At 31.1% G+C, this 56,327-nt stretch carries 76 protein-coding genes, 1 other RNA gene, 1 pseudogene and 1 riboswitch (1 of these 79 running past the window's edge); of the genes and pseudogenes, 24 read left to right on the top strand and 54 right to left on the bottom strand.

The window, feature by feature from the left end:
- On the bottom strand, positions 1–95 hold the 5' end (the start) of the coding sequence (sufC, locus tag BJS11_RS10820; RefSeq protein WP_069996207.1) for a Fe-S cluster assembly ATPase SufC. It extends 667 nt beyond the left edge of the window; 95 of the gene's 762 nt are visible here — the first part of the coding sequence; it begins with the start codon at positions 93–95; its stop codon lies beyond the left edge, outside the window.
- 424 nt (positions 96–519) lie between these two features.
- On the opposite strand from sufC, the gene popT reads away from it, so the two are divergent.
- Positions 520–1,377 (top strand): polyprenyl-phosphate transporter PopT, encoded by an 858-nt coding sequence (popT, locus tag BJS11_RS10815; RefSeq protein WP_069996206.1) that lies wholly within the window; start codon positions 520–522, stop codon positions 1,375–1,377.
- Between the two features lie 141 nt (positions 1,378–1,518).
- Positions 1,519–2,547, top strand: a complete 1,029-nt coding sequence (locus BJS11_RS10810; RefSeq protein WP_069996205.1) for a hemolysin family protein — start codon at positions 1,519–1,521, stop codon at positions 2,545–2,547.
- 450 nt (positions 2,548–2,997) lie between these two features.
- Here the strand turns inward: BJS11_RS10810 and BJS11_RS10805 are convergent, their stop codons facing one another.
- The 7 genes from BJS11_RS10805 to BJS11_RS10780 form a co-directional block, all read right to left on the bottom strand.
- Entirely contained in the window at positions 2,998–4,230 is a 1,233-nt protein-coding gene (locus tag BJS11_RS10805; RefSeq protein ID WP_069996204.1) for a Fic family protein, read from the bottom strand.
- A 183-nt stretch (positions 4,231–4,413) separates the two neighbouring features.
- A complete protein-coding gene (locus BJS11_RS14015) occupies positions 4,414–4,536 on the bottom strand; it encodes a hypothetical protein (RefSeq protein WP_258953795.1) in 123 nt (40 codons plus the stop codon).
- Positions 4,537–5,193: 657 nt separating this feature from the next.
- Positions 5,194–5,349: a hypothetical protein gene (locus tag BJS11_RS10800; protein WP_374699938.1), complete on the bottom strand. Its 156-nt coding sequence runs from the start codon at positions 5,347–5,349 to the stop codon at positions 5,194–5,196.
- Positions 5,350–5,917: 568 nt separating this feature from the next.
- The gene (locus BJS11_RS10795) at positions 5,918–6,115 is read right to left on the bottom strand and encodes a hypothetical protein (protein WP_069996203.1); all 198 of its coding nucleotides are present in this window, start codon (positions 6,113–6,115) and stop codon (positions 5,918–5,920) included.
- Positions 6,116–6,226: 111 nt separating this feature from the next.
- A complete protein-coding gene (locus BJS11_RS10790) occupies positions 6,227–6,529 on the bottom strand; it encodes a hypothetical protein (protein WP_069996202.1) in 303 nt (100 codons plus the stop codon).
- A 28-nt stretch (positions 6,530–6,557) separates the two neighbouring features.
- Positions 6,558–6,779, bottom strand: coding sequence for an epilancin biosynthesis-related protein ElxI1 (gene elxI1, locus BJS11_RS10785; protein ID WP_069996201.1), 222 nt, complete (start codon positions 6,777–6,779; stop codon positions 6,558–6,560).
- A gap of 196 nt (positions 6,780–6,975) precedes the next feature.
- Complete coding sequence (locus BJS11_RS10780) at positions 6,976–7,260, bottom strand: hypothetical protein (RefSeq protein WP_069996200.1); 285 nt, start codon at positions 7,258–7,260, stop codon at positions 6,976–6,978.
- Positions 7,261–8,308: 1,048 nt separating this feature from the next.
- Between BJS11_RS10780 and BJS11_RS10775 the strand changes: the two genes are divergently transcribed.
- On the top strand, positions 8,309–8,905 hold the full coding sequence (locus BJS11_RS10775) for a hypothetical protein (protein WP_069996199.1): 597 nt from the start codon (positions 8,309–8,311) through the stop codon (positions 8,903–8,905).
- Positions 8,906–8,962: 57 nt separating this feature from the next.
- Here the strand turns inward: BJS11_RS10775 and BJS11_RS10770 are convergent, their stop codons facing one another.
- The 14 genes from BJS11_RS10770 to BJS11_RS10710 form a co-directional block, all read right to left on the bottom strand.
- Positions 8,963–9,529, bottom strand: a complete 567-nt coding sequence (locus tag BJS11_RS10770; RefSeq protein ID WP_069996198.1) for a terminase small subunit — start codon at positions 9,527–9,529, stop codon at positions 8,963–8,965.
- A gap of 11 nt (positions 9,530–9,540) precedes the next feature.
- The gene (locus tag BJS11_RS10765) at positions 9,541–11,343 is read right to left on the bottom strand and encodes a glucosaminidase domain-containing protein (protein ID WP_258953794.1); all 1,803 of its coding nucleotides are present in this window, start codon (positions 11,341–11,343) and stop codon (positions 9,541–9,543) included.
- Between the two features lie 412 nt (positions 11,344–11,755).
- On the bottom strand, positions 11,756–12,424 hold the full coding sequence (locus tag BJS11_RS10760; RefSeq protein WP_069996196.1) for a hypothetical protein: 669 nt from the start codon (positions 12,422–12,424) through the stop codon (positions 11,756–11,758).
- A gap of 23 nt (positions 12,425–12,447) precedes the next feature.
- Entirely contained in the window at positions 12,448–13,086 is a 639-nt protein-coding gene (locus BJS11_RS10755) for a hypothetical protein (protein WP_069996195.1), read from the bottom strand.
- Positions 13,087–13,088: 2 nt separating this feature from the next.
- On the bottom strand, positions 13,089–13,646 hold the full coding sequence (locus BJS11_RS10750; protein ID WP_069996194.1) for an encapsidation protein CP3: 558 nt from the start codon (positions 13,644–13,646) through the stop codon (positions 13,089–13,091).
- A 3-nt stretch (positions 13,647–13,649) separates the two neighbouring features.
- Positions 13,650–13,991, bottom strand: coding sequence for a pathogenicity island protein (locus BJS11_RS10745; protein WP_069996193.1), 342 nt, complete (start codon positions 13,989–13,991; stop codon positions 13,650–13,652).
- Positions 13,992–14,722: 731 nt separating this feature from the next.
- Positions 14,723–15,241: a hypothetical protein gene (locus BJS11_RS10740; protein ID WP_069996192.1), complete on the bottom strand. Its 519-nt coding sequence runs from the start codon at positions 15,239–15,241 to the stop codon at positions 14,723–14,725.
- Between the two features lie 360 nt (positions 15,242–15,601).
- The gene (locus BJS11_RS10735) at positions 15,602–17,296 is read right to left on the bottom strand and encodes a DUF927 domain-containing protein (protein ID WP_374699939.1); all 1,695 of its coding nucleotides are present in this window, start codon (positions 17,294–17,296) and stop codon (positions 15,602–15,604) included.
- Between the two features lie 28 nt (positions 17,297–17,324).
- Positions 17,325–18,203 carry a primase alpha helix C-terminal domain-containing protein gene (locus BJS11_RS10730; protein WP_069996190.1) on the bottom strand — a complete coding sequence of 293 codons (879 nt, stop codon included), beginning with the start codon at positions 18,201–18,203 and terminating at the stop codon, positions 17,325–17,327.
- A 73-nt stretch (positions 18,204–18,276) separates the two neighbouring features.
- Positions 18,277–18,585: a type II toxin-antitoxin system toxin TscT gene (tscT, locus tag BJS11_RS10725; RefSeq protein ID WP_069996189.1), complete on the bottom strand. Its 309-nt coding sequence runs from the start codon at positions 18,583–18,585 to the stop codon at positions 18,277–18,279.
- Positions 18,586–18,607: 22 nt separating this feature from the next.
- The gene (locus BJS11_RS10720; RefSeq protein ID WP_069996188.1) at positions 18,608–18,883 is read right to left on the bottom strand and encodes a hypothetical protein; all 276 of its coding nucleotides are present in this window, start codon (positions 18,881–18,883) and stop codon (positions 18,608–18,610) included.
- Between the two features lies 1 nt (position 18,884).
- Positions 18,885–19,046, bottom strand: coding sequence for a hypothetical protein (locus tag BJS11_RS13730; protein WP_159427262.1), 162 nt, complete (start codon positions 19,044–19,046; stop codon positions 18,885–18,887).
- A complete protein-coding gene (locus tag BJS11_RS10715; RefSeq protein ID WP_069996187.1) occupies positions 19,043–19,315 on the bottom strand; it encodes a pathogenicity island protein in 273 nt (90 codons plus the stop codon). Before BJS11_RS10715 ends, BJS11_RS13730 begins: the two co-directional genes overlap by 4 nt.
- Positions 19,315–19,566, bottom strand: coding sequence for a helix-turn-helix transcriptional regulator (locus BJS11_RS10710; RefSeq protein ID WP_069996186.1), 252 nt, complete (start codon positions 19,564–19,566; stop codon positions 19,315–19,317). The genes BJS11_RS10715 and BJS11_RS10710 overlap by 1 nt, the downstream gene beginning before the upstream one ends.
- Before the next feature lie 148 nt (positions 19,567–19,714).
- Here BJS11_RS10710 and BJS11_RS10705 point away from each other — a divergent pair, with 148 nt between their 5' ends.
- From BJS11_RS10705 to BJS11_RS10690, 4 genes are all read left to right on the top strand, one after another.
- Positions 19,715–20,653 carry a helix-turn-helix domain-containing protein gene (locus tag BJS11_RS10705; protein ID WP_069996185.1) on the top strand — a complete coding sequence of 313 codons (939 nt, stop codon included), beginning with the start codon at positions 19,715–19,717 and terminating at the stop codon, positions 20,651–20,653.
- 105 nt (positions 20,654–20,758) lie between these two features.
- On the top strand, positions 20,759–20,965 hold the full coding sequence (locus BJS11_RS10700) for a hypothetical protein (RefSeq protein ID WP_069996184.1): 207 nt from the start codon (positions 20,759–20,761) through the stop codon (positions 20,963–20,965).
- 216 nt (positions 20,966–21,181) lie between these two features.
- Positions 21,182–22,141, top strand: coding sequence for an Abi family protein (locus BJS11_RS10695; RefSeq protein WP_069996183.1), 960 nt, complete (start codon positions 21,182–21,184; stop codon positions 22,139–22,141).
- A gap of 16 nt (positions 22,142–22,157) precedes the next feature.
- Positions 22,158–23,378, top strand: a complete 1,221-nt coding sequence (locus tag BJS11_RS10690) for a tyrosine-type recombinase/integrase (protein WP_069996182.1) — start codon at positions 22,158–22,160, stop codon at positions 23,376–23,378.
- A 144-nt stretch (positions 23,379–23,522) separates the two neighbouring features.
- On the opposite strand, the gene BJS11_RS10685 is transcribed toward BJS11_RS10690, so the two are convergent.
- From BJS11_RS10685 to BJS11_RS10655, 7 genes are all read right to left on the bottom strand, one after another.
- Entirely contained in the window at positions 23,523–24,338 is an 816-nt protein-coding gene (locus tag BJS11_RS10685; protein ID WP_069996181.1) for a MetQ/NlpA family ABC transporter substrate-binding protein, read from the bottom strand.
- A gap of 20 nt (positions 24,339–24,358) precedes the next feature.
- Complete coding sequence (locus BJS11_RS10680; RefSeq protein ID WP_069996180.1) at positions 24,359–25,054, bottom strand: methionine ABC transporter permease; 696 nt, start codon at positions 25,052–25,054, stop codon at positions 24,359–24,361.
- Positions 25,047–26,072, bottom strand: coding sequence for a methionine ABC transporter ATP-binding protein (locus BJS11_RS10675; RefSeq protein ID WP_069996179.1), 1,026 nt, complete (start codon positions 26,070–26,072; stop codon positions 25,047–25,049). Before BJS11_RS10675 ends, BJS11_RS10680 begins: the two co-directional genes overlap by 8 nt.
- 88 nt (positions 26,073–26,160) lie before the next feature.
- Positions 26,161–26,268, bottom strand: a riboswitch (SAM riboswitch).
- Positions 26,269–26,322: 54 nt separating this feature from the next.
- A complete protein-coding gene (locus BJS11_RS10670) occupies positions 26,323–26,622 on the bottom strand; it encodes a thioredoxin family protein (RefSeq protein WP_069996178.1) in 300 nt (99 codons plus the stop codon).
- The gene (locus BJS11_RS10665) at positions 26,619–27,011 is read right to left on the bottom strand and encodes a toprim domain-containing protein (protein ID WP_069996177.1); all 393 of its coding nucleotides are present in this window, start codon (positions 27,009–27,011) and stop codon (positions 26,619–26,621) included. Before BJS11_RS10665 ends, BJS11_RS10670 begins: the two co-directional genes overlap by 4 nt.
- Positions 27,012–27,266: 255 nt before the next feature.
- Positions 27,267–27,647, bottom strand: a complete 381-nt coding sequence (gene gcvH, locus BJS11_RS10660) for a glycine cleavage system protein GcvH (RefSeq protein ID WP_069996176.1) — start codon at positions 27,645–27,647, stop codon at positions 27,267–27,269.
- 174 nt (positions 27,648–27,821) lie between these two features.
- Positions 27,822–28,178 carry an arsenate reductase family protein gene (locus BJS11_RS10655; protein ID WP_069996175.1) on the bottom strand — a complete coding sequence of 119 codons (357 nt, stop codon included), beginning with the start codon at positions 28,176–28,178 and terminating at the stop codon, positions 27,822–27,824.
- A gap of 142 nt (positions 28,179–28,320) precedes the next feature.
- On the opposite strand from BJS11_RS10655, the gene BJS11_RS10650 reads away from it, so the two are divergent.
- Positions 28,321–28,641 (top strand): thioredoxin family protein, encoded by a 321-nt coding sequence (locus tag BJS11_RS10650; RefSeq protein ID WP_069996174.1) that lies wholly within the window; start codon positions 28,321–28,323, stop codon positions 28,639–28,641.
- 138 nt (positions 28,642–28,779) lie between these two features.
- Here the strand turns inward: BJS11_RS10650 and BJS11_RS10645 are convergent, their stop codons facing one another.
- Positions 28,780–29,319, bottom strand: a complete 540-nt coding sequence (locus tag BJS11_RS10645) for a nitroreductase family protein (protein WP_069996173.1) — start codon at positions 29,317–29,319, stop codon at positions 28,780–28,782.
- A 67-nt stretch (positions 29,320–29,386) separates the two neighbouring features.
- A complete protein-coding gene (gene aroD, locus BJS11_RS10640; protein ID WP_069996172.1) occupies positions 29,387–30,106 on the bottom strand; it encodes a type I 3-dehydroquinate dehydratase in 720 nt (239 codons plus the stop codon).
- Positions 30,107–30,283: 177 nt separating this feature from the next.
- Here aroD and BJS11_RS10635 point away from each other — a divergent pair, with 177 nt between their 5' ends.
- The 5 genes from BJS11_RS10635 (at position 30,284) to BJS11_RS10615 (ending at position 34,130) form a co-directional block, all read left to right on the top strand.
- Positions 30,284–30,709, top strand: coding sequence for an organic hydroperoxide resistance protein (locus BJS11_RS10635; RefSeq protein WP_069996171.1), 426 nt, complete (start codon positions 30,284–30,286; stop codon positions 30,707–30,709).
- Positions 30,710–31,197: 488 nt separating this feature from the next.
- Positions 31,198–31,737: a GNAT family N-acetyltransferase gene (locus tag BJS11_RS10630; RefSeq protein ID WP_069996170.1), complete on the top strand. Its 540-nt coding sequence runs from the start codon at positions 31,198–31,200 to the stop codon at positions 31,735–31,737.
- A 231-nt stretch (positions 31,738–31,968) separates the two neighbouring features.
- Positions 31,969–32,235 carry a hypothetical protein gene (locus tag BJS11_RS13365; protein WP_081333123.1) on the top strand — a complete coding sequence of 89 codons (267 nt, stop codon included), beginning with the start codon at positions 31,969–31,971 and terminating at the stop codon, positions 32,233–32,235.
- Between the two features lie 180 nt (positions 32,236–32,415).
- Positions 32,416–33,711 (top strand): CitMHS family transporter, encoded by a 1,296-nt coding sequence (locus BJS11_RS10620; protein WP_069996168.1) that lies wholly within the window; start codon positions 32,416–32,418, stop codon positions 33,709–33,711.
- Positions 33,712–33,893: 182 nt separating this feature from the next.
- The gene (locus BJS11_RS10615; protein ID WP_069996167.1) at positions 33,894–34,130 is read left to right on the top strand and encodes a hypothetical protein; all 237 of its coding nucleotides are present in this window, start codon (positions 33,894–33,896) and stop codon (positions 34,128–34,130) included.
- A gap of 12 nt (positions 34,131–34,142) precedes the next feature.
- Here the strand turns inward: BJS11_RS10615 and BJS11_RS10610 are convergent, their stop codons facing one another.
- Together BJS11_RS10610 and BJS11_RS10605 are read right to left on the bottom strand one after the other, a co-directional pair.
- Positions 34,143–34,358, bottom strand: a complete 216-nt coding sequence (locus BJS11_RS10610) for a YozE family protein (protein ID WP_069996166.1) — start codon at positions 34,356–34,358, stop codon at positions 34,143–34,145.
- A 388-nt stretch (positions 34,359–34,746) separates the two neighbouring features.
- A complete protein-coding gene (locus BJS11_RS10605; protein ID WP_180365223.1) occupies positions 34,747–34,968 on the bottom strand; it encodes a TM2 domain-containing protein in 222 nt (73 codons plus the stop codon).
- 263 nt (positions 34,969–35,231) lie between these two features.
- On the opposite strand from BJS11_RS10605, the gene tsaT reads away from it, so the two are divergent.
- From tsaT to vraX, 5 genes are all read left to right on the top strand, one after another.
- A complete protein-coding gene (tsaT, locus tag BJS11_RS10600) occupies positions 35,232–35,414 on the top strand; it encodes a type II toxin-antitoxin system toxin TsaT (protein ID WP_069996164.1) in 183 nt (60 codons plus the stop codon).
- 136 nt (positions 35,415–35,550) lie between these two features.
- Positions 35,551–35,799: a hypothetical protein gene (locus BJS11_RS10595; RefSeq protein ID WP_069996163.1), complete on the top strand. Its 249-nt coding sequence runs from the start codon at positions 35,551–35,553 to the stop codon at positions 35,797–35,799.
- A gap of 130 nt (positions 35,800–35,929) precedes the next feature.
- The gene (locus BJS11_RS10590) at positions 35,930–36,892 is read left to right on the top strand and encodes an arsenic resistance protein (protein ID WP_069996162.1); all 963 of its coding nucleotides are present in this window, start codon (positions 35,930–35,932) and stop codon (positions 36,890–36,892) included.
- Between the two features lie 187 nt (positions 36,893–37,079).
- On the top strand, positions 37,080–37,214 hold the full coding sequence (locus BJS11_RS14010) for a hypothetical protein (protein WP_258953793.1): 135 nt from the start codon (positions 37,080–37,082) through the stop codon (positions 37,212–37,214).
- A 301-nt stretch (positions 37,215–37,515) separates the two neighbouring features.
- Positions 37,516–37,686, top strand: coding sequence for a C1q-binding complement inhibitor VraX (gene vraX / locus BJS11_RS13815; protein WP_167351823.1), 171 nt, complete (start codon positions 37,516–37,518; stop codon positions 37,684–37,686).
- Between the two features lie 116 nt (positions 37,687–37,802).
- Here vraX and BJS11_RS10585 read toward each other — a convergent pair whose 3' ends face one another.
- The 3 genes from BJS11_RS10585 to BJS11_RS10575 all read right to left on the bottom strand — a co-directional run bounded on the left by BJS11_RS10585 (position 37,803) and on the right by BJS11_RS10575 (position 39,026).
- On the bottom strand, positions 37,803–38,243 hold the full coding sequence (locus BJS11_RS10585) for a GNAT family N-acetyltransferase (RefSeq protein ID WP_069996161.1): 441 nt from the start codon (positions 38,241–38,243) through the stop codon (positions 37,803–37,805).
- Positions 38,244–38,376: 133 nt separating this feature from the next.
- Entirely contained in the window at positions 38,377–38,763 is a 387-nt protein-coding gene (locus tag BJS11_RS10580; protein WP_069996160.1) for a VOC family protein, read from the bottom strand.
- Between the two features lie 80 nt (positions 38,764–38,843).
- Positions 38,844–39,026 carry a hypothetical protein gene (locus tag BJS11_RS10575; RefSeq protein ID WP_069996159.1) on the bottom strand — a complete coding sequence of 61 codons (183 nt, stop codon included), beginning with the start codon at positions 39,024–39,026 and terminating at the stop codon, positions 38,844–38,846.
- 230 nt (positions 39,027–39,256) lie between these two features.
- Between BJS11_RS10575 and BJS11_RS10570 the strand changes: the two genes are divergently transcribed.
- The 3 genes from BJS11_RS10570 to BJS11_RS13810 all read left to right on the top strand — a co-directional run bounded on the left by BJS11_RS10570 (position 39,257) and on the right by BJS11_RS13810 (position 40,515).
- Complete coding sequence (locus BJS11_RS10570; RefSeq protein ID WP_069996158.1) at positions 39,257–39,748, top strand: MepB family protein; 492 nt, start codon at positions 39,257–39,259, stop codon at positions 39,746–39,748.
- 154 nt (positions 39,749–39,902) lie between these two features.
- Complete coding sequence (locus BJS11_RS10565) at positions 39,903–40,085, top strand: CsbD family protein (protein WP_069996157.1); 183 nt, start codon at positions 39,903–39,905, stop codon at positions 40,083–40,085.
- Positions 40,086–40,350: 265 nt separating this feature from the next.
- On the top strand, positions 40,351–40,515 hold the full coding sequence (locus BJS11_RS13810) for a hypothetical protein (protein WP_167351822.1): 165 nt from the start codon (positions 40,351–40,353) through the stop codon (positions 40,513–40,515).
- Positions 40,516–40,653: 138 nt separating this feature from the next.
- On the opposite strand, the pseudogene BJS11_RS13360 reads toward BJS11_RS13810, so the two are convergent.
- Positions 40,654–40,973 (bottom strand): annotated as a pseudogene (locus BJS11_RS13360) (DMT family transporter).
- Positions 40,974–41,094: 121 nt separating this feature from the next.
- The gene (locus BJS11_RS10560) at positions 41,095–41,715 is read right to left on the bottom strand and encodes a CadD family cadmium resistance transporter (RefSeq protein WP_069996156.1); all 621 of its coding nucleotides are present in this window, start codon (positions 41,713–41,715) and stop codon (positions 41,095–41,097) included.
- 109 nt (positions 41,716–41,824) lie between these two features.
- On the opposite strand from BJS11_RS10560, the gene BJS11_RS10555 reads away from it, so the two are divergent.
- Complete coding sequence (locus BJS11_RS10555; RefSeq protein WP_069996155.1) at positions 41,825–42,316, top strand: P-loop nucleotide/nucleoside kinase family protein; 492 nt, start codon at positions 41,825–41,827, stop codon at positions 42,314–42,316.
- Between the two features lie 84 nt (positions 42,317–42,400).
- Here BJS11_RS10555 and BJS11_RS10550 read toward each other — a convergent pair whose 3' ends face one another.
- The 3 genes from BJS11_RS10550 to BJS11_RS10540 form a co-directional block, all read right to left on the bottom strand.
- Complete coding sequence (locus BJS11_RS10550) at positions 42,401–42,772, bottom strand: VOC family protein (RefSeq protein WP_069996154.1); 372 nt, start codon at positions 42,770–42,772, stop codon at positions 42,401–42,403.
- A gap of 80 nt (positions 42,773–42,852) precedes the next feature.
- Complete coding sequence (locus BJS11_RS10545; RefSeq protein ID WP_069996153.1) at positions 42,853–43,698, bottom strand: aminoglycoside 6-adenylyltransferase; 846 nt, start codon at positions 43,696–43,698, stop codon at positions 42,853–42,855.
- 71 nt (positions 43,699–43,769) lie between these two features.
- Complete coding sequence (locus BJS11_RS10540) at positions 43,770–44,093, bottom strand: nuclear transport factor 2 family protein (RefSeq protein ID WP_069996152.1); 324 nt, start codon at positions 44,091–44,093, stop codon at positions 43,770–43,772.
- Positions 44,094–44,203: 110 nt separating this feature from the next.
- Between BJS11_RS10540 and BJS11_RS10535 the strand changes: the two genes are divergently transcribed.
- Positions 44,204–44,620 carry a cytidine deaminase gene (locus tag BJS11_RS10535; RefSeq protein WP_069996151.1) on the top strand — a complete coding sequence of 139 codons (417 nt, stop codon included), beginning with the start codon at positions 44,204–44,206 and terminating at the stop codon, positions 44,618–44,620.
- Positions 44,621–44,659: 39 nt separating this feature from the next.
- Here the strand turns inward: BJS11_RS10535 and BJS11_RS10530 are convergent, their stop codons facing one another.
- On the bottom strand, positions 44,660–45,016 hold the full coding sequence (locus BJS11_RS10530) for a GNAT family N-acetyltransferase (protein WP_159427261.1): 357 nt from the start codon (positions 45,014–45,016) through the stop codon (positions 44,660–44,662).
- A gap of 216 nt (positions 45,017–45,232) precedes the next feature.
- On the opposite strand from BJS11_RS10530, the gene BJS11_RS10525 reads away from it, so the two are divergent.
- The gene (locus BJS11_RS10525; protein WP_069996149.1) at positions 45,233–45,772 is read left to right on the top strand and encodes a hypothetical protein; all 540 of its coding nucleotides are present in this window, start codon (positions 45,233–45,235) and stop codon (positions 45,770–45,772) included.
- A gap of 412 nt (positions 45,773–46,184) precedes the next feature.
- Here the strand turns inward: BJS11_RS10525 and BJS11_RS10520 are convergent, their stop codons facing one another.
- From BJS11_RS10520 to BJS11_RS10465, 12 genes are all read right to left on the bottom strand, one after another.
- Positions 46,185–47,144: a hypothetical protein gene (locus BJS11_RS10520; RefSeq protein WP_069996148.1), complete on the bottom strand. Its 960-nt coding sequence runs from the start codon at positions 47,142–47,144 to the stop codon at positions 46,185–46,187.
- A gap of 781 nt (positions 47,145–47,925) precedes the next feature.
- Positions 47,926–48,564 carry a hypothetical protein gene (locus BJS11_RS10515; protein ID WP_142351590.1) on the bottom strand — a complete coding sequence of 213 codons (639 nt, stop codon included), beginning with the start codon at positions 48,562–48,564 and terminating at the stop codon, positions 47,926–47,928.
- Between the two features lie 173 nt (positions 48,565–48,737).
- Entirely contained in the window at positions 48,738–49,508 is a 771-nt protein-coding gene (locus BJS11_RS10510) for a hypothetical protein (protein WP_069996146.1), read from the bottom strand.
- A 71-nt stretch (positions 49,509–49,579) separates the two neighbouring features.
- Complete coding sequence (locus BJS11_RS10505; protein WP_069996145.1) at positions 49,580–50,122, bottom strand: GNAT family N-acetyltransferase; 543 nt, start codon at positions 50,120–50,122, stop codon at positions 49,580–49,582.
- A complete protein-coding gene (gene fosB, locus BJS11_RS10500; RefSeq protein WP_069996144.1) occupies positions 50,097–50,552 on the bottom strand; it encodes a FosB/FosD family fosfomycin resistance bacillithiol transferase in 456 nt (151 codons plus the stop codon). The genes BJS11_RS10505 and fosB overlap by 26 nt, the downstream gene beginning before the upstream one ends.
- Positions 50,553–50,601: 49 nt before the next feature.
- Positions 50,602–50,979 (bottom strand): VOC family protein, encoded by a 378-nt coding sequence (locus BJS11_RS10495; protein WP_069996143.1) that lies wholly within the window; start codon positions 50,977–50,979, stop codon positions 50,602–50,604.
- A gap of 151 nt (positions 50,980–51,130) precedes the next feature.
- Positions 51,131–51,491, bottom strand: a transfer-messenger RNA (tmRNA) gene (gene ssrA, locus BJS11_RS10490).
- Between the two features lie 104 nt (positions 51,492–51,595).
- Positions 51,596–52,060, bottom strand: a complete 465-nt coding sequence (gene smpB, locus BJS11_RS10485; RefSeq protein ID WP_069996142.1) for an SsrA-binding protein SmpB — start codon at positions 52,058–52,060, stop codon at positions 51,596–51,598.
- 22 nt (positions 52,061–52,082) lie between these two features.
- Positions 52,083–54,470, bottom strand: a complete 2,388-nt coding sequence (gene rnr, locus BJS11_RS10480; protein ID WP_069996141.1) for a ribonuclease R — start codon at positions 54,468–54,470, stop codon at positions 52,083–52,085.
- 36 nt (positions 54,471–54,506) lie between these two features.
- Positions 54,507–55,247 (bottom strand): alpha/beta hydrolase, encoded by a 741-nt coding sequence (locus tag BJS11_RS10475; protein ID WP_069996140.1) that lies wholly within the window; start codon positions 55,245–55,247, stop codon positions 54,507–54,509.
- Between the two features lie 122 nt (positions 55,248–55,369).
- Entirely contained in the window at positions 55,370–55,603 is a 234-nt protein-coding gene (gene secG, locus BJS11_RS10470) for a preprotein translocase subunit SecG (protein WP_069996139.1), read from the bottom strand.
- 68 nt (positions 55,604–55,671) lie between these two features.
- Entirely contained in the window at positions 55,672–56,133 is a 462-nt protein-coding gene (locus BJS11_RS10465; RefSeq protein WP_069996212.1) for a hypothetical protein, read from the bottom strand.
- Between the last annotated feature and the right edge of the window lie 194 nt (positions 56,134–56,327).

The raw sequence follows: 56,327 nt of genomic DNA, 5'->3' as shown, positions 1-56,327 counted from the left end.
ATTTCACCAGTATTAATTGTTAAGTTAACACCTTTTAGAATTTCTTTATCTTCTATAGACACATGTAGGTCTTTAATTTCTAATGTTGATGGCATACATATTCCCTCCGTATTATATGATATGTTTTTCCTATCTAGTTTATAATAATTTTAATCTACAGTCAAAAGACTGAACCCTTGTTACATCATCTAATTATAACGTAGTTATATATGAATATAAACCTTTTCTAGTGCTAAATTAAAATCGTTATCATATCACAATGATTTTCGATAATAATAGTAAGATTTCTATAACTGATAAAAATATCCCTGTTGTTCTCAATACTCATTTCTGTATAAACTTTGAATTATTTCCCTAATATTTTTATTTTCCAGATTTAATATGCATTTACTGCTCTCTTATTGAGTCATCGATCTTACAACACCTCATACTTAGGGTTGATATCCATATTTTTGTTACTGTAAAATGCAAATCTATGCTAATATCGTTAATACATTTCATTAAAGAAAGGAAACTGATATGTCAAACATTAGATGGTCAAATCTTTGGAAAGGATTTGCAATGGGTACTACAGATTTAGTACCTGGTGTCAGCGGTGGAACAATCGCCCTACTCTTAGGTATATATGATGATTTCATTCGTTCTGTAAGTGGCCTTTTTTCAAAACGATTTTGGGAAAGTTTAAAATTTTTAATGCCGATTGGATTGGGTATGGGAATCGCAATCGGCTTATTAAGTAAAGTCATTAACTACTTGCTCAGTGCGCACACTGTGCCAACCATGTTCTTCTTTGTAGGATTAATTGGTGGTATCATCCCCTATTTATTAAAAACATCGCGTTATCGTACAACATTTGGCGCAGCACATTATGGTTTAGTCATTTTAGGCATTGCTATTATAGTAATTATCACATTATTGAATAGTGGCGATAAACATGCTGGCGAGTCACTATCACTTTCAACCGGTCATATTATCAAATACTTTATTGCTGGTGTTTGTGCCTCTAGTGCTATGCTCTTACCAGGCATTTCTGGTTCATTCATGCTACTTGTATTTGGTGTTTATGGCACAGTTATGTATGCTATTTCTGAATTTATTTCATTCAATTTTGCTGCAATACCCGTTTTAATCACAGTCGGTTTAGGGGTCGTTTGCGGATTCTTATTCTCAAGCAAACTCATCCAATACTTATTAACACATTACACTTACCTTATGTACGCAGTCATCATTGGTTTCGTCGTCGGTTCACTGTATGCAGTCTTTCCTGGCTTGCCAAATTCATGGGGTATTTGGATTATTTCAATAATTACACTCGTATTAGGTTTCATAATTAGTTATAAGTTGGGCCACATTACTTCCGATGAAACAGCAGATTAATTTAAGACGTAAAACTAAATCATTTATTTAAAAACTTAAAATTGTAATTCGTTACACTAGCGCACTTATTCAAATTTTTATATAATAGTATATCAATCAGTATTGATTGACTAAAAATATATCGGAGGAATTAATTAATATTTGGGAACCTTTATTAGTTTAATTACATTTATCTTTTTACTCGCATTAACCGCATTCTTCGTGGCCACTGAATTCGCCATCGTTAAAGTGCGAACATCACGAATCAACTCACTTGCAACTGGCTCTAATAAACAAGCCATTGCCGCTAAAAAAGTCGTTTCTCACCTAGATGAATACTTGGCAGCATGTCAATTGGGTATTACCATTACTGCACTTGGTATTGGTATGGTTGGTGAATCAACGTTCGAGTTCTTATTACATCCATTATTCAGCAGTTTCGGCTTATCTGAAACAATGATTCACGTCTTTACTTTAATCAGTGCATTCGTTATTGCAACTTATCTACACGTTGTCATTGGAGAAATGGCACCTAAAACAATTGCAATTCAAAAAGCAGAACAAATAACACTGATGATTGCTAAACCTATTATCATGTTTTACAAATTATTTTATCCATTTATATTTATTCTTAACGGTTCAGCAAGATTCATTTTAAAATTATTTGGTATGCAACCCGCAAAAGAAAGCGAACTTTATCATTCTGAAGAAGAATTGAAAATGTTAATTAAAGAAAGTCATGAAGGCGGAGAAATCTCAGAAAACGAATTAACACATATCAATCGTGCATTCGCTTTTGATGAGATGAGAGTCAAAGACGGTTATTTGCCATTAAATAAAGTTTCAGTCGTCGACATCAATAGTAGCGTTGCAGAAACGAAAGCATTTGTGAATCAATCACATTTCACAAGATACCCCGTCATCAATGAAGATTCAACACACGTAATCGGTTATGTGCACGCGAAAGATTTATTAAATGATGATATTGACGCAATAGATGCCATAACACACGATATTCTTAAAGTAAGTCTAAATACAAAATACCACCAAGTCTTAGAGCAAATGAAGCAACAACACATTCATATTGCACTCGTAGAAGACACAGAACATACACCTATCGGCATCATTACTATGGAAAATATCTTAGAAAATATTGTCGGTGATATCAAAGACGAACACGATCAACACTAATATTTATAAAAATAAGCGCAAGCACGTTGTGTCTCTATCAGACATTTCGTACTTGCGCTTTAAATATGTAAAACTCGGCTTTGTCACGATTAAATATACTTCAATTTTCTCAAAACATATCTATTCATCACACAGCCAAGCCCGCCATTGTATGTATTACATTAGCGAAAAGCAACACAAACAATGCCTATAAGGATATCAGGCATTTGGTGATGCATCACACAAAAACCTAATATTAACGTAAGTTCTCCCACGATAATAATAATTAATAATTTGTATATGACTCAGTCTGCTTGCTTAAACTCATTAATGGTTCAATGCAAGCATCACCAATTCAATATAATATATTAATTAAAATCCTCTTTGATAATATACCCACACTTTATAATTCTCAAGCAAATGTAATTTTTATCAGATTGATTGATAGAAAATGCGAGACATATTATGGCTTTAACTCAGTTCTTGAGACAGTAATACATCGATATATTCATTTTTGATTTCATAAACCACTGGATTACTATTCAACTTTATCAATTTGTCTCGATGTAATGCCACCACTTCATTTATTTTATTTCTTGAAAATCCGACAACATTTTTAAGCTCTTTCAACGTTATGCGTGAATATCTACTTCCAAACACTTTATCTTGTAATAGCACAAATAACACACTGTATTCATATTTATTAAAATCATATAATTCTAACGCTTGTTTAAGCCTTGTTATCATTTTGATATTTTTTTCTAATGCGACGATAACACTCTCTTGTCCTTCTAGAACTATATCTAGCATTGTTTCGATAAAATGTGTTAACTCACCTTTATTATAGGCATTAGAGGCATTTTCGAAAGCCTTGTAATACTTATGCTTTTTTTGATTTACAATATAGGAAAAAGTCAACGCCGTGTATGAGTCAAGTTCATTATTTAATAATTTAGCAAGTATAAATCGACCCACTCTCCCGTTACCATCATAAAATGGATGAATATACTCGAATATAAAATGACTTGCCATCACTTTGTATAATTCTGGGGCTGGATCATATTTAATAAACTCTAATAATAAAATCAAATATTCAACAATTTCACGTTCATTAAATTCATTTCTATGAATCCACTTTGCTTTTGATTGATCATAAATACCGATTGCCTTATTTCTGAACATATCACCATCAGGCAAATCCTGTACTTTCACTTCATTTGAAACCAATGTATCGAAAATTCGGCGAATGTCTCCAATTGTATTTATCTCAATTTCTTTATTTTTTAACATTAGATACAAGTTTACAAGACCATCAAATCGTTTATTTGTATTTTTCGTATTATTTAATGCTGCTGCGATTTCTTTTTTTGTACTTTTAATATTTTCTGCTTCATTTGTACTCTGCAATTCGTTAATTAATAGATATTTGATATAAGCTTTATTGGCAATTTCTGGTTGGCTCGATGATAACTGCTGAATCTTCGCACTATTTTTCAAAACCCGTTCAAGTTTGATTACTAATTCTTTCGTAATTTGGAAAAATAATGGATACCGCGTTTCTCGTTGTTGAACTTCACCTTGAATAGGATATATTTCAATGTCTGTAAGAAAAGCACTATGACTATGCTTCCTAAGTTCATATTCTGCTTCCATCGTTGTTATACCATGCATATGAAAAAGCGTTTTTAGTGATTTATATTCCATAAATATCAACCTTATTGATTATATATTGAAATATGATGTTTAACTTATTATATACTGACTTCCATTGATAATAAAAGCGTATTTTAATGAATACGATACTATAAAAAATAACCCCATATCGAAATGATATGGAGCGTAGTATTATATAAACCTTATGCTTTTTGAAACTTAGTCACAAATAAGTTAATTATCCTTCTTAAAATTTTCATTAAATGCATTTTTAATATCTTCTATCAATGAACCACTACCTGTAAAATTAGAAATTGTGCTCATTACAAAGCTTATAATTTTCCCAATAATATCCATATCGCATTCTCCTTTACTATATAAATACCATGTTTTTCAATATATAATCATGCCACATAGTTTAATTAGCAATACCTAAAACTGTCACTCCACTTACAACAATGGTAATATGTAACCATACTAATTATAAGAGGTACGGACATCCAAATATCACTTTACATAGTATCAATTATGCTCAGTATAGTGCTGCTAAAGGTAAAGATGATATGGAAGTAACTTGGAAAGCGTTACTAAAAGAAACGATGATTAGTAATACCTTTGAACCTTTTTTTTAAAATGATCCAATCACTTTAATTAAGCCTGATAAGAATGAAATAGAACTTATAAACAACATTATTAGCGATGAACTTATTAAAGATAATGTTACAAATGAATCAACAGAATTTTTCAAAACACTCATTAAGAAATATCAAGAAACCGAAAATATAGACAGTGTTATTTTACGATGCACGGAATTGCCTATCATTATCGACGAAAACACAACTGACTTACCATTAGTGGATACTACTCAAACATTGGCTGATTACGCATTAGACAATGCATTAAAATAAGATTCAAGTTGAATATTTGAAGCCCAAACAAAAAAACAATCCTCTAACCATTATGGCTAGAGGGTTACTTCATTTAGGTGGGCTTTTGCGTATTCGTATAGTTTTTCTATTGTAACGAATTTTGCTTTTTAATATCTGATTTCCCAGTCATTAGATCAGTTACAGTTTGACGTGGTAATCCAGAGTTTTTTGAAATGCTATAAGCAGTTTCTAATTCAAACACCTTATTTGTTTTCTGATTGATTTCCTTTATCGCGTCCATTATCTGCACCTCGTTTGTTTTTATATAGTTTGGTTATTAACAATGTAGTGATTAATGCGACAATGCTTTTTGAGATATCATTTCCAAGTAACACGTTTACCCATGCAAGCACGATTAATATGATATAAATTGTTTTCATAATATTTAAGTGTTAGAATATACTTATAAATAGGCAAGCCTCGTAGGGCTTAACCTTATTACTTTTTCTTATCGTCTTTTAGTAGTTATGTGACAATGGCCGTTGTCGATGCTACATAAAAGGCGATTTCTGCTATCTGCTTGATGTTATCTAACACTTTTTTCACTCCCTCCTAGCTAGTATACCTTATTACAGCATGTTATACCGTACGAAACAAGCCTTTTTGATACATTTATTTTGGCTTTTTGCATATTTTCTAGAGATTTTATTAATGATTTTCTCTAGAAAGTCTCCAGGAATCTCTAACAAAGTTTTTACCACTCGCAAATTACTAGAAATCTACTAGAAAGCATAAAAAATAACCACCCAGTGACATGTGTGGGTGGTTAAATATGTATCAATGTATGAAAAAAATGTTTCAAAGTTCTTTTAAATTTTGGACTTGTTTTCATTAATTTTAATTGCTTTTACAACTAAATAAACAGCATTTAATCCCATCACAATAACATATGGAATTAATATATATATATTTCCCCAACTATTAATAAAAAATAACCCAATTAAAAAGAAAACGTTTAAAATAGTCGCTATAAAATACCCTTTATCAAACTCTGGATTAATGTTCAAAAAACCACTCCTTTTTAAAAACTTATACTTCATTAGAAGGCATATTCATAAATGTCTAAAAGCGTACAACTCATTATTAAGCTAAATAGTAAACTCATATAACGCTATTCATTATTTGTTATTAAAATGCTCTATTTTCTGTTTATATTGTATTAAAGTATCATACTTCTCCTTTGATTCCATTTCAGACAATAATACATTTAGTGACTCATCATATATTCTCTTAGCTTCAGCTTTGTTCTCTTTGCTTATTGCTCTATTTATATCTCCTATTTCTTCAAATAAATTAGTACTTTTTTGTAAATATATTAATTTTTCTTTATTAGCATCACGATCAATCAATCCATCTCTAATACCATATTTAATAGCATAATAAAGTAAGATTGAAGAAACAATTATGTATACAAAAACCATCTTAAAACACCTCTTAAAATTAGAAATTTTATTCACTTTCTCTTTGTTTGTCTTTAATCATTTCAGAAGGTATTGCAAATACAAATAATAATATAAATAGGATGATAGATAAGTGAGGAATATCCTCTAAAAAGTACCATCTTAAATTCCAATCAAACATCATATTCGCAAAATTAACTGCATACTTGCTAAATAATAAAACAACGCATATAGCTGCTAATACATCTAAGATTTTAGTTATTATTTTCATAGGTACCCCCTTAAATTCATAAAAACCACCATATTATTATTCAAAATATAAATTCACACTATCATAAATCATGAAAAAATTATATTGCCTACTTGTTAGTTATAAATACTTAAGTGTCTGTATCGTGTAACAGCTACATATAAAAACACCCACCAACACTTCTGATGATGGGCGAGGATAATTTGTATATTTAACACTATAATACTTCAAATAATATAATCCATATAACTATTATTAATGCAAGAACTAGCGCTTTCAAAAATTTTTTCTTAATAATCATTGGAACTATTTGTATTATAACAGCCATATAAATAAGAAGTTTACCTATCACACCTACTAAAGGCATTTCACTAGGCATCACATCTATTGATAAAGATATAATCATCATAACTATAAACATGAAAATAGATATGCTAAAAAGAGCAATAGAAATCATATCAAATCTTTTCTGAATAGTTCCAAGCTTTTTACTTTCTTCCATAATGCACACACCTTTAAAATTATATAGCAATAAAGTAATTATTGATAATTATTTTAGCATTGCAGCTCGTACATTCCAACATTTCTTTCATTCCTAATCCTCAAACGGAACATCATCAGCAATTACTAGTCTGTCTCTGTGATTATCAGTAGCTTGTTCTATTTCATTATCTAATTCTTCATCATTGCCGCACTTTTATTGCATATAATGTTATATTTGCCTGTGTCTGGATTCTTAATATATATACCACGTTTTGTGACGCCTTCGTTTAATTCAGTTTCTCCCCCTACACTACGTCAGTATACAATAGTTTCAGTATCTCATTCGCAGATAGGACGTTGTCATCAATAATCTTCGTTTTACCAGAGGTGAGGGATGTATTTATCTCTATTCTCATACTTCAGTAATCTACTACAATTTTATTTAAGTTAGGTTTCTATCATTCATAAAAACAACCCTCTAACCATTATGGCTAGAGGGTTCGTTCATTTATCCACTATTATTTTGCTGGAATAATTAAGTAGTTTATCAAGGAAGTTCATGAACAATCAAAATGTTGTTATATAGGCATTTATAAGCATTTTAAGATAATATATTGTTCATACCTTTGCCCTTATTATCAAAATTGTGCCCTTTTTTTGCCCTGAAATATAATATTTCAATAATAATCATTTACAAAGCTCAAAATTGAGTCTTGTGAATTTGTTTTTACAACTTCTACATTTAGCTTTGTAGTAAAATACAGTATATTCTTAACATCAATTTTTAAATTACTTAATCTACTTCAAACACTTGATACACCTTACTTCCGACACTTTTAAAAACTACTGAATTGTTGCATAAATTGATGTTTAAAATATTACAAATCATTTGTCAATAGCTTTAAACACATAGTTATGCGAGAATAAAACTCGATGCATCACAGGATGTTTCTTAGTATTACACAATGTTATACAACATTTCTTTTTATACAATAATTTAATTTCATATTTTTTTTATTTATATGTTATAGTAACTCATAATTATATTATTAAGGAGGGGTTGAAACATGCAACAAATTATTAAGACAGAAAAGGAAAAAATGCGTAAATACGATATTATATGTACCATTTTACTAATAGTAACAATAGTTTCTTTTGCCATAACTACTTATTTCTACTGTTCAGATATAGATTTTACAGATAATAAGGGGTTTATATATAAAGAAGAGAAAAATTCAAATAATTTGATAAGCAATATTATTAGTATAATTTTAAATGGTGGAGTTTTACAAATACACAAAATATACAACATTTCACTTGATTTTACTCTTTCTAACTTTTCAAAATTACATAAAAAAAAGGAAAAAATATTCGAAGTTATGGTTTCGATGATACTATATTCATCTATATTGTTACTTTTAATATTAAAAGTAATTAACACAAATTGGTTAGTAATAACTTGTTTAATTATTATCATAATTATATTTTTTTCGCTTGTTATAAAAATCCAGTATTCTTTGGCTAATTGTTTATATAAGCTTTATAAAAGTAAGAATGGTAAATCAGATTTTAATTCTTTCTATTTTACATTTTTAAATATTTCTCTTTTGTTTTTAATATTTATTATCGTATTGTGCGATTTCATTAAATTTATTTCTAGCTAATAATTCCTAACAAACACTTGAAAAATAAGCCTAATTAATTATATAGTTTGGCTTATTTTACTCCTCAAATCTCCCTATATCATCAATAATCCTCAAACTATTTGGATACTTTTCATCAATTTCCTTAAACGCTTCTTGTTGTTCTTCATAGCTACTACCTGTAACATCAATGAATAGTGGCACTGGTGCATTTATATCAACTTTATCTGTAAATATCTTGTGATACTTACCTAATAAATCTCTAGCTTTCAAATGATCACTTGCTTTTATTGGTACTTCTACCATCTCTACACGTTCACTATACACTAAAATCTTACGTCCTGTATCTGGATTCTCAACAAAATCACCTTGCTTAACAATTACTTCTTTAGTTTCTGTTTCATCACCAGTAGCTGCATTAGTAAGTATGTGCAATAACTCTTTAGCAGTTAATACACTTTCATCCATATACTCTTCTTTTTGCTCTTTAATGTATTTAGATACCTTTTCATTCTTTAATAGCCTACTGCCCTGTACATGAGCGCTCTGAGGACTGTAGCCAGCCTTTATAGCCGATTGTGTGACATTTAACGTCTTAATGTATTCATGTACAAATTTCTCTTGTCTTGGATTTAATTCACTCATTTAATCACTTCCTATTTATATTTATCTCTAATGTAATACATACCTTTTAAACCAACCTTTTTGTATATGTTATAAATACTCGTAGCTTGGTGACTAGCCCAACGTATATCTGTTGCATATTGCATAGTAGCTGGGTTTCTTGGATTCCAACGCATACGATACAAAGTATTTTTACCTTTGTTAAAGAAATCATTCCTAACGAATTTGGCGCCACCTTCAATCGCTTTCGCCGGAGTTGTCCACCCTTGTCTACGTGCAAAATTAATAGAATAGTTTGGATTATAGTCATATGCTGCAATACCAAAGAAGTTGTATATGCCATATCGACCACTAGCAAAATTACTAGTACCATTTCCACTTTCTAAAAATGCGTGTGAGATCAAGTATATCTCGTTTACATTGTGCTTCTTACAAGCACTAGCGAAGGCTTTACCTTGATTGTGTAATTTGCCTTTACCTTTAAGAATGGCGTTCAATTTAGCAACAGGAACACCCTGATACTTACCTAAATCAAGCATCTGATACTTCTGTACACCACTTTTCCATATAGCTGATGGGCTCATAGCTTTACTTGTTTCAGAACGACTAGCACTATACCAACCCCACCCTTTATTAACTTGTGGTGGTGGATTAGTACCCATCTGCCTATTTAAAGCATTCGCAAATGTATATTTAGATGTTTCGACACTAATCTTAGGTTTGTTACTCGTTGATGTTACTTTATCCGATTGTTTAGTTCCAGGTTTAGAAACAGTTACACTACTTTGATTCGCATTTGGATTTTTAACTTTAATTGTTGTTTTCAAGGTAGTAGTTGTAGCAGTTTCTGTCATAAGTTTTTTTATATTCTTATAATTTTCAAGTAACTTTAATTTTACCTCGTCGTATTTTGCATCTTCCGGAAAACCTTCAACAATCATGTCAAAACCAGTTAAATCTTTCATGCTACGCCATATTGTAGGCGATAGCTTCAACGCATCTTTACTCAATTTAACATTTTGCCATTCTAGTAGTTTTAATCCATACAGAATAGCAGTTAGTTGGTTGAGTAAATACTCGCGTTTATTGGCTGTTTCTGCACCACATACCTCTAATACTAAATAATCTTCATAACCTGGATACATACTGTTTGTATGTCTACAGTGCCACGCCATTTCTCTATCAACGTATGCGTGAGGAAACTCCTCCGGTTTCATATATTTATTACGTTGTTTATATATACCAGTAACTCCTCTAAAGAAGTTACTTTCACGTACATATATACCTTTTGGTGGCTTGATACGGTCTTGACTGTTTTCGTCATACATATAATGTACAATTTCTTGATAATCTTGGTCATTTTCACTAAAAGTCGTGTATTTAACTTTAGTTATCTCTTTGTTTATATATTTAGGCTTTTTAACTTGTGGTGTTTCATCCGGTTTAGGGTCTGGTTTGCTTACATCGGAATTATCTGATGTTACTTTTTCTGGGTAGTATGCCGGTCTTATAAAACATGTTACCCCTACATAACTATGTTTTTCTAAACTTCCAGGACTACCACTCCAATTATTTGAATTTTTCCAGTTTTGATCTACCGAATAGAAATAACTTTTAGTTGAAGGTCCCACCACAACTGCCGTATGTCCTGCCCAACCAATTGTTCCAGGACTCGGATGCCATACTGCAATATCTCCTGGCTTAGGTACAGTATCCTTTTTATTAGATATCTTCAAAAATCCTTTAGGATATTTATTATTGGCCATATCAACGGCGTTACCCCATGTTCTAAATCCCCAATACTTCTGGAATAAAAAATTAGGTAAATCCCACAATTTTGTTACGATAACGAGCGCTAACCGTTACCTTCTTCATATTTCTATGAATGTTCAGACTATATCATCAACCTAATAGGTTGCTCCCTGTTTCCACTCGCTTGAGCGTACGCTTTTCAGCTAGTCGTTGCACGTTCCTATGATTAGGCTTCGCTCATGATTGCCTACAACATTACTTGTTTAGGTTTCCCATGAATTAAAGGAGTTTGCTATAACGATCGCTCGTTAAAGGTGCTAGATTTAACACTGTGCTCCGTACCTTCCATCTATATTTATTCTCTTGCCTATTTGCCCCCTAGCCCACGCTTCTACTTCACTAGCTCTAGGCTTTCTACTACTTGCCGACGGTAATCCCATATATTCACTCCTTGTATATAAAATGAGCCTACCCAATTAAGGATAGGCAGTTAATTTAAATAAATACTTCCCATGATTCTTTAGTTTTAAATTCTGATTTAGGGTCGCTATGATGGTCTTTAGTAGCCCATTGATGCATGTCACTTTGAATGTTTGATGACGTACCATCTTCAAAATGTAATACACCATTCAATAGATCATTTTCTATATTCTCGATATATCTTTCAGCTTCCACTAATTCTAAGTATCGCTTATCTCTCATATATGGATTTAAAGCAAATGGTTTTAGTTCATCAATTTTCATTTCTAATAGCACATCATTGAAGTTCAAATGATTGTATTGCTCTTGTACTGAACTTAACACTTGAGGCGTCACATTTTGTTCATGCAGTTCTTTAGTGTAACTAATAAGTTCTTTCTTGTTCATGAGTTTAATTTTTGCTTGTTCTGTTTCATTTCTGTATCGTTCTGCATTTATATCAGTATTGTTTGCAGAGTATTTCTCTTTTACTTTTTCTTTATCAACTTCCAAATCATCTTGAATATTAGTGACAAATATTCTAATGTCTTGTTTCAACTCATCAATTTTAGGTTGAACTTTCTCTAATACATAACTAGATTCAATTCGATTTAACCGACTATCTTTAATAGCCTTTATCATTTGTTTATATTTACTTAAAATTTCTTGGTATTCTTTACTATTCATCAAATATTTGTTGTTCATTTATTTACTCCCTATTCAGAATATTATTTAAAAATCTCATTATATTGATCTGCAATATTCATAATTTTGATGTTACCCTCTTCATCTCTATCAACTGGTTGTCCTTTTACTTGCATACCAAATTGATATAACACTGCTAAATCATGTTCTAACTGTTGATATTCCTCATTGTTTCTAAATGGGTATAGGACTTTTTCCTTAACAACATGAAAATCTCTAACACGTTGTTGTTGATTTTCAGTCAATCTTTTTTCAATAGCTTTCGCATATACACTGATTTCATATACACCTACATCGTCAGGGTCAATATTTTGAATAAGATGAACTAACTCATTGTTATCAATCAATGAAACTTTAGCCTCTAAATCTTGTCGTTTGAGTAGCTCTGCTTGAGGGTCATCAAATGTAACCACTTTGTTATCTTGTTCTAACTTCTGTAGCTTTGTTTCATGTTCATCAATCATTTTTTGTCCGAGCTCTTTAAACTTCATTTGCATTCCGAACACTTTATCATTCATTTTCTCTCTTACAATATCTTGGCGATAGCCTTGTTTAAGTAATAACCTTGTCTCAGAGAAATGCTTATTTAATTCATCTAATAAATCCTTATATCGTTTGTCATTAAAGAATACATCCCATGCACTTGTTGTTTGTGTTGTCATAATCAATTACCTCTTTCTTTTTCTCTTTGTTTTCTTAATAATGTAGCTTTCATTTCTATATGCTTTGTGCGTTCAGATTCACTAATTTTGTTTCTCTGGTTACGTTCACTTTGAGATGCTTTGAATAATTCTCGCTTTAATGTGTCTATAATATCTGGTTTGTATGTACCTTTTGACCTCATGTAACGTTTAATATCATTCTGCTCATTAATGGTGTATCGTTTAGTCACTGTATAGAATAGCGTTAAAGCCTTTCTACTTTTACGTATAAAAGCATTCAACTTTTGTTTTTGTTCAATTATCTCTATAGCTAGCGTCTCCAATGGGAAACTCTCATAATATATTTGTTGTAAGAACTCATCACTCGCTAAACGAGGATAGGTGCGTTCGTACATCAATTCAATATCAGCTTCAACTGCATCTATCTTATCTGAAATATATCGTGAATTATATCTAGTTAACAATTCATAATCGCTAACTTCTTCTCTCATCTCATATGCCACTGGAGGCTCATTTGTGCCTTTTTCGAGCACTGGTAGATTATCAATAGTAATAGCCATCTACTACACCTCTAGTTTCTTAATAGCTTCATAACGTCTCACATTACCATCTATAAGTCTTTTTATACTGTGCATGGCTTGTTGTTGTTCATCTTTGTTACTAATCATGTAATAGCCACGTTGCCCCTTCTTATAACTACAACCAATAGGGTATTCATGTCGTTCAATTAAGTTACTGATCACTAATCTAATCCATCGTTCATTGGTAGAGTTATATTCATAACCCAATTGATTTAGTATCTTAATTTTAGTAATATATTTATCTGAAGCATTTCTTATCACGTTGAGTACCTGCAAGTGGTCATCGGGTAAGGTTTGCTTCTTTTTTTCTGCAACTTTTGTCATTGTTTTTCACCTCAATTCATTTTACTTTATACAGTAATTATACCATTTTCGTGCATTTTTAACAAACTAACGTTCGCTATTTTGTGTTTTTTAACAAGAGCTTAACATTCTATAAAACCCTTTAATAACAGCATTTAATACCTGAAATCATACATTGTCATAGATAACCATAAAAGAACTAATGTTCGTTTTTGGTGCATATTATCAAATCCAAAAAATTCCACTTACCTTGACATAACCTTATCATTTTTATAAAGCGAAAAATTCTCCATACCTTCCCTAAACCTTTCCTATTTATGGCATCAATAATTCTCTATACCTTTGTATTTTAGACGCCTTAAAAATCAGCCACCTCGCCCTTATCTCGCCCTTTTGGAATCTACATACCTTTGGGTTTTTCAATATATATATGGGGGATCAATTTGTTCCGTCATTTTATGACGTCGTGTTTCACGTCCCCCTTATGAAACTTCTGTATATTAGCTTTTATTAGCAATAGGAATCGTAAAATGCCCCCTTATACACTTAGAATTTTAGTATTTTTTAGTAAATGCTAGGTTATGCTAGGGGATTAATTTAATCTCGTGCATGTTAAATGTAGTAAATTGTAGTAATTTATTATTAGTAATAGATAACTGCTATCAAAAAGGGAGCACCTATGTAGGTACCCCCTCACAAGAAAACATTACGAAAACTTACAGAATATAGTCCAATACCGGTTTTTGATATGTCTATCTTTCAACATATCTAATCATCAAATTTTCTTTATTTTGCCCTACTTTACCTTTACTTTCAAAGCCATATCTCACAAAGTACTGTGTATTTTTATCTGTTTCAGTCCATAAGCATAAATCAAGCTTTATTTCTTCTGACACTGCGATTATTGTATTCAGTAGTAGCTTCCCATAACCTTTTTTAATAGAGTTCAAATTATCAATTTCTATCATCCAACCATCATTGAAATGTTTCTTATGCAGTACGTTGGGCTTTCTAATATTAAACTTAATCATTCCTTTAAAATCATGTGTGATTAAAAATATATCTCCATCAAAGTTATAGAGTAAAAACTTATCAGTCAGCTTCAATATTAATTGTATAAATGACCTTTGAGGATCATGCGGATAGAATAATAGACTAGCAACTAAACCTTGCTTCATTTCTTCTTGATTATTTTTAACTTTTGCTTTGAAAGTTATATTTTTACTTAATAATTCAAATTGTTTCTTTCCAATATCTGTAATTGTCGGCATTGCATATCCTCCTTGTAATTGTGTTACTTTGATTACTTGCTTTTCAGAAACCATAACTTATATTAGCTAAGTCCCACTCAGTTCCCATAAAGTTCCACAATCAAATTCTAAATCGGGAACCCAATGAACATTACTCTCACAAGAGATTAGCAGCAAAAGTTCCCGAAGTTCCCACTAATTAATAAAACCAAGAAATGTATATTTATATATAGTGACAATAAATAATATTATTCTAAAACTTATATCTCTATATTTCGGGAACTTCGGGAACTAATCACTGTAACCGTTGATATAATAAACTTTGCTTGGTTCCCAGTTAGTTTATTGATATGGGAACTAATTGGGAACTTTGGGAACTATTTAAAAATCAGAGTAAGGATTATTTGAATTGCTAAAGTCAAATCCTAATTTTTCAATTATTTCCTTTTTAATTACATATCCTCTTGGTTTTTTATTATTATGACTAATACGTTTTGTTCGTCTATCATCTTTATCGTTTATTAGATAATCTCTTTCAAGCCACTCACCAGTTATAGTATGCGTTTCATGCCCTAGAAAATCTTTGACCGTTTCACCTAATATACATAAATAGTCACGCTTATATATGGCTTTAACATCACCGTTTTTAACATCATGGTACCCTTCACCTTCAATGTGATTTCTATTTGCATCTAAATATTGGAGTAACTCTTCTAACAACTGCTTCGGTTTATCAATATTTCCATTATTTTTAATCATGCTTTTATATGCTTCATTAACTATTGCGTAATGATCATGTTCAAATCCCTCAATATCATTAAGGATCTCCCCAGTAACTTGCATCAACGCGAATGAACGTCCTAATCTAGCCATGACTTCATTATCTTCGGCCTTCTTAATGAAATATTGTTGTGCCCCTTTAAATGAACTATGATACTCATCTTTATTGGCCTGAAATTGTTTAATGAATGCTTTTCCTAATAAGCCATGAGATTCTTCTATAGATTCAGCTAAACTAGCAAAATCAAAATCTTTCGGGTATGGGTCATCTTGCAAAGTAATTACACGACCAGAAACGCCACCTTTTTCACCAGCCAGATCTGGCATTGATACTTCACCCGTTGATAATAAAATATTCTTCCATGTCTTCACTTCATCTAATGTACGGTTTGTATTACTTCTTGATTTAGTCTTTCCACCAGAGAAGTTGTAAACCATATCTGAAACAAATCTAGAGTATGCGTTGCGCGTGTCATCTTTAAGCAACGGGAATGAGTTAAAAAATACTGCTTGTGCTTCAATACTATTTTTAGTGGAATTCCATTCTGTAATTAATCCGTCATTACCCCAAACACTTGCTGCAATTTTTAATGTGAATGTCTTACCTGTTGAAGTACGTCCAGATATTTCAACTATGAAAGGATTAATTTTAAATTCATGCAATAATACTGACCCTAATGATGCGTATACCATCATCATAACCATCGGAAGCGATTTAATTTTATTAAATACCTTTTTCGAATAGTTACTTAATGTACCTTTTGTTTCAAACGCTTTAATCAACGATTTATATCCACTGTCATTATTAAATAATTTAATGTTACTTATCTCTAATTCTTCTTTGTATGGATAAATAAAGTAATTTTTTATATGTCCTAATCTATTAGCTACTGATATATTAATAGGTGGTTTCTCACGCATAGATGCATTGATAAAATCTACTAACCTTGATGAAGTTGTAGATGTCACATCTAGTTTGTTTTTGGCTAACTTAATTAGATTTCTTGCATCAGTAATTTGTTCTGCATCAACATTTAAATTCACTTCATGATTGTTATCTTGAAATTTAAGATTATAACTAACTACATTACTTTCAATATCTTCATAACGTTCATTTACGTTTGGTATTGTACTTGTAACAAATACTTTCTTATCTGGCTTGTTATCACTTTCACTAGAAATAATTTTGTACAAGTGAGATATTCCGTTGCGTTGCTCGATTTTATAATTTCTAGGAATTAAATCAGTTTCTTTTTCTGTAACATCTGCTTGTCTTTCATCAATCCAATCAAGCATATTTTCATCACTCATTGAATACCTCCAATCACAATTTATAGTGTTTATTAAAGATAGACTGAAATGTTGTATTTATTTCTCTATCTGATAAGGGTGGTTTACACATTTTTCCGTAATTATAAGCCAGTCCATATATAAGATGGTCATTCACACCTTTATTAAATAAATGGCCAAGAATTGACGTTAAAGCGTTATTTCTAGATCCTGTAGATACTCCACCACAAATTTCTTTCCAATACTCATCATCACGTCTATTAAAAGTTAGCTTAATATCTTTATTTTTAGATATATTACCTATTTCTTGATACCATTTTTCTAATGTCGATTTATCCATAATAGGCGCATCGTTGTAACGATAAAGATAGACAGAATCTTTAGTTCTCTTAACTGGTAATGCCATACAACGTGATGGTTGGAAACTACCCTCATCTACTTTATGACCAATTTTATTAGCAATCACTTTAGAATAACTTCTGTATTCATCTCCACTTATAGGCTCATTCAATGGCAATAACAAGCGTATTCTAGGTGAATCTGTAGCATGACTGAAAGTTGTATGCCAAAACCATGAAACATCGCTTAAACGCTCTCTAAATGAGTTGTGCAATGTTTTTAAATTGGGTACTTCATCATAATCTAAGACAATGACATTTCTATACAAAATATTTTTATCTTCACGATACTTCTGCTTATGATTACCATATTTATCTACACCATCTGAAACGTCACCATATATCGCAGTATTACGACTATACTTATTCTGGTTTATCTTTGCCGTTTGATACCTATTTATTAATTCATTCCACGTACATTCAGTAAATTGCGTGAATGATCCTGCGTCTAAATTTTCATACTCAATAACTGACACATCAGTATCATGTTCAAGTTGAATCTTCTCAAATCCCAATAATTTCCACCTACCTCTGTAAATAATTGCTTAAATTTGGTAGAATGTATGTGTATTGATTTACACAATCATTCTAAAGTTGTGCGTTTTGTGATTCCTCGCCAAAGTTCTCACAAGACGCTTTTTCTATTTCATGAAACTTTTTAATTAATCTATCAAATTGTTCTAAATACATCGTCATCAAATCAAGTGTTTGCGTATTATGAATCCGATGTTCGTGATACTTCACTCCATGCATCATAACTTCATTTCTGTTTAATACGTGATTAGGTTCATGAGTGAAGTACTCATCATCAAACCAACCATACGTCATTTTAATATCTTCAAGTTTTTCTTTTAAAACCTCTAAGTCACATATCATATTCCTAATTTCAAAATTCATCATTCTCCCTACTTTCTTATCATCATATGTTTTTTAAATCTAATACATTACCCGTTGCTTTACTGTGATCTAACATTAACTCTAATTGTTTAGATAACTTACCTTGTTCTTTTATGTGATCTTTCATTTTATTAATCAGCTTATTTTCAACCAATTGCAAAGCTGCGCTATCTTTCATGACACCAGTAAACATTTCTCTGACTTCCTCTAACACTTCCAAATTATCTGCATTTGCTTGTATGTGACCCACAATTTCCCAGTGTTTTTGGTATAGGTCAAAAAGTTTCTTATTATCCATTTTAATTCTCCTTTTTTATTGTGTATTGGTCTGATACTGGAATCGCAATAATACTTGATATTCCGAAAACCACTAACGATACGTAAATATCTTCAAAGATGAGTGCAATTAAAATTGCTATCGTAGTGATGAGTGTCATTAGTATTGAATATAAACCCATCATAACCACTCTCCATTCTTCAATTTAAGCCACTTCTCAAACTTTTCTATCTTTATTACTACTAATGTACTGCTGAGACTCAGGTACATATCTTTGACACCTCTATCATTCTCTTTGTACTCATTCAACAACCTTGATGTCGTTGATCTACTGAAACCAAATAACTCTCCAATGCTCTTAGGTGCACAGTAAATTGGATGTGTTACAACTTGCTCTGGCTCTAATATCGTATTTTCTTTTGTTGGCTCTTCTTGCAATTTATTAACTCCCATTATTTGACCTCCTCATTATTTTCTTGGAAACTTTTTGCTACTTTGTTACCAAAAAAAATTTCATCGATAGTAATATCTTCAAAACCATTTTTTTGAACTTCCTTTTTAATTTTAACTTTTTCAATATCTTTAAACGGCGTCTTTCCTTTTTCTTTATTTCGATATGCTTGAACTGAGATATTAAGAAGTTTAGCCATCTGGATTTGGGTATATCCCATAAACTTACGATAACTTTGCGCTCTATTAGTCATTTAATCACCCTCTTTGCTACTTTATGCTACAATATTACTATACCTACTTTCTAGTTGCAATACTTTTATTGCTACTTTTTGAAACTTAACCTTTTTTTGTTAGTTTACTAGTGGTAAAATCAAATTAATAAATATTAAAATACCAGAGGTGATTATCATTACAAAACAAACTGAATTAGCAAAAAACATAAAAAAAATTCGTCAATCTTTAGGAATGTCTATGGAAGAATTCGGAAAAGTATTTGATACAGTTGCCCATAAATCATTAGTATCTAAATGGGAAAAAGGATTATCTCAACCTAATAATGAACGCCTCAAAAAGATAGCTGAATTAGGTAATACTACAGTTAACGAGATACTTTTTGGTTATGATGAAAAATATATGCTAGTTATGAATGAACTCTATGAAAACATGTTAAAAAATAATGGAGAAGATTCCCATGTTGGAAAAGCATTACGTTTTCCAAACAATAAAAAAAGAGAACAGTTATTAAAAAATGGTATTGAAAGAACTTTATCTGTTCCTATATACCAATCAAAGCTAAAACATCCAAAAGATATTTTAGATGCAAAAATTTATTACTATATAGAAGAGCTATTTTTAGAATATTACATAAACAATTTCAAATCGAACAGTAATATTATTGCCTATGTTAGAGACAAAATATCTAAAATTTATAATGAAACTTCAGAATATCAATACAACGATTTTAAATTAGAACTGTCCGAAAATAATCTATTTAAAGATGTTGCTATTATGTTCACAGAAAAAGAAAAAGGTGTAAATATGAACTTGCTTAGAGAACTAGACCTTTTACTTGAAAGAACTTTCGATGAGCTTGATACTTTAACAAATAAATACCCAGATCAAAAACCTCAAAAGGAATTAGAAGTAGAGGCATTTACTATTGATCCACTAAAAATGTTGGCAAAATATTCTTTCGAAATTGATGAACCTAAAGACGATGAAGACCGAAGAGTTGCTATTAATAGTAACGCAGAAAAATTTCTGAATGGATTATTAAATGACAACCCAAAACTTTATGATTCACTTATAGATGAGTTGAAAAACAACGATAATAAATAGCAGTGCCAACTACGTGTCTTTGCACACGTACGCCCTATTTTAAGGTTGTGAGATACATAATAATATGTGAATTAAGCAGCTTATTATATAAAAGGAGAGATTCAAATGAGCAAAGCAGTGACGATACATCATACAATCAATTTAGTTTTAGTAATGGGGTTAGTAGCATTGAATTACTTCAACATTAGTAATTTGGCAGTTTCTATAATATTGGCATTGATCATTACTATTAATGCTGCTTTATTAATCAGAGCAAACAGAAAGAAAGTTGAAAGAGATGGCGTTACTATAGATGATTATAAGAAGAAATAAATTTTTACAAACTTCATAGGATTATAAAATGTAATAAGATCACACATTTAAATTTGACATTAGTGCAAAGTAATTATAGAATAAGTTTCAAGCAAAGCAATAAGTATCTGACTCAACATTTTTTGTTGGGAGGACTTATTAGCGCAAAACGCCTCTTATTCTACGTAATCAGTAGATAAGGGGCGTTTTTGTTATATATAGGGAGAATTGATAATTATGAGACCTTTTAAAACTTTAGATGAACAAATCAATATTTTAATGGATAGAGGATTGCAAATAAACGATTATGATAATGTAAAAACATACTTGATTCAAAATAATTACTATAACGTAGTGAATATGTATAGCAAGTTATTTCAAGAAAAAGAGAATCAGTACATTTCAGGAACAACATTCGATGAGATTAAAGCCTTACATATCTTTGATACAGAAATCAAAAATTTACTAATGAAATTCATATTAATTTCAGAGAAACATTTTAAATCTATATTTGCATATCATTTTGCTAAAAACTTTCATCATAAGCCATTTGCATACCTAGATACATCAAATTACGCAACTGACAATCCACTATCTTTAACACAAACTTTGTCTTTTATATCCAAAAAAGTAAACGAGTTAATAAGAAGTAAAAAAGATAACTCTGTTAAACATCACTTTAGAATACACAATGACGTGCCAATTTGGGTAATAGTAAATGATTTAACTCTTGGTATTATAGTTAAACTTTATAAATTTATAGATAATAAAACAAGAAACAATATTGCTAAAGAACTCTCTACTATACTTAGTACTAATATTAACACTGTGATACAACTAGAACCTAACTATTTAGATAAAATATTAGAAAATGTCCTCAGTATACGTAACTGCGTTGCTCATAATAACAAATTGTTAGATTTCAAATGCAATAATAATATAAAATACATTCCCGAACTATACAATTCAATTGAAATAGATGCTAAAAAGTCTCGTCAATCACCATTCCATGTTTTTATAGCTCTAAAATGCTTTTTGCCAAAAGATGACTATGCTCTATTACATAATTCAATATTGAAAAGAGCTAATAACATGAGCAAAAAATTAAAGGTCAGTAGTATGGAAAAAATATTATTATCTTATGGCTTTCCTAATGAATGGCATAAAAAAACTATGAAAATTCAACAAAAGCAATGACAAGGAGGGATAACAAATGTGGCATGAACAATTCACTAATAAGCATAATCAAACACAGTACCGTTTCTACGAGAAGTACAAAGACCCATACACAGACAAATGGAAACGTGTGAGTGTTGTTCTAAATAAGAATGGGAAGCAATCACAGAAAGAAGCTCAGAAGCTCTTAAATGAGCGTATAGAGAGCAAATTAAATGATAAGACGCCAACAGATCTAAAGACACTTACCTTCCATCAAGCAAGCGATGAGTGGTTCCAAAATTATGTTAAAACGTCTGGATCAAAACGAACAACTATTAAAACAAAATTGAGTAAGTTAAACACTTTAAAGAAATTTGTAGATGAAGATATTTTAATCAATAAAATAACACTCTCATACGCTCAACAAGTTTTCGATGACATTGACGGTAAAGGTTATGTATATCAAGTAAATAAAGAAGCGTTAAGCATATTCAAAAATGTATTTGAATACGCTAGACGTATCTATAAACTACAAGATTTAGAATTTTTGAAAGATATAACACTAAATAAAAGAATTAAGACCTACGATGAAGTGAAAACTAAACGTAATAAATACCTCGAGTTAAATGAAATTGAATCTATCATCAAAGACATTAATATGAAGGCGAAGAAGATGCACTCAGGTATCCATAAACGATTTTATTCATTCGTTGCACTCATGACTGAATTCCAAGCGTTAAATGGTATGCGTATTGGCGAAATGTTGGCCATTCAAAATGAAGATATAGACTTTGATAATAAGAGTTTAAACATCAATGGAACAATCCATTGGTTTCACGATGAATCTGGTGGATTCGGTGTAAAAGATACCACTAAAACAGAATCAAGTTACAGAACAATAGGATTAAGCAGTAGAAGTTGTGAGATATTAAAGAAAGCAATACTGGAGAACAAAAAAGATTCAAAATGGAATGATGGCTATCTAAACAGAAACTTTGTATTTACTAATCACAAAGGTAATCCAATGCAGACTGAAAGATTCAATAAGATACTTAGGGAATCAGCTAAAGATGTTGGTATCAAGAAAGAAATTTCTTCACATATATTAAGACATAGCCACATATCATTACTCTCTCAACAAGGTGTATCACTTAAAGCTATTATGGATCGTGTAGGCCACTCAGACCACCGTACAACCCTATCCATTTATTCACACGTTACTGAACAGATGGATAAAGAAATGATGAACAAACTTGAACAGGTAAAACTTGGATAATGCGCTCAAATCTGAGCGTATTTTTTATGCTTTAAATTCGAAAATTTGCACACACTGCCCTTTTTGTGCCCTTTTTCTATTTTTAACAGTACAAAAACAACCCCTTAACTATTGAAGTTAAAGGGTTTTAGTATAAATACACTATTATTTTGCTGGTACGACCGCACCATCATATTGCTTGTTGATGTAATCTTTAATATCTTTAGATTGTAAGACTTCCATCAATGCTTTGATTTTCTTGTCGTCTTTGTGGCCATCTTTCACAGCAATTAAGTTTGCGTAAGGGTTGTCTTTCGCTTTTTCTAAGACGATTGAATCATCTTTCGGGCTTAATTTTTGATCGATTGCAAAGTTAGAGTTAATGATTACTGCATCTGCATCTTCATTTTGGTAAATTTTTGGTAAGTATTCTGCAGATTGTTTGTTATTGAATTTGATGTCTTTTTTGTTTTCAACGATGTCGTCAAATTTAGCGTCTTCAATTTTAACGCCTTTTTTAATTTTAATGAGGCCAGCATCTTGGAAGAATTTTAAGAAACGTCCTTCTTCAGCTGGGTTATTTGAAACGTAAACTGTAGCGCCTTTTGGTAAGTCTTTAAGGCTCTTATATTTCTTAGAATAAACAGCCATTGGTTCTAAATGAACGTTACCTGCAGATTCAATCTTGTAGCCTTTGTCTTTCTTCTCAGTATTTAAATAAGGTGTATGTTGGAAGAAGTTGGCATCTACTTCACCTTTATCTAACAATTTGTTTGGTGTTGTATAGTCGTTAATTGTTTTAATTTTTAAGTCATAACCTTTATCTTTCAATAATGGTTTTGCTTTTTCAAGAATTTCTGCGTGAGGCGCTGGTGATGCACCTACTGTAATCGTCTTATCTTTTCCGCCACCGCCGTTACCACAAGCCGCTAGTACTAGCGCTAGAACGATGACCGATACTAAACTCACAAGTTTTTTCATATAAAAATCCCCCTAAAAATTTATCTTTTATCAATTTTATTTGTAGCCCAATCTCCAATAAATTGAACAATGAACACAATTACTAAGATTAAAATGGTTGATACAAAAATAACGTCATTCTGATTTCGTGTGAAACCTGTTAGATATGCTAAGTTACCAAGACCACCTGCACCAATAACACCAGCAACAGCTGTAGAACCTACTAATGCAATAGCAGTCACTGTAATACCTGAAATTAAAGCAGGCATTGCTTCTGGTAACAGTACCTTACGCACCACAGTCCATGTGTTCGCGCCCATTGACCAAGCCGCTTCAATTACGCCTTTATCAATTTCTTTAAATGCAATTTCTACTAATCTGGCATAGAAAGGAGCTGCACTAATAATTAAAGCTGGCAGCGCACCTGTTGGTCCACTGATTGTGCCTAGTACTAAACTTGTAAATGGTATTAATAACAAGATTAATATAATAAATGGAATCGCTCTGAACAGATTCACAATAAATGACACGATACTATAGAATACTCTCGCAACCGGTGATTTACTTTTAGCTGATAAAAAGAGTAGCACACCTAAGATTGAACCTAAAATAAAGGCGAATATCGTTGAAATCAATGTCATGTATATCGTTTCATATGTTGCTAGCCAAACTTCGTCCCAACTTACGTTTGGCATCGTAAACATTTCACGGAGGATATCACTCAATGAATTACCCATGTCTCAACACCTCCACTGTTACATGTTGTGCTTCTAGATCTTGCTTGAATTTGTCGAATTTTTCTGAATTTATATCGGAAAGTTGAATCACTAAGAAGCCGAGCGAACCATCTTTTGTATGTTTAATATTCGCTTCTAAGATGTTCACATCAATGCTATGCGTCTTCGTTATGTATGACACTAAAGGTTCCGTGGCATTATTGCCTGTAAAATTCAATCTCACGACGTAATCATTTTCATTCAATGTGACTAAATCACTGATAGTTTCATCGAAATCATCATTCAAGTCATCTTTGACAAAACGTTTCGTTACGCTATGTTGTGGATTTTCAAACACTTGAGATACCTGTCCTTGTTCAATCACACGGCCATTTTCCATCACTGCAACTTCATCGCATATACGTCGAATGACATGCATTTCATGTGTAATAATCACAATCGTTAAATTGCGTTCATCTTTAATTTTCAATAACAATTCTAGAATTTCATCAGTCGTTTGTGGATCTAATGCGCTTGTAGCTTCATCGCACAAGAGTACTGAAGGTTCATTGGCAAGTGCTCTCGCAATACCGACACGTTGTTTTTGTCCACCTGACAATTCAGAAGGATACGCGTGCTCTCTCCCTTTCAGTCCAACCAATTCCACTAATTCTGTAGCACGTTGCTTGGCTTCTCTTCTCGAAACACCAGCAATCTCTAATGGAAAAGTAATATTATTTAATACAGTACGTGACCATAATAGATTAAAATGTTGAAAAATCATACTCACTTTTTGACGTTTTTTTCTTAAGTCACTTTTGGATAATTTACCAATTGTATCTCCATCAATAATGACGTCTCCTGAAGTTGGTTGTTCAAGGTTATTTAAAAGTCTAATTAACGTACTTTTTCCCGCACCTGAAAAACCAATCACACCAAAAATCGAGCCTGATTGAATGTTTAAATCAACATGATCTACAGCCAGTACGTCTTGTTTTTTCGTGTTGTACTTTTTGACTACTTGATTTAACTCAATCATCCTGTTGCCTCCTTGTATTGCGTTGCTTTTCAATTAAATAAAAAATGCCTTCCCTATGTTCGAAGAATAGAGAAAGCAAATTGCGCTTCTCTCATCTTCTAAAGTTACTATGAACTTTATGTGAATTGGCACCATTTCTGTTACAGACGGTTGCCGGGCTTCAAAGGGCACATCCCTCCACCTCTCGTGATAAGAGTTTCGTTATTTAATTATTTTTAATCCTACCATTGCACTAATGTTTCGTCAATGATTATTTTAAATTTTCTAACAAATAAGGAACGGACTGAAATGCATAGATTCTTTTTTGTTCCTCACCCTTGGACATGACCATCAATACAGGCACAGATTGTATTTCATATTGTTGACTAAAATCTGGATGAAAATTCAAATCAATCTTTGTAATGGGTAATTTCAAAATCTCGTTAGCAATATCCAACATCCGTTCAGAGACCTTACATGTACCACACGTCGGTGTGTACCCAAATATAAGGTATTTATCTTCGTGTATATATTCATTGATGTCCACACGTTGTTCACTTGTTACATTCATGTTAATAAACTTACCCTTTCAGCGATATAATCTAATCTTGCTTTAGCTACTTTTTCTTCGTCCTTTACGCTAAACCCATGCTTTTCCAATACTCTAGATAAGTAAGGTTTTGGACAACGCGCAACTTCGCAATATTGTTTATCAATTCTAATATGTCTGCTTTCACTTAAATATCGTTTGAACCATTTACGGATTTTTTCACCTTCATCATCAGAATCAACAAGTATATAAACTTGTTTATCGTAAAGTGACTCAATCATTTCGTCTAATTTATCGACGCCCATAGTACCATTTGTACAAATAATTTCTATAGGTTGATCAATCACTTGTTTTACTCGCTTCTTGTCTGACTTTCCTTCTACAATAATTACTTGGTTTAGTATCGCCATGACATCCACCTTCTAAATGTTGATAGTAAATTACTCTACTTCATTCTTCACAATACTTAGCGATCATAAACATGATTTACAGACTTCTCATTTTATCTTATTATTGTTTCTATTTTTTGTCATCTATAGACGTCTATAGTTCAATAATTAGCATCATTGCACTTTACATATTTTTTACATTTTATAAATATTAGGGGTTTAAAAATGGATAAAAGAAAACTCCAAGATAGTTATATCATGGAGTTCAATATCTTCTTATTCACCAATCATTTCAGAGTATTGCTCTGCAGATAATAATTCGTCTAATTGGCTTTCATCGCTTAGCTCTACTTTAACCATCCAAGCTTTTTCGTAAGGTGATTCATTTACGAATTCTGGGCTATCTTCTAATTCTTCGTTAGCTTCTACAACTTTACCTGAAACTGGCGCATAAAGTTCTGAAACTGTTTTTACAGATTCAACACTACCAAATGTGTCGCCTTCATTGATTTCATCATCAACTTCTGGTAATTCAACAAATACGATATCACCTAATTCGCCTTGCGCATATTCAGTAATACCAATTGTTACTGTGTTGCCTTCAACTTTTACCCATTCATGTTCTTTAGAATATTTTAATTCACTCGGTACTGCCACGAGAATCCCCTCCTAAATGATTTTACATATTAATGATGCCACACGAATACTATACAATCAACTATTTATTGGCATCTTTAATTCATTATAAATGTTTCGTTAACATTGGTGAAGCGTTTTCACACCAAAACTTTTATTATGTACATTTTACATGTGATTGAATAACAATCTATTTTACGATAGCCATGTTTCCTTATACTGGTCTTCTTTAAATCCGACTGTTACCTTTTCACCTGAAATCGCTAATGGACGTTTTACAAGCATTCCATTTTCTGAAAGTAGGTCTAACTTTTCATCATCTGACATCGTTGCTAATTTGTCTTTAAGACCTAGCTCACGATATTTCGCGCCATGTGTATTGAAAAGTTTGTTGATATCAATATCTGTCATTTCTAGAATTTCTTTAAATTCATTTTTCGTCGGTGTATGTTGAACAATATCAATTGGTTCAAAACTCACACCATGTTCTTGTAAAAATTTAGCTGCCTTTTTACAAGTAGTACAATTAGGATATTGGTAAAATTTTATCATTTGCTGTACCTCCTCTGACTAGTTAACACTAATATATCAAATTTGACACGAAAACGCTCTAATTAATAAGCTAATTTTTTTATTAACTAATGATTGTCCGTTATAATGGTTTTACTAATATTGATACAAAGGAGAATTTTTAATGAAATCAATTAATACAAATCAAGCTTTTAAAGAAACAGTACAAAGTGACAACCCAGTCATCGTTAAGTTTGAAGCTGGATGGTGCCCAGATTGTAAAGCCATGGACATGTGGATTGATCCTATCAAAGAAAAATATAATGACTACGAATGGTTCACAGTAAATCGTGATGAACTTGAAGACGTAGCAGCAGACAACGATGTTATGGGCATTCCAAGCCTGCTTGTATTTAAAAATGGTGAAAAATTAGCACACTTACACTCAGCAAATGCAAAATCACCTGAACAAGTCGAGTCATTTTTAACTGAAACATTTAAATAACTTTTACTTTTATGAAAAAGTAACAAACCGCGCTAAGCTATCATTGCTCAGCGCGGTTTATTGTTTTATGTGCATATTGTAATCCAATTTATATAAAATTTAAAAATATAATTAAAGCCTCATCACAAAACCTTAAAATTAAAATGTTTCAATGATTTGATCAACGTGACGTGATCTGTGCAACACTTTATCTTCTAAATCCGTCAGATATAAGAAGCCTACCAATTTTTCATTATCTTTAACACCAAACATGTCGCGTATCTCTGGCATAAAGATATACGCTGGTGATTTCCAACATGTGCCGATGCCCGCTTCATGTAAAAGTAACATTAGGTTCTGTGCATATGCGCCAAAAGCCATATGGTTTTCTAAATTTTCTTTTTGTCTTGGATCTTCTTTCACTATTAAAGCAAGCATACCTCCAAGATTCGTCACTGCTTCATAGTGACTTTCTTGTTTTTTAGGTAGATTATGAAAGGCAATTTCTGATAATTGCTTACTCATCGTTCCTAATCTATCTTTAGCAATATGGACCACTCTCCAAGGCTCTCTCATACCATGATTAGGCGCGTCCGCAGCTTGTTTAATCGCTTGATATAAAGCGGTATCATCTATACGCATATCTCTTTTGAATTTTTTTATACTTCTACGGTTAGCGATAGCTTCTTGTAGTTCCATAATAATATCGCCCTTTCTTTATTGATAACTATTTTCAATTATAAGCCAGGGGTATTGTATTTTCAAATCACGCGTACAATTCTAGTTGTTTTTTTAATTCTGCAACATGAATTTGTCCCGGTGCTTTTGGTTCATCTAAACAACCATATGTGATTGTCCCACCAAATAAACCTTGTGCGGTTCTGGAAACCAGTCCGATTTTAGACATAGCAATGCCTACAACTTGCTGTGGTACTTCATCAGCTGCATCTGACATTGCATGCAGTAAATTTAATACATCTTGCTTATCATGAGGCATAACCGCAACTTTTAAATAATCTGGCGCTAGTTGATTCATTTTATAATAAAGGTGCTTTAAAGCCTCAAGTTTAGGTGTTTCTTTAAAATTATGATGCGACAACACAACTTGTTTATGATGCGCTTGTGCAACATCAATAAGTGTTTGTATCGCATCCGTTGATCGTGTTGGTTCAAATTCGATATCCAACATATCTATCCCCTCAAGTTTAGCAATTTCTGTCAAAACATGGAGATATGCCTTTTCGTCGAATCGTCCTTCTCCCCCTTGCTCATGTGTACGATAAGTAACAAGCATTCGCTTATTTAAATTTAATTTGTGTATATTTTGAACTACTTTAGCAACATGTGAAACGTCGCATTTGTCCCACTGATCAATTCTCAGTTCTATGATATCTATGGCATCTTGGTATTGAACTAACGCAGTCATCGTTGATTGAGATAATTCATTTTCAGGTGCAATCGTTACAGCAATATTAACATTAGACATGCCATCGTCCCCTTCTATTATTATGATATTGCGCTAATTGTATAACATAATCGTGTTTCAATACAATGCATTCAGAAAGTTAGTTATCGTAGTATCAATAATTTTAAATACATATCATGATTTAAAATTTAATTCTCGGGTATCCATATAATACGAAGTTTTTAAGGAGGTCATATAATGGCAGTAAATTATGAAACAAAAGCGACAAATACAGGTGGACGTAATGGTCACGTTCAAACAGATGATAAAGCAATTGATGTAGCAGTAGTACCACCAGCTCAAGCAGATGCTGAAAAAGGTACAAACCCTGAGCAATTATTTGCAGCAGGTTACGCTTCATGTTTTAATGGCGCATTTGATTTAATCCTAAAACAAAATAAAGTTAGAGGTGCAGAACCTGAAGTAACTTTAACTGTACGCCTTGAAGACGACCCAGATGCTGAAAGTCCAAAATTAAGTGTTTCAATTGATGCAAAAGTCAAAAACGTCTTATCTCAAGCAGATGCTGAAAAATATTTACAAGATGCACACGAATTTTGTCCATATTCCAAAGCAACGCGCGGTAATATAGATGTTGATTTAAATGTATCTGTTGTAGACTAATGATATATGTTTAAGCCCCCAAGTCCACTGATGGACTTGGGGGTTTGTTTTGTCTTTATTTAATTTTAATCCTAGTTGCCTGATCTTGAAGTCTTATTTTTCTGTGAAGAATTAATTGTTTTCATCATCTTTGCAATGATTCAAAAAGTAAACAATTAATATTGAAAAAGAAATCAGGATAAGCACGATTAGAGAAACTACAATCGTTATTAAAGCTCCCACAATGTATGCCTCCGTCTTAAATTATATAACTCACTATATTATACCATGATTATCATATTTGTTTACGTTACTTAATAAACAAATTAAGCTCAATTTTAAAATGAATAAAAAACCTTTTTTTTATAAATGAAATTCAAACTTTAAACATCTTTTTTACAAAACCAAAAAAAGACATTGCTCAAATATTTTTTTCACTTTAAAATTATAGCTAAATCAGAACTTGTTTTGGCAATTATCACATCTTTTCTCAGAAAAGGAGGCATGACATGACGAATATACGTTTTTTAACAACAGTAGATGTGTTAGCATATCAATCCTTGTTGAAACAAGGTATTCATAAGAAAATTGAAGTAATGGCTTGGAAATTTCAAACTCCTAGATGTTTAAACGAGACAAATTTGACATTACTTTTATCTAAAGACACCCCAAATTATTTAACTTTCGGTGCCTTTGAAGGTGACGAATTGATTGGTGCCGTAACGCTTATTCATAATCAAAACTACAGTCTCGCACATAAAGCAATGGTGGAAAATTTGTGCGTAAACAAAGACGATGCACTTGCCAGAGAACACGTGCTTAAATTATTAATGCAAAACGTTTTCGATGTTTGTCGCAAACGAAATATTGAAATTCTAATGGCTTCGTTGGTTTCAAATAACATAAGCGGCAAAGTATTTTTTAGTAATTTAAATTTCGAAATGTTTGTCATAGAACAACATGCGCGTAAGTATGAAGATAATTATGTCGATGAGCATTGGTTTATATATAATTTTAGCGAGAATGCTAATGACATATTTAATACGTAGACATAATCTTAGTGTTGCACTTTATAGCAATCCATTTAACCTATTCTACTGATATGATAATGTGCATTTAGACTAAATACATAATTTAGACGCCAAAAACATATGACTTCCCAACAAATCTTCAAAATAACTTGCATTCCTATTAATAAGACAATATGATTTTTATTAAGCACGAATGAACTTTGTAAATTTTAGAAATGCACTATCATATTCATGAAAGGATTGAATACTTTGAAATACGCCACTACATTATTATCTTTATTCCTATCATTGATCACGTTGGCAACGCCACTACTTGCAGTTAGCAAGATTTTAGAAGGCAATTTACCTATAATTGCTGGCAGTTTATTTATTTTAGGCGCTTTATTAATTAACATTTATGCATTGCTCCGCGGTGATCGTATCGCTAATATTTTTGCATTGTGTGTATCGATATTTTCTTTGATTTTACTATGTTATCCTATTTGGAATACATATCTTGCAGGATTTATCGCCTAAATAGCATATCTATATGATTCAAATTATATCTCTATAGTTACCAAAGTAAATTGGTAAATTATAGAGATATTTTTATTTTTAAAAATTATTCTCAACTAATTATTATAAAAATTTTTGCATATTTTAATTTTACAAATCTTCTGAAAGCGCTATAATGAAAAAAATAAGGGGGGATTTCAAATGAATTTAGCAATACTCGGTTTTATCATGATTATCATCTTCATGATTTTAATTATGACGCGAAAAATGTCAGCATTAACTGCATTAATCGTTATACCGACGATTTTTGCATTGATTGGGGGCTTTTACGCAGGACTCGGCAAATTCATGCTTGAAGGTATTGAAACAGTTGCACCAACTGGTATTATGCTTACCTTTGCAATATTATATTTTGGAGTCATGATAGACGCCGGTTTATTCGAACCAGTCATCAATCAAATTATTAAAGTCGTTAAAGGGGATCCAGTTAAAATTGCGATTGGTACTGTAATTTTAGCTTCGATGGTGGCTTTAGACGGAGATGGTACGACCACATTTATTATTACTGTGACAGCAATGATGCCACTTTATAAAAAAATAGGTATGAGTTTATATACACTTTCAACTTTGGCACTATTATCAATCGGTGTAATGAACATGTTACCTTGGGGTGGTCCAACTGCACGCGCAATTTCATCATTACAAGTAACTACAGAAGAAGTATTTGTGCCAATCATTCCAGCAATGGTTGCGGGCATTGTATTTGCCTTTGGTGTCGCATACATATTAGGTAAACGTGCTAGAAAATATATTACATCATATACTGATATTGATTTAGATGATATTAGACCTACAGATACAAAAGAAGAATCATTATTGAAAAGACCGAAAATGCTTATACCGAATGCGATACTCACAATTTCATTAATTGTTTGCCTTGTAATCGGTATTTTACCAATACCAGTTATGTTTATGCTGTGGTTTGGGGTAGCTATTTTAATAAATTATCCAAATCTCAGTATTCAAAATTCAGTCGTCAAAAAACATGCTGGTGACGTACTTTCAGTTATTAGCCTTGTATTCGCATCAGGCGTATTCACAGGTGTCATGAATGGTACAAAAATGGTGAATGAGATGGCAACTGCACTTGTTCACATCATACCAGATGCAATGGGTAATCATTTTGCGTTAATTACTGCTATATTAAGTGGTCCATTCACATATTTTATGGCGAATGATCCGTTCTACTATGGCGTGTTACCAATTCTTGCAGAATCAGCGCAACAATTTGGTATTTCTAAAGTAGCTATGGCAAGAGCGTCCGTATTAGGACAACCGTTACATGTGCTAAGTCCATTATATGCTGCTGGTTACTTACTTGTTGGTATGCTTGATATTGAATATGGTCAGAACCAACGAATAGTAATTAAATGGGCAATTGGGTCCAGTCTATTCATGATATTGGTAGCCTGTATTCTCGGTATCATACCTTGGTAATTTCTTGAATTTTAAAATACAGAACAATATTAAAAAAGTGCGCTTCCACAACTGTGGAGACGCACTTTTTATATTTAAATTAATTTTTTGGTAAAGTTGAAATTATTCTAACAATCTCGTTTTGTTTTAAGTTTACCTGGGTAAAACTAACCGTTGGATTTACAATATTAAGGAGTGTTTTTATGAATAAACTTAATGACTGTAATTACATTAATCCTTCAAAAGTATCACTCGATTGGGAATGCTTTGTAGTAAGTAAGAGTGACATGGAATTAGATGGATTACCGGAAGAACTCATTAATTCATGGATGGCTCAAGATATCATCGAACCCTTTTCAATAAGAAATAATGAACTTAATTTTAAGACGAAAGATATTCGAGACGCTTTACGTAAACAGAATTGGTACTTTGAAGATTAAACGTAGACATTATTATGACAATTCAGTGCTATTAATATATAAACTCAAAGCTCTTTTGGCAGAAGCTAATATTTCATGATCAAAGTAATTGCTATAAAAGTAAGTATTTAATGCGATGGAACTTGTTTCATACTTTGGAAAATTCTTATCGCCCATGATATTATGCGCTAATTGACCAAAAGGTGTATCATCTTCTAAAAATCCTAATATAAAATCATAAAATGTCATAAGCGTTACCTCGATTATCTCAATTTTAATCGTTACACTGTCTTATCGTTTTTGAATCTTGTGTTAATCATAACAAATAATAGTGATTTGTCTATCACGATACATTTTAAAATTTAAATGTTTTTTAATACTTTACTGTCATAACAATATTTATTTTAGAATTGTAAATTTTATTAAGATGTTTATTTCAGCTTAAAAATTTATAATTTTGTAATATTTTAGGCATTGCTAGCTTAATTATAAAAACATGTACTATTATATTGAGGCAAACTTGTATTGTTTAAATTAAAACAATATAGGTTTGTTTTTTCTTATCTTAAATCGACTCATAAAAAAGCAAATCAAACATATCTCATGTCTGAATTGCTTTAAGTTAATATTTAAATTGTTATACTAATACATTGCCTTGTTCGTCAGATGGTTTGAATAAAACGATGATTGCACCAATTATAGCCAGAATTTGTGGAATACCAGTCCAACAAAATACTAAGAATAGTAGCCCCATTCCAGTTTTTCTTGCATAAAATTTATGCACACCGAAACTACCTAAAAACACTGCTAACACGATATAAATCACTTTATTAACTTCGTTCACTGCACTCTCTCCCATCTATGATATTTTACATATATTATACATCAAATGAATTAATTTCCTAAAGTAATACATCATGCAATTCACAAATTATTCGTTGTCACATTTTTATTATGCTTGCAATAGTACAACATTTAGATAAATGTTAAATCGAAAAATTTAATGATTAACCTATGTCTGTTCGCTATTTAGTGATAAGATGATACTACTATAATATCAAAAATGACAACATTATAATTGTTTATAAATAGAACATATTTTAAAAAAGGAGGTGTAGTGTTGTGAGCCTACATTTCATGATTGTCTTCTGGTTATCTTTGTTTTTCTTAATCTGTGGCATAGCTTCACTTATTACTTACAAAATTAGAGGATCTCAACAAGCAAAAGAGTCTTTACTCGGTGTTACTGTAATGCTAATTATTTTTGGTGTCGTTGGTATTCTATTTTCACTCATATTTAGTTAGTCATAAAAAATTCGTTGTTATAGCTCAGTGCTAGATCAACGTTTTTTATTTTGATTCAATATAAATATGGAGATTCACATTTGCAGAAATATATTATAATGACTATAAACATACACATATTAAAGGAGATTGAGTAATGAAACTTACATATTTACCAGAATGGCAAATCATCAATCAAAGTAAACAGTCTTTCGCTATTCAAGAAGACGAAACGTCCATTTCACTAGTTAGCCCTATCAATGATTATGCTATGGGGATTTTGAGCCAAGTATTTTTCACAATAGATCAGGGCAAAGTCATACAGACGCAAATTGAAAATAACAGTAAATCACTTAAAGTAGAAATTAATGCTTCTAAATCTCAAATATTAATCCAAGATCTATAAACACTAGATGAATAAATTTAACGATGACTTTAAAAACTTTGCAATCATTGTGAATTAGCCAATATTGTGCCTATAAATTCTTAAATATACATGAAATGGCTTGCTTGAATTTTAAGAAAGGAGCTTAGCTGTGCAAAATTTCAAAAACACCATTGAACATTTCCAAATATATCTTTATCTTAGCGCCTTATTATGCGCAATCATTGTAGGGTTAATCTTCCCTACTTCTGCTTCACATTTAGAGCCATTCATTGGCATCTGCATAGCTGTCCTTATGTTTAGTATGTTTGCACAAATTCCGTTTTTAAATTTAAGTAAAAATTTTCTGAATATAAAATTCACATTAGCCTTAATCCTATCAAATTTTCTATTCATACCATTACTTGTATTTGGATTAATTCATGCATTCAATATTTCATCTTCTGCAATTTTAATTGGGCTTTGTTTAGTATTACTAACACCTTGCATAGACTACGTTATTGTTTTCACCGCTTTAGGCAAAGGGAATGCACATTACTTACTAATTTCGACGCCCATTCTTTTCATCTTACAAATGTTACTTTTACCCGTGTATATGACTCTCTTTTTAAATAAAGACATCATAACGACGATAGAAATTACACCGTTTGTCCGTTCATTTGTAACCTTTATTATCATTCCTGTAATTTTAGCAATTTTACTTCAATTATTAAGTAAAAAATCTATTGTTATGCAACGTACACTTAAAACAACAAGTTGGTTACCAGAACTTTTTATGGCACTTGTCCTCTTTACGATTGTTGCATCACAAATTAATAAGATAACGAATGATATAAATATAGTGATAACTGTGGTGCCAATTTATATTACATTTATAATTATTGCACCTATCGTTGGCTATTTAACAGGCAAATTGTTCCGTTTAGATATTCAATTGATAAGAACCATTGCTTTCAGCTCTAGCACTAGAAATGCACTCGTAGTGTTACCATTGGCTTTAGCACTTCCTGATAATTGGGTAACAATCGCTACCACTGTCATTATTACTCAGACACTTATAGAATTAATGGGCGAGATCATCTACATTAAACTCATTCCTAAATTAATAAAATAGTCAGCAAATTCCTATCATAAATCCGTCACAATGGCGAATACTTTAATCATTTTATTGAACGTAAGACAACCAAACTTTTTATTTTAATTAATAGCTATCGTAAAATATCCAATTTTGTTATAAAATTGTTCCAAAGGGTAATGTTTCATTTTTAATATAAATAATCATTATATGGGAGTTGTCAATTTTGAAGAAAATTTTCTTAACATTGTTGGGGATAGTTGGTATTAGTTTAATAATTAAATCAGTATTATCCGTCGTTATTGAAGTTGAATTGGATGAAGGTACTGTCGATGAAGACAGAGCAAATGAACAGTTTTAGAAAGTATTGATTAATGTTACAAGGGTTCGAGACATATTGCCGTCTTGAGTCCTTTTTTATTTGTATTAAATCTATGTAATTAACTTACACTATTCAAAAAACAATCTTTTTATTTAATTTAATACAGGAAAATATTCCTATGTTAATAATATATTTTATAATCTGTCGGTAAAAATAAATAGATATTTCAAATCATACTATTGGAAAATAATTTAATAAAAAGTTATTCTATAGTTAAAGCAATATGACAGATTGCGTTTAATATCTCGTTTGACGCTTCAATAAAACAAAGGGTGATAATATGAAAGTACTCCGCAAGGTCTATAAGGACGATGAACCCATTTACCACGTAAAAACCGATAAAGGTTCCGTAATACGCATTAAAGGCTCAGACGATTTGACTGAGGCAGAAACGGAATCCTTATTAACACTCGTATCACAAGATATAGATAAAATGAAAAATAAATTATAAATTTTGAGATTAACTATATTCGGGAGCTTGTAATTCAAAAGTTAATAACATGCATGCTAGCTACCGTATTTATAAAAATTCACACGATAGCTCGTATTTTTGAAGTTATACTTCAATTATTCAGTGGCATAGAGTTCAAGCGTAATATGTGGGATGTTATCTTCTAAATAGATATCAGAAACACTTTGAAAGCCGAAAGATTCATAAAACGATTTGAGATGTGCCTGTCCAGAAATTTTAATCGTCTGTGGTTGATAATTTTCTTTAATTGCATCAATAGTTAATTGGACAATTTTACGTCCATATCCTGCTTTTCTGTAGTTTTCAGCAACAAGTACTCTACCAAAACTAATATATGCATCGTGTTCAATAATCCGAGTATATGCGACGATTTCATCTCCATCTTTTAACATTACATGTGATGCTGCTAAATCTGCATCGTCCACTTCCTCATATAAGCAATTTTGTTCTATTACGAATACACGTACTCGCGCCTGAAATACTTTAACTAATTCAAGCGGTGTCATTTCTGAAGTTTGTTTAATTTGTAATTCCATAGCTATTCATCTCCTTTTATAGAAAAAGCTAGGTATAAACTACAACACCTATTCTCGTGATTCATAGCATACACCTAGCTTTTATAAGTTCTTTTTAATTTTTAAGCAACCATGATGGGTTCCGGATATACATCTATTGTTCTACAATTTGGATCAAGTTACCACACGTATCATCAAATATTGCATACTTAACACCTTCAACTTCTTTTGGTTCAGTATGGAAAGTAATACCTTTTTCTACTAAATTAGCATGTTCTTTTTCAAGATTATCAACACCAAACATAGTTACTGGGATACCCGCTTGGTATAGTCCTTCTTGATAATTCTTAGCTATTGGACTTTCATTTGGTTCTAATACGATTTCAACTGGATTATTTGAGTCATTCTCTGTCACTGTAACCCATCTAAATCCTCCACCAATTTCAATATTGTGTTTGGTTTTGAATCCTAGTTTTTCAGTGTAAAATTGTTGCGCTTTATCTTGATTATCTACGAAAATGCTCATTGCTATAATTTTCATTATTAATCTCCTTTATTTGCCGTTTTATCTTTTCTGTTCAACACACATAGGTAACTTCTATTTATTACAATGCATCATAATTATTTTTTAAACACCACTGTAACCATATAATCTATTCCTTCAACGCTATTCGTCACTAATGGCGTAACACTAACGAGTTCCCAATGTTGTTTTTCATCGACATATTGTAAAAATTCATTCACACGTTCATCAAAAGCACGAAAACTTTCATCATATTCCATATGCAATGTTTTAATCATCATCGTACCCACTCCTTTTATAAATTTCATTTTAAAGGTCAGTTATTTTCAATTCAAACTAAACGAATTTAATATTCTGCTTAAAGTTAGTGACAATTTAATTATGTGTATACACGATAAATACCCCTTATTTTACTTTACACACAATTTTAGTTTCATTCGTTTTGTACATTTTAATAAAATAAGCATGTTATAATGAATCAGATTAAAAAACACTTTAAAAGGACTCAACTATGTGCCAATCACTCGCGTTTATAAAATCAATTTTACAATTCCAGAACACAAGCGACTTAAAAAACGTAAAATACGAAACTTATAATTCTGAATACGAAAGTGCTTGTTTTCAAATTAATGACATAACATTCAGAAGTCGCCTCGCTAAAAAAACGCCTAACAAAAAAGGATATTTTGTTGTATTTTGGACTAAAGATGAAAATAATAAAAACCGACCATTCACTTATGAAGAGTGCCCAGACAAACTCATCGTATCTATTATCGACGACCGACATAAAGGTTTATTTATTTTTTCTAAATCTATACTAAAAGCACAAAAGTTATTACAAACCGAACATTCAAAAGGCAAAATGGCAATAAGAGTCTATCCTACATGGGAAACAGAGCTGAACCAAACAGCCAAAAAATCTCAAAAATGGCAAACAGATTATTTCATAGACCTTTCTCTTGAAACAGATCAACAGTTACTTAAGCAATTGTTGGAAAAATAATGAGAATCTTGTATATTTCCTTTTATTATAATCCTAAAAATTCAGAACTTGTTCTTAAATTTTAATAGTCATATCTTTTAATTGCCTCAAATTTTATAATTTTGTATATTAAGTATATAAGAAATTTTAAAAATAAACTTTAGAGGTGAATAACATGGCAGATGAAAGTAAATTCGATCAAGTAAAAGGAAATTTAAAAGAAACAGTGGGCAATGTTATGGATAACAAAGAATTAGAAAAAGAAGGCCAAGACGAAAAAAATGCAGGAAAAGCTAAAGAAATAACTGAAAATGCTAAAGACAAAGTGAACGATTTTATTGATAAATTCAAAAAATAAATGGCTTTAATTCACTTAGAGTTAGATATGAATTATAACAGTATCGGCAAAGTTTATTGCTTTGTCGATATTTTGTGATTTTAATGATCGATATAACAAATAAAAATTAAATATTGTCCCCTTTTTAGTTACAAATATACTTATGTATAGTACAATTGAACAAATCTTATTATTTCTATCCGATATATAGTTTATATACTAAAATGATGGGAATATATGTTGAGCACGGGCGATTAATACATTAATGCAAATTAAGGGGATATTTATGAAAATTATTAATTATGAAATTGGTTCGATTGATATTAGTTATACTGTCGAAACTATAAAAGGACATATCTTCACGCACGCATTACCAAAAGATACACCTTCTACAAACGTAGAACGTTACTTAACTTTAATATCAACGAATTTGGATAAACAAAAAGTATAATACTTATGAATCCATAGAGTTAAATATAGACTTGGTCAGATATTTTAAACTATTCAATATAATTGTTTAGTTTATTTTTTTTTGCAATTATAAAAATAGCAACTATTCATTAAAATAGGCACTGTGTTATCTAACTTATTAAGTTGTTCCTACCGTATTAAGTAGAACAATACCAAGCGTAATAAATATTATTGAAATAATACCAATCAAATTCAAAGATTCTTTAAATATGACTACAGATAATACTGTACTTAATACCAAACCTAATCCAGCCCAAATCGCATAACTTAGACTTAGTGGTAAATCCTTCATAACTTAACTAAAAAAGTAAAAACATATAATAAAAGAAATAATCGCGCCTATGCTAGGATATAATTTACTAAATCCCGCCGATAATTTCAGAGAAACGGTACCTGTAATCTCCGTTACAATTGTGATTAATAATATAAATAAGGCATAATACTCCTTTCAGAAAACAATCTTTTCATGAATTTTTTTCCATTTGAATATTATACCTCAAAATGAAGCAAAATTAAAAACCAAGAAACTATATTTACTCTAATTTTAAATATTGCATTGCTATTTGAATAAAATCTCTAAAATAGTTGTAATAGTCTCGTTTTCAATTACAATAAATACGCCTAAACCAATATAAATGATTGCCATAATCCAACGGTTATACGTTTCTATAACTTCGCCAACACCTGATACATTCGATAGATTTTGTGCTGTGAATACTAAGATAAATATTAAAATGACAAAAACAATGAGCGTCGTTATTAATTCTACTAAATTGAGTGTAACGAAATAAGGTACAAACAATCCAACGTTATCTGCACCACAGCTTGCTACTGTCACTAATGCTACAATACCTATGAGCTTAGTTAATCCTTTTTCATTTAATTCACGTTTAGCACGGGCCTCCCCTTCACAATCTCCTGAAACTGCTACTTTGATACCTAAATAAATTGGTATGAGTCCTAATAAACCTAACATCCATTTTTCAGGAACATAATGTAAGACGAATGCAAAAAATAGACTTACTAAAATTAATATAAGTGAACCTAAATATTGTCCAATATAGATATTTCGATATTCCTTTTTTGTAGATGCTTTGGCAAAAAATATTAATAAAATCACTAATAAATCTACGGCTGTTGCAGTATATAATATTGTAGCTGTAATTATTGTCTGAATCATATCGCACCTCTTCAAATAATAATATTGCATATATTATACATGAACTAAAGTTTAAGTACCGTAGTTTGTGTTAAACTTATATTTAATATTTAAAGTTGGAGGTTATGTTATGGCTACAAAAGGTACATTATATTGCTTTGCTGGTAAAATGGGTGCTGGTAAATCGACAAAAGCTAAAGCAATTGCAGAATCAAAAAATGCAATACTTTTATCCGAAGATGATATTTTATCCCAACTTTATCCAAATCAGATTCAATCGTTTGATGATTATTTAACTTTTTCTTCCCGCATGAAACCATTTGTCCATAGTCATGTACAACAATTACTTAAAATTGGCGTAGATGTGGTAATGGATTTTCCAGGAAACACAATCAATCAAAGACAATGGTTTTTAGATATTGTTTCAGAAATTCAAGCAGATCATCAACTCATTTATTTGAATATTGATGACGCAACATGCTTACAACAACTAAAAATTCGTAGCCAAACTAATCCCGAAAGAGCAGATTATGATACAGAAGCCACATTCAATTATGTAAGTAGTTTTTTTGAAGAACCACAAGCTTCTGAGGGACTAAACATTTTAGAAATTAAAGATTAAAACAAAAAACACTTTATTAAAGTTCTAGCAACTCAAATAAAGTGTTTCTTTATATCTTAGTAAACTATTAAAATTTCAAATGAATTAGTCACTTACTGCAAAGTAATTCCCTTGTCCATCTTGGAAATTAAATACACGTAATCCAGACATTTCTACAATATCATGTCCAGTTAACCCTTTTTCTTTTAATTTTTCATATAATGCATCAAAATCTTTTTCTTTAAACATTAATGATGGCGTACCAAGACTTACTTCTGGGCTGTATTTATTCATAAATTCTTTTTCAATAATTGATAATGACGTTTCTACTGATTCATTTGGTGCAACTTCTACCGCTTTAAAACCTTCTGCCATTTCTTCTTCAGAAATAACAACAAATCCCATTGTATCTTTCCAAAATTCAACAGCTTTAGCTTGATCATCTACATATAACATGACTTGATTTAATTTTTCCATTTTTATAAAACTCCCTTGTTTATGATATTTACATCATACCCAATTTATAAGGATATAGAAACATTAACCAAGATATCTTTTTATACAGTATCAATATAACCTATATATTTTTTCACCTCATTATACATATTAGAAGTATAATTCACATTACTTTGATGACTTACTTTAAGTGCAGTTTCATCAAATAGTTTTATCATAGTATATAATGAGTTAACAATTTCTTTTTTATTCAGATTAGGATATGACGAATGAATATAGTTATATTCATAAGAGTTTAAATGTTTAACTATATATTTATAATGCTTACCTAAATCAATGCTGCTTCCAGCTTCTAAATTGATTTTCCAAGACAATATAAGAAATAGCATTTCTCTTACTATATTTAAATGAGTCATTGAATATATCAATTCCTCTCTCCATAAACCTTTCATAACATTTGTTGAAATCCAATAAAACTCTGTGACACATTCATCGAAAACTTTTTGATACGGAATATCAAAATCAGAATTTTTATTTATATAAATATCTTGGGATGAAAACAAACTCTCTTTATCTAATAATACTTGTGTTATTTTTTCTTCCTGTAAGTATTGTTTTATATTGCTTTTTGAAATAATAGTTAAGTCAATTCTATTAAAGTCGTCGAACAACATTAAAATTGGGGATTTTTCTTTGGACGTATATTGATATAAATCTTCTAATGCCGGATATTGTGTTATGGTTCTTTTGCCAAATTGATTTATCCATTCCAAATTTGAAACTTGTATACCCATGTTTTCAACAATATATACAATATCAAAGTCTTGGTATTTATCCTTTTTAATTGTTTTATCAGCTCTAGAACCATTCAAACATACCGCTTTAATATTTTCATTATTTCTTGCTATTTCTATGATAGTACTTATTATTTCAGATTCTGACCTCATAATTGTCACTCCAATAAAATTTATCTAATATAAAATTAGGTTAGGTAGTCAAAATATTTCCACATAGATTATTAAATTGCTTTCTCTGTACCTTGATGAAACAATAACTTCCAATCATCTTCATAATACTTCCAAATTGAACTCCGATTTGTAACACTATTTTTAGTAATACTATACAGTGTATATGTACATAACTTACAATCATCAGATAGACTATACTCTAAAAATTCATGTATTTCATACTCATCTCCATCTAACTTAATATCACTTATATCTGTTTTATCATATACTTTGCCTGACTTACCGAACTCTTTAAAGTCAGGGTGTAAAACCTCTTTCACTTTACCTTTTTCTCTAGCATCTCTATTTAAATGAAGCCATTCATATTCAATCATTTAACACCCTCCGCTCTTAATATTTATTTAAATATCTTTGATACTTAGTTAAATATTATTCTAAAGTTTAGTAAAATACATTTATATAGCTAATTTAAGGAGTGATTTATATGCAAATAGAACAAAAACTTTTTGACTCTGCTAAAGCATTAATTAATAAAAGATACCCTCATGGTTGGGGTGGCGCTGCTGCAATGTATTCAAAGTCTGGAAACATTTATACTTCAGTAGCACCTGAAATAATAAATGCATCGAGTGCTCTATGTATAGAAACAGGTGCCATCTTAGAAGCACATAAACATCAAGATATTATTACACATACTATATGCGTCGTTAGAGATGATGAACATAGTAAGTTTAAAATACTGACACCTTGTGGTACTTGCCAAGAAAGACTATTATATTGGGGAAATCAAATCAAGGTAGCTGTAACTACTCAAAATAATCAACCACAGTATAAGTTACTAAATGAACTACAACCATTTCATTGGACTAATGCCTATGATGATATTGAATACAATGAATAAGTAAAAAAATTTTCACTTTATTTAAATTCAAGATTTACCTTAATATTTTAAATTTTTTCTATAACCATAAAACGTTCTGAAATTTTGTTTTTCATGAAATTTAGAGGATTGTTTTGTCGCTAATAAATCAATTCTTGTATGAGGATATTTTATATGTAAATCGTTTATCAATAACTTACCTATACCCTCACCTCTTTTCTGTTTTATTATTAATAATTCACAGACAAACAAAGTTACATAACCATCTGTTAAAGCTCTAATATAGCCTAAAACATTATCATTGTTATCAACTGCAACAATAGTGATAGAATTTTCTAATGCTTTCAAATAGTTTTCTTTTTCTGCTACAAGATTGTCCCATCCTTCTTGTTCATTTAATTCATTAATTTGATCCAAATAGTGTGAGTGGAAATTTGTTAATCTATATTCTATGATAATTCACATCCTTAGATTTAAAAGCTTGTTGTTCACAGAATATTCTAACATATTTAAATTTTATAATTTCCTCTTACCTCAAATTTTATTGTAATGATAAAGTTTGAGGTTTTTATTTTGCCATTATAGCCCAATTATTTTTTAGGTATAGTACAATTAACTTATAAAATTAATTTAATGGGATGTTCAAATGAAAAAGTTTTAATTTTATTATTATCAAGCTTCTTAGTATTAGCAGCATGTGGCAATAAAGAGGAAAGTCGTTTAGATGATAAAAATGATACTAAATCATCTGAGAAAAAAGATAAAAAGTCTAACGATGACAAGCAATCTAAAGATGATAAGAAAGACAAAAAATCTAAAGAAGACAAAAGCAACGGACAAAATTCAAACGAAAATGCAAGTACTGAACAACCTGTAAACACACAAGAACAACAAAGTACAGAGCAGCCTGTACAACCTCAAGAACCGCAAAGTACACAAGAACCAGTACAGTCTCAGGAACAACCTAGTACACAAGCTCCAGTACAATCACAAGAGCAACAAAATTCCCAATCTCAACAATCAAATGATGGTCACACCTATCATTATGATCCAGAATATGACAAATATGGTTATACTGGTGAAGTTGACGAAAATGGTGTGCCTGTTTTAGATCCAAATGAAAATTACAATCCTCATGGTGATGTAGTACCAGGTGAAGGATATAATAATTAGAGATTTATAACTTTAAAAGATAAAAGAATAGAAATTGGTACTTCTGATAAAATAGAAAATTAATATCTATAAAGCACGCAAATAATCTGCAAAATCACACCTATTATATAATTAACGCGCCAAAACTTAATTTGGGCGTTATTTTATAACTTAAATTAGATCACAATTATATTTAAATTACTTATAAAAGAAATTGCAGTAGAACATCAAACAAAAGCTCCCAACCACAATGGTTGAGAGTTTCATATTTATGGAGACGACGGAGTTGATATACCTTTTGTCTATGCAATTAAAAATCGCTATAAGTATTGTCATATTAACGTTTACGTTACCTTACTAATTCCGTATAAAATGTTAAAATTGTAAAAACAATATAAATTTGTTCTCTCTTATTTGCCAACTATTGCTTTATTTAACCGATTAACTCATCATAAGTCAGTGTATTATTCACACATTTATAAAATAGTTTTTCTTCATTTAATAACGTTAATTTATATAATTCATACAAAGTATAATCTATTTTAACTACAGAATCTCCAAATATGACAAACTTTGAACTCAATACCCCCATATTACTCATACTTTGCGTTTTTGATTCAAATGACTTTAAAAATCCTTTCGGTCTATCTTTCTCATCTATGTACTTTATTAAATCTACAATTGTTTTATTTGTTTTATATAATTTTTCCTGGTTTCTACTCAATTTTATGTTACAACTTGGTTTTACAATTTTATAAGTGCTTTTTAAAATTTGATTTAATTCATTTCCATTTTCTCTTTTTTGTAGAATTAAATTTAAATCATATGGTGAAATTGGAAACCTTCCTTTTTTATAATCAGATACTGACATTCCAACTAAATTGTTATTATTTATATAGTCTTCTATTATTTCACTCATAACTTCTTCTTTAGCTGATTTTATTAATTTATTTATTATCGTTAATTTATATTCTTGAATATACATAGATAATTTATTATATTCTTCTTCTTCAACCATTTTATAAGTATCTTCTTTAACTTTCAGTAATTCAAAGTACCTAGATTGTACAATTGTTTCTTTCATCATTTCATTACTCTTAATCATTTGATTTTTTTGTTTTTCTTGTACTTCCTTTGTTCCTTTTAATTCTTCTCTTGTCATCTCTAATTCTTTTCTAGTTAGTTGTAAATCTTTATTTTGAAGATATGATGTATAAATTAGCATAGTAAATGCAGCCAAAGAAACTACACTTTCATCAAGCAATGTTTCGCCATTTTTATATACATTATAAACTATACTACCTATTACTACTAAAACCAACGAGATAGTTATAAAACTAGAAAATGATTTTTCCTTTGCAAAATATTGCTTAATCTGAACTGATATTTTCATTTTTGCACCTACTTTTAAAATATTATATCTCAAATACTGTTACTAAGGCATATTAATTTATTAAAAAATTCAAAATCAATGAGCACTTTGATGAACTTTTATCAGTAAATGTCTAAAATCATAATCAGCGTTTATATTTTTTTATATCACTCAATCACAAACACTTATTTACATAATATTAAATTAAAGATAATGTTAATTGCTAACAAATCATATATTATTAATGGTTATATACCGTTTTAACTCTATAAGCAATTTCTAGGCAAATTATTCTATAATTTATTCACATAAGCACACATAATAATATCTCTATGTATTTAAATCACAGTAAAAAACTTACTATTTATGATATAACGTTGTTGTTTACGACTTCAACTTATTTATGTTCCAAGCAAAAAAAGTCATTAGTAATAATCGCATATTGGTATTTTCCAATTTTTAAAATTAGATTTTTAGTTTAATCTTTGAAGTACCTTAATATAGTTGTTAGTTGGCAATACTATGGCAACAAAAAACTCAACCGCAATGGTTGAGAGCTTAATATGTATGGAGACGACGGGAGTTCATTATACCGTTTATCTATATCTTTAATAACCTCTATAAACATTGTCATATCAACGTTTAAATTTGATTAGTACATCGGTATAAAATGTTAAAATTAAAAAACAGCATAAAATTGTGCACTTTGAACGTATTCATTCTCGTATACACGAGATTTCTTTAATTAGTAGTACTACCTTTTTATTATTATTATTGTATATCCTACTATTTTAAAGAGCAATTACAAATCTATAGTAAATTTACGTTCTGCACCATTTTTAATATCTAAATTATTTATAAGTACGTTCTCTTTTGTAATTGAATTCAGTATATTATCTAGCTTTTCATCAAGTACTTCTTTTACAAATACATATTCAGCAAATTTCACAGATTTATATGTATGTGCAAGGCTAATCCTTTTATCATTTTCTTCTTTGGTTAAAAACATAAAATTATCATCTGTATGTAATCCAGATTGCTCTATATCAACCATTAAAATATAATTAATTAATCTATTACATTCATTATACATTTCCAATAATTTTTCCTTCATTTTATTTGAACCATTATGCACTTCTCTATCTTCTAATAATTCTATTATTGGTTCAACATATCCAGTAATCGCATCTTTAATATCTATTAATGTATCATTATCTTTATCATATTCGTAATTTTCTTCTATTGATTTTTGGAATTTTGCTGCATGATCATATACTTTTATCAACTTTACGTTAACAATTAAGTCGATTTTTTTATATGTATTATCATCCTGTTCCTTCTTTTGTTTTTCGTAAAGTTTTCTAGCATTATCCCCTGCTATTTTAGCCCCAACATATGCACCACCAAATGTAGCGAATATTCCAAAAAAGTTAATAGCCACTGAATATCCTTCTAATTTGTTTTCGTGACCGATATTACTTAATATGTATCCGATTATAAGTATACAAAAAACTAAAACAATAAGTCCTTTTTTAAAATCTGGTCTATTCAGATAATTCCCACCTTTCAGAGGTAAATATAAAATTAAAACAGATGAATAATTTCTTAAATACATTAATCACTTATAAAGGAGGAAATATCTAAAAATTGTTTTGAGTTCTTAATACATGTTACCAAAGTATTATTACCACTTCTTTTCCAATCACCTAATACCATAACGTTAACATCTTTTAAATTACGGCCTTTTAAATTTAACTTTTTATAGCATTTATTAAAAACAGAACTATTAATGAAATTTATCTTGAAGTAAAATTTATTGTTATATTTAATTTTAAACATTTCATCTTTAGGATTAAATGGTAATATGCTATCTCCAATAACCACTTTAGTTCCTTCGTATATAAATTTTGTATACATGTTTTTAGTTCTACTATCTAAAAACATATATTTAATTTTAGTATCACCAAAATTATTTTCTTTATTATGACTTTTACAATAATAAAAAATATCTTTTAATGTGGACATTCTACGATGTGTAACATTATCATCCATATCATTTTTTTCACTTTTGCTTTTTTCACTTTTTCTGGATTCTGACTTACTTAAACTATTTAAGAAATCATTTATATTTTTATCTTTTGGGGGCAAAATCACTTGATTAGCGTATTTACTCTTTGCCCAACAGTATTTTATGTGGTCAAAATCATCATAACTTGCACTAAAATAATTTTCACCATTTGATTTTATATTCAAAGCTAATTTTGTTTCACAATTTTCATTAGGACAAAAATATTCTTTACTAATTCTATCTCTATCAGTTAATTCACGACCTCTCACAATTTCTTTTTGATTTTCATCATTGATTATATGCGCAAAGTTAACCAAAAAATCCCTCCTTTAAGTATTCTCTCTAACATTCGTTCTCTGATGATTCGAGAAATGAATAAGCGTATAACTTATTCGTTTGATTGCTCATATTCACTTTTTAAAATACTCATGTGAATATCCGTTTCATACTTCCCATTAATAAAAGTTCCTTCTCTCTCTTCACCTTCAATTTTAAACCCTACATTTTCATACGATTTAATAGCTCTTTTATTATAAGCAAGAACCTTTAAATAAATTCTGTGAAGATTTAATTCGGTAAAACCAAAGTTCAATACTGCATTTGAAACCTTTGTTCCAATTCCTTTATTCCAATTCTGAGAGTTAAATATACCTATCGCAAACTTCGCTTTGTTATTTTCATTGTCTATGGTTAATCTAACTTGTCCAATAAACTTTCCTTCATATTCAATAGCCCATTCATAAGGGGCTGCTTTTATCTCATGCACTAATAATCGTGCTTTATCTAATGACTTTTCTGTGTTTGGCTTCATATTAGAACCATACATTTCCAATAATTCTTTATTGAATGGAATTTTAAGATATTCTTTCACATCATCATCAATCGCATCTCTTAACTTTATATTTTCATTTACTAACATTATCTCCTTCATCTTCATCATCCTGTTCATAAAATTTCATATGTGGCTTTTCTTCTTTATAATAATTTAACCTATCTTGTAATGTACCTGTATGTAATTCTAATTTGTGGCCGTCTGGATCAGTGAAATATATTGATTGTTTATCTCTTATATCTCTATTACGTCCCTCTAATATATTCACGTTGTTATCTTTTAACCATTGATACCATTCATCAAATTCACTTTCCTCAATTGAAAATGCCGTATGTGTATATGAGTATTGAATTTCATTTCTAGGTATATCTTTTTCTTCATTTAGCGCTAACCATAAATCACCTACAGTAAAATACGCTGTTTTATCACTCTCTACTAAAATATTAGCTTTTAAAATGTCTTTATAGAAGGTAATAGATGTCTTAATATCTGATACAGAATACGTTACGTGGTTTATAGATTGAATCATGAAATAGTCACTCCTCGCTTACAATTTCTAACTTTATTCTATTTGGATCTTAAAAGTAAACAGCATAATGATTTTCACCACCAGCATATGGGTGTTTATCTTCGTACAAAATATTCATGCCATTATCTAATAAAATATTCATGCCATTATCTAATAAAATATTACTTATGTAGTCTACTCTATTTCTATTTGAAACACTGAAAGCTAGGTGATTTAATCCAATTCTTTTCCTATGGAAGCCATACTTTTTATACTCTTCTTCGACTTCTACAAAAACAATATAAGTTTTTCCTAATTTGAAACTAAAACCATTTTTCCAATCTTGGTAAAGTTTATAACCTAACTCAGGTAATAACCATTCATAAAATTCTCTAGTTTCATTAATATTTTGAACATATAATTCTATATGATGTATACTACTCTTCATTTTCTCACACATCGATTCATAAATTATTTAAAACACCTAATTCACTGAATATTCTAACATAAATAAACATATAAATTTTACTTTTCTTATACTTTAATAATAGATAATAAATATACAAAAAAACTCCCAACCGCAATGGTTGAGAGCTACATAGTGGAGACGGCGGGATTCGAACCCGCGTCCAGAGGTTCTGATACTAGCACTTCTACGTGCGTAGTCTATCATTGGAATTCGCATAATGGGAGGTGATAGACATCCGTCATTATGCTAGTTTGATTGTTCTCTTCTAGGCAGACTTCAAGCGGCAGTGCCTAGCGTATCCTACTAAAGGTTGAATCGCGTTAACAGCACATAGGAGATGCTGTTAGGCGATGCAGAGTGCTATTACGCAGCTACTGCGAAATTATTGTTTTCTTTGCCAGTTATTATAACTGTGTGTGTTGGTGACGGAGACAACCCTCCGACACGCTTAACTAGCTCATGGAACCCCTGTCGAATCCAAAAACGCCCCCTGAATAATATTAAATGTACTTTCTAGTCACTCTGACATCTCAGAGTTTTTTCAGAAAGCACATACAATATTACCAAAGATTGAGACCTTTGGCAATATATCCGCTTAGTAACGGGCTTTCATCTCTCTAGCTACATCACGTTGAACTGCTTTTTCTTTCAGTGCTTGACGTTTATCGTATTTTTTCTTACCGCGTGCCACGCCAAGTAAAACTTTGCAGTGTCCGTGTTTAAGATAGAGTTTCAAAGGAATGATTGAATAACCTACTTCACGTGTACGTTCGCCCAGTTTTGTGATTTCGCGTTTATGCAATAATAGCTTACGTGAACGTCGTGGATCATGGTTAAAGCGATTCCCTTCTTCATATGGTGCAATGTGCATGTTGTTTAGAAACATTTCGCCACGATTGACTTGTGCATAACTATCTTTAAGGTTTGCACTACCACGACGAATAGATTTAATTTCTGTCCCTTGCAACACAATGCCCGCTTCAATCGTATCTTCAATATTATAATCATGTCTCGCTTTACGATTTTCCGCTAATGTACCTGGTAATTTTTTCTTTGGCATTGAGTTTCACCTCTTTGTTGAGTTATTTTTTCTTCTTACGTGCTTTATTCTTCACGTTTTTATCTTTGTAAAATGGTTTATGTTTCGTGTTACCATTTTTATTTTTATCATTATGGCGTTTGTTCTTACCTTTACGTTGCTTCTGCTTCGTACGGCCGCCTTTGCCATTTCTATCATCTTTAGATTTGTCTGATGATTTACCACGTGTCTTAGCTTGAATCGTCTTACCACGTGATGGTCTTTGGCTGCGTTCATTTTTCGGTAATGGCATACCCACAATTTGGAAATCAATCATGCGTTCATCTACATCTACATTGATGACTTTAATTGTCACAGGGTCACCGATACGGAAAACTTTAGCTTGGCGTTCACCAATCATTGCCATTTGACGTTCATCAAAATGGTAGTAGTCATCTGTAAGGTTAGACACATGGACCATGCCTTCAATCGTATTTGGTAATTCGATAAACATACCAAAGTTTGCAACTGAACTAATAATACCTTCGAATTCTTCGCCAATATGTTGAACCATATATTCTGCTTTCTTCAATTCGTCTGTATCACGTTCTGCTTCAATCGCTCTACGCTCTCTTTGTGACGTATGTTCTGCGATTTCTGGCAACATGTCTTCCCATTTACGTTGTTCTTTTTTATCCATAGATTGTTCGACAATATATTTGCGAATCAAGCGATGCACAATAAGATCGGGATATCTACGAATTGGTGACGTGAAGTGTGTATAGTACTCTGCTGATAAACCAAAGTGTCCTAAGTTCACATCATCATAGCGTGCTTGTTGCATTGAACGTAACATCATCGTTGAGATGACCATTTGTTCTGGTTGTCCTTCAACTTCTTGTTGGATTTTTTGCAATGTAGAAGGATGAATATCTTCGCCTGTACCTTTAATCATTAATCCAAAATTCGTCACAAAATCAAAGAACTGACGTAAACGTTCTGATTTCGGTTGTTCATGGACACGATAGATAAATGGTACTTCTAAACGGTCAAAGTGTTCAGCAATTGTTTCATTGGCTGCTAACATGAATGACTCGATTAAACGTTCACCTTCGCCACGTTTTCTCATTTCAACATCAGTAGGAATACCTTCTTCGTTAACGAGTACTTTTGCTTCGTTAATGTCAAAGTCGATTTCACCACGACGTCTTCTCATATTGATGAGGCGTTGCGATAAATCCTGTGCTAAATCAAGCATTGGTGTAACTTCACTATATTGATTACGTGTTGCTGCATTTTGATCCGTAATGATTTCATTAACTTCATCGTAAGTCATACGATAATTAGAGTGAATAACACTATCAAAGATTTCATGTGATACGACATCACCACGCTCATCAATTTCCATCTGACAACTTAAAGTTAAGCGGTCCACGTGTGGATTTAATGAACAAATACCATTACTTAAACGGTGAGGAATCATTGGAATCACTCGATCGACGAGATACACACTTGTCGCACGGCTATACGCCTCTTTATCAAGCGCTGAGTCCTCTGTTACATAATAGCTCACATCTGCGATACTTACCGTTAATTGTGTGTGACCATTGCCTAATTTTTTAACGCTAATCGCATCATCTAAGTCTTTGGCATCTGCACCATCAATCGTAATCGTTAATTCATCACGTAAATCGCGACGTCCTTTGATTTGGGATGGCTCAATTGTTTCCGGTACTGCCTCTGCTGCTGAGAGTACATTATCTGGAAATTCGATTTCGATACCATGTTGATAGATGATAGATAGAATATCTACACCTGGATCATTCTTATGACCTAAAATCGCTGACACGATACCTTCTGGGTTATCTGTACCATCTGCGTATTTTGTAATTTGTACGAGCACTTTATGTCCATCAACAGCACCAAGATTCTGACCTTTTGGAATAAAAATATCCTGCATAATACGCTTGTCATCTGGCAATACAAATCCGAAGTGACGCGCTTCACTATAAGTTCCTACAACTTGTGTAACGGAATGTGTTTCAATCGTCTTAACTTCGCCTTCTAATTTACCTTTGTGTTCACCTTTAGACTGATGGACTTCTACAAGGACAGTATCGCCATCCATCGCTCTATTAATTTTTGTTGGTGGGATAAAGATATCATCCATATCCTCTTCTTCTGGACGTAAGAATGCAAATCCCTTTTTATTCTGACTCAGTTTTCCTTTGATTAACTTCGATTGTTTGGACTGCTTCGTACCTTTACGTTGATATCTGTCTGTCTTAGTACGCTCAATCAAACCTGATTGTTCAAGTTCGACAAGCACCTTTATTAAATCTCTAAATGAGTCGGCACTATTTAAACCTAATGCATCTTGAAAATCAGATACTGACATTGGTTCATAATCTGGTTGTTTTATAATTTCTTCAATGGATTGTTTTAAATTCATTATGCCCCTCCTTTCTATTTTTAAATACTTTACTTTTTAGTGAGACCAATCTAATGATTCTAAGAAATTGTATATATCTTCGAATACAGCTTCTTTTTCTTTATCAATTGTAATGACATGTCCCGAATTGGCATACCATTTAATATCTTTATCATCAGATTCGCTCTCATTGTATATAACGTTTGCAGAATCTGTATTAATCATTTGGTCTTGCTCTGCTTGAATAACCAATAATGGATCCATGACTTCATCAATATGTTCTCTGACATCTTGAATTTGTCCTTGTAACTCTTTTAATGTGTCTGTGGGTTTGAAATTGTCCATCTCTTTATCAATGGTTGCTTGATCTTTACCTTCATATTTTTTAAAATTACGCGCATATTCGAGCACACCATCAAACATTGCGCCTTCTGTCTTGATATACATTGGCGAGCACATTGTTACAATACCCTTTACATCTCTAGTTAAGCTTAATTTTAATGCATAACAACCACCTAAGGATAAACCGGCAACGACAATTTCATCATAGCCCTTTTCAACTAGGAAATCATAGCCATCTAGTGCATCTTTAAACCATACAAATGGACTAGATTGGAGTATTTCTTCGGGTGGTGCCGCATGTCCTTCATATTGTGGCGCATAAGATGTGTAGCCTTTTTTCTGTAAAAAGCGACCAAGTTGCCTAACATCTGAAGAATTCCCCGTAAAACCGTGTAACAATAACACTGCTCTATTACCTTCTTCAAAAAAGAAAGGCTCTGGAAGTTTAATCTGCATTATGTTTCATTCCTTTCGCATACATTGTCCTCTATATAAGTCGTTTCAAATATATTTTAATAACGATTAAGGTCTATATTACTATTATAAATAAAAAAGCCCGACTTTAACATTGTCGGACCTTATAAACCAAAATAACTAATGCCTAGCATTAACACAAAGAAAATGATAGCCAATATAATTGTTAGTCTATGCAAGAATAAATCAATACCGCGTTGCTTTTGCTTACCAAATAACTGTTCGGCACCACCGCTAATTGCGCCTGATAGTCCATTACTTTTACCTTCTTGGAGTAACACCACAGTTACTAATGCAATACAATCTAAAATCAATAGTACTATTATTAATGTATGCATGAAATTTGTCCTCCATTCATTATATACGAAACGCATTATATCATAGGTTCGTCGTCTTTAGCAAACTTCTATCGATTGAACGTGCTTTTACGTTTTAGTGAAACAATTAACATGTATACAGCTAATATGAATGACATCACTAAAACGACTGTCAATGGAACTAAATTTATTCCTGATTTCACATCTAACACTGCATTAAATACTGCGCCGATATTGATTAAGTTATATAAAATTTGTGATGCGAATACTGCAAACATAAACCACCATAGGTATGTATGACGGTTCCATATAGCTAATACACCCGCAAGATTGGCTAGGAGATACATAATGCCTGTAAATTGGAAACTGCTCTTAATTGTACCAACAGCGTTCTCAGATGCTTGTTGCCCACTGTTCATCAGCATTTGTTTAATGACACTGTCATCTAATACTAAGAAAAGATGTATCGCTGAAAGAATCACAATAATGACTGAACTATATGCAATTAAATGTGCTGTCTTTATTTCTCTAGATTTAGGTTTTGCTTCCATCATTGGTTAAAGCTCCTTCTATAATTTGCATCTTTAATTATATCAGTTTCATAGTAAAAGATGAACAATTAAGGCTCTTTGTCAATAACGGTTGGTCTATAAAAAATGAATATATTTGATGCATCAAGCAACTTTTGAATGTTGCTTGATGTGTTTTTTATGTTCAGAGACAAATAATCTAGAAATTATAAGTA

This window comes from Staphylococcus caeli (assembly GCF_900097965.1).
Taxonomy (GTDB): domain Bacteria; phylum Bacillota; class Bacilli; order Staphylococcales; family Staphylococcaceae; genus Staphylococcus; species Staphylococcus caeli.
This window is presented reverse-complemented; position numbering and strand designations above follow the sequence as displayed.

Excerpts from the sequence above, each read along its gene's own strand:
- popT (WP_069996206.1), top strand. The coding sequence starts at position 520 with ATGTCAAACATTAGATGGTCAAATCTTTGGAAAGGATTTGCAATGGGT.
- BJS11_RS10805 (WP_069996204.1), bottom strand. The coding sequence starts at position 4,230 with ATGGAATATAAATCACTAAAAACGCTTTTTCATATGCATGGTATAACA.
- BJS11_RS14015 (WP_258953795.1), bottom strand. The coding sequence starts at position 4,536 with ATGGATATTATTGGGAAAATTATAAGCTTTGTAATGAGCACAATTTCT.
- BJS11_RS10800 (WP_374699938.1), bottom strand. The coding sequence starts at position 5,349 with ATGGACGCGATAAAGGAAATCAATCAGAAAACAAATAAGGTGTTTGAA.
- BJS11_RS10790 (WP_069996202.1), bottom strand. The coding sequence starts at position 6,529 with ATGGTTTTTGTATACATAATTGTTTCTTCAATCTTACTTTATTATGCT.
- elxI1 (WP_069996201.1), bottom strand. The coding sequence starts at position 6,779 with ATGAAAATAATAACTAAAATCTTAGATGTATTAGCAGCTATATGCGTT.
- BJS11_RS10780 (WP_069996200.1), bottom strand. The coding sequence starts at position 7,260 with ATGGAAGAAAGTAAAAAGCTTGGAACTATTCAGAAAAGATTTGATATG.
- BJS11_RS10775 (WP_069996199.1), top strand. The coding sequence starts at position 8,309 with ATGCAACAAATTATTAAGACAGAAAAGGAAAAAATGCGTAAATACGAT.
- BJS11_RS10770 (WP_069996198.1), bottom strand. The coding sequence starts at position 9,529 with ATGAGTGAATTAAATCCAAGACAAGAGAAATTTGTACATGAATACATT.
- BJS11_RS10760 (WP_069996196.1), bottom strand. The coding sequence starts at position 12,424 with ATGAACAACAAATATTTGATGAATAGTAAAGAATACCAAGAAATTTTA.
- BJS11_RS10755 (WP_069996195.1), bottom strand. The coding sequence starts at position 13,086 with ATGACAACACAAACAACAAGTGCATGGGATGTATTCTTTAATGACAAA.
- BJS11_RS10750 (WP_069996194.1), bottom strand. The coding sequence starts at position 13,646 with ATGGCTATTACTATTGATAATCTACCAGTGCTCGAAAAAGGCACAAAT.
- BJS11_RS10745 (WP_069996193.1), bottom strand. The coding sequence starts at position 13,991 with ATGACAAAAGTTGCAGAAAAAAAGAAGCAAACCTTACCCGATGACCAC.
- BJS11_RS10740 (WP_069996192.1), bottom strand. The coding sequence starts at position 15,241 with ATGCCGACAATTACAGATATTGGAAAGAAACAATTTGAATTATTAAGT.
- BJS11_RS10735 (WP_374699939.1), bottom strand. The coding sequence starts at position 17,296 with ATGCTTGATTGGATTGATGAAAGACAAGCAGATGTTACAGAAAAAGAA.
- tscT (WP_069996189.1), bottom strand. The coding sequence starts at position 18,585 with ATGAATTTTGAAATTAGGAATATGATATGTGACTTAGAGGTTTTAAAA.
- BJS11_RS10720 (WP_069996188.1), bottom strand. The coding sequence starts at position 18,883 with ATGGATAATAAGAAACTTTTTGACCTATACCAAAAACACTGGGAAATT.
- BJS11_RS13730 (WP_159427262.1), bottom strand. The coding sequence starts at position 19,046 with ATGATGGGTTTATATTCAATACTAATGACACTCATCACTACGATAGCA.
- BJS11_RS10715 (WP_069996187.1), bottom strand. The coding sequence starts at position 19,315 with ATGGGAGTTAATAAATTGCAAGAAGAGCCAACAAAAGAAAATACGATA.
- BJS11_RS10710 (WP_069996186.1), bottom strand. The coding sequence starts at position 19,566 with ATGACTAATAGAGCGCAAAGTTATCGTAAGTTTATGGGATATACCCAA.
- BJS11_RS10700 (WP_069996184.1), top strand. The coding sequence starts at position 20,759 with ATGAGCAAAGCAGTGACGATACATCATACAATCAATTTAGTTTTAGTA.
- BJS11_RS10695 (WP_069996183.1), top strand. The coding sequence starts at position 21,182 with ATGAGACCTTTTAAAACTTTAGATGAACAAATCAATATTTTAATGGAT.
- BJS11_RS10690 (WP_069996182.1), top strand. The coding sequence starts at position 22,158 with ATGTGGCATGAACAATTCACTAATAAGCATAATCAAACACAGTACCGT.
- BJS11_RS10685 (WP_069996181.1), bottom strand. The coding sequence starts at position 24,338 with ATGAAAAAACTTGTGAGTTTAGTATCGGTCATCGTTCTAGCGCTAGTA.
- BJS11_RS10680 (WP_069996180.1), bottom strand. The coding sequence starts at position 25,054 with ATGGGTAATTCATTGAGTGATATCCTCCGTGAAATGTTTACGATGCCA.
- BJS11_RS10675 (WP_069996179.1), bottom strand. The coding sequence starts at position 26,072 with ATGATTGAGTTAAATCAAGTAGTCAAAAAGTACAACACGAAAAAACAA.
- BJS11_RS10670 (WP_069996178.1), bottom strand. The coding sequence starts at position 26,622 with ATGAATGTAACAAGTGAACAACGTGTGGACATCAATGAATATATACAC.
- BJS11_RS10665 (WP_069996177.1), bottom strand. The coding sequence starts at position 27,011 with ATGGCGATACTAAACCAAGTAATTATTGTAGAAGGAAAGTCAGACAAG.
- BJS11_RS10655 (WP_069996175.1), bottom strand. The coding sequence starts at position 28,178 with ATGATAAAATTTTACCAATATCCTAATTGTACTACTTGTAAAAAGGCA.
- BJS11_RS10650 (WP_069996174.1), top strand. The coding sequence starts at position 28,321 with ATGAAATCAATTAATACAAATCAAGCTTTTAAAGAAACAGTACAAAGT.
- BJS11_RS10645 (WP_069996173.1), bottom strand. The coding sequence starts at position 29,319 with ATGGAACTACAAGAAGCTATCGCTAACCGTAGAAGTATAAAAAAATTC.
- aroD (WP_069996172.1), bottom strand. The coding sequence starts at position 30,106 with ATGTCTAATGTTAATATTGCTGTAACGATTGCACCTGAAAATGAATTA.
- BJS11_RS10635 (WP_069996171.1), top strand. The coding sequence starts at position 30,284 with ATGGCAGTAAATTATGAAACAAAAGCGACAAATACAGGTGGACGTAAT.
- BJS11_RS10630 (WP_069996170.1), top strand. The coding sequence starts at position 31,198 with ATGACGAATATACGTTTTTTAACAACAGTAGATGTGTTAGCATATCAA.
- BJS11_RS10620 (WP_069996168.1), top strand. The coding sequence starts at position 32,416 with ATGAATTTAGCAATACTCGGTTTTATCATGATTATCATCTTCATGATT.
- BJS11_RS10615 (WP_069996167.1), top strand. The coding sequence starts at position 33,894 with ATGAATAAACTTAATGACTGTAATTACATTAATCCTTCAAAAGTATCA.
- BJS11_RS10610 (WP_069996166.1), bottom strand. The coding sequence starts at position 34,358 with ATGACATTTTATGATTTTATATTAGGATTTTTAGAAGATGATACACCT.
- BJS11_RS10605 (WP_180365223.1), bottom strand. The coding sequence starts at position 34,968 with ATGGGAGAGAGTGCAGTGAACGAAGTTAATAAAGTGATTTATATCGTG.
- BJS11_RS10595 (WP_069996163.1), top strand. The coding sequence starts at position 35,551 with ATGAAACTTACATATTTACCAGAATGGCAAATCATCAATCAAAGTAAA.
- vraX (WP_167351823.1), top strand. The coding sequence starts at position 37,516 with ATGAAAGTACTCCGCAAGGTCTATAAGGACGATGAACCCATTTACCAC.
- BJS11_RS10585 (WP_069996161.1), bottom strand. The coding sequence starts at position 38,243 with ATGGAATTACAAATTAAACAAACTTCAGAAATGACACCGCTTGAATTA.
- BJS11_RS10580 (WP_069996160.1), bottom strand. The coding sequence starts at position 38,763 with ATGAAAATTATAGCAATGAGCATTTTCGTAGATAATCAAGATAAAGCG.
- BJS11_RS10575 (WP_069996159.1), bottom strand. The coding sequence starts at position 39,026 with ATGATGATTAAAACATTGCATATGGAATATGATGAAAGTTTTCGTGCT.
- BJS11_RS10570 (WP_069996158.1), top strand. The coding sequence starts at position 39,257 with ATGTGCCAATCACTCGCGTTTATAAAATCAATTTTACAATTCCAGAAC.
- BJS11_RS10565 (WP_069996157.1), top strand. The coding sequence starts at position 39,903 with ATGGCAGATGAAAGTAAATTCGATCAAGTAAAAGGAAATTTAAAAGAA.
- BJS11_RS13810 (WP_167351822.1), top strand. The coding sequence starts at position 40,351 with ATGAAAATTATTAATTATGAAATTGGTTCGATTGATATTAGTTATACT.
- BJS11_RS10560 (WP_069996156.1), bottom strand. The coding sequence starts at position 41,715 with ATGATTCAGACAATAATTACAGCTACAATATTATATACTGCAACAGCC.
- BJS11_RS10555 (WP_069996155.1), top strand. The coding sequence starts at position 41,825 with ATGGCTACAAAAGGTACATTATATTGCTTTGCTGGTAAAATGGGTGCT.
- BJS11_RS10550 (WP_069996154.1), bottom strand. The coding sequence starts at position 42,772 with ATGGAAAAATTAAATCAAGTCATGTTATATGTAGATGATCAAGCTAAA.
- BJS11_RS10545 (WP_069996153.1), bottom strand. The coding sequence starts at position 43,698 with ATGAGGTCAGAATCTGAAATAATAAGTACTATCATAGAAATAGCAAGA.
- BJS11_RS10540 (WP_069996152.1), bottom strand. The coding sequence starts at position 44,093 with ATGATTGAATATGAATGGCTTCATTTAAATAGAGATGCTAGAGAAAAA.
- BJS11_RS10535 (WP_069996151.1), top strand. The coding sequence starts at position 44,204 with ATGCAAATAGAACAAAAACTTTTTGACTCTGCTAAAGCATTAATTAAT.
- BJS11_RS10525 (WP_069996149.1), top strand. The coding sequence starts at position 45,233 with ATGGGATGTTCAAATGAAAAAGTTTTAATTTTATTATTATCAAGCTTC.
- BJS11_RS10520 (WP_069996148.1), bottom strand. The coding sequence starts at position 47,144 with ATGAAAATATCAGTTCAGATTAAGCAATATTTTGCAAAGGAAAAATCA.
- BJS11_RS10505 (WP_069996145.1), bottom strand. The coding sequence starts at position 50,122 with ATGAAGGAGATAATGTTAGTAAATGAAAATATAAAGTTAAGAGATGCG.
- fosB (WP_069996144.1), bottom strand. The coding sequence starts at position 50,552 with ATGATTCAATCTATAAACCACGTAACGTATTCTGTATCAGATATTAAG.
- BJS11_RS10495 (WP_069996143.1), bottom strand. The coding sequence starts at position 50,979 with ATGAAGAGTAGTATACATCATATAGAATTATATGTTCAAAATATTAAT.
- smpB (WP_069996142.1), bottom strand. The coding sequence starts at position 52,060 with ATGCCAAAGAAAAAATTACCAGGTACATTAGCGGAAAATCGTAAAGCG.
- rnr (WP_069996141.1), bottom strand. The coding sequence starts at position 54,470 with ATGAATTTAAAACAATCCATTGAAGAAATTATAAAACAACCAGATTAT.
- BJS11_RS10475 (WP_069996140.1), bottom strand. The coding sequence starts at position 55,247 with ATGCAGATTAAACTTCCAGAGCCTTTCTTTTTTGAAGAAGGTAATAGA.
- secG (WP_069996139.1), bottom strand. The coding sequence starts at position 55,603 with ATGCATACATTAATAATAGTACTATTGATTTTAGATTGTATTGCATTA.
- BJS11_RS10465 (WP_069996212.1), bottom strand. The coding sequence starts at position 56,133 with ATGGAAGCAAAACCTAAATCTAGAGAAATAAAGACAGCACATTTAATT.